General features: G+C 42.4%; 53 protein-coding genes (1 of these 53 running past the window's edge). 28 read left to right on the top strand and 25 right to left on the bottom strand.

The window, feature by feature from the left end:
* Positions 1–468: 468 nt before the first annotated feature.
* On the bottom strand, positions 469–1,134 hold the full coding sequence (locus BLU33_RS04255) for an FAD-binding oxidoreductase (RefSeq protein ID WP_091369678.1): 666 nt from the start codon (positions 1,132–1,134) through the stop codon (positions 469–471).
* Positions 1,135–1,421: 287 nt separating this feature from the next.
* Between BLU33_RS04255 and BLU33_RS04250 the strand changes: the two genes are divergently transcribed.
* Positions 1,422–2,906 carry a glycine--tRNA ligase gene (locus BLU33_RS04250; RefSeq protein WP_091369676.1) on the top strand — a complete coding sequence of 495 codons (1,485 nt, stop codon included), beginning with the start codon at positions 1,422–1,424 and terminating at the stop codon, positions 2,904–2,906.
* Positions 2,907–3,246: 340 nt separating this feature from the next.
* Here the strand turns inward: BLU33_RS04250 and BLU33_RS04245 are convergent, their stop codons facing one another.
* The 6 genes from BLU33_RS04245 to namA form a co-directional block, all read right to left on the bottom strand.
* Positions 3,247–4,578 (bottom strand): M16 family metallopeptidase, encoded by a 1,332-nt coding sequence (locus tag BLU33_RS04245; protein ID WP_091369675.1) that lies wholly within the window; start codon positions 4,576–4,578, stop codon positions 3,247–3,249.
* Positions 4,579–4,595: 17 nt separating this feature from the next.
* Positions 4,596–5,975 carry a M16 family metallopeptidase gene (locus tag BLU33_RS04240; protein ID WP_091369673.1) on the bottom strand — a complete coding sequence of 460 codons (1,380 nt, stop codon included), beginning with the start codon at positions 5,973–5,975 and terminating at the stop codon, positions 4,596–4,598.
* A gap of 217 nt (positions 5,976–6,192) precedes the next feature.
* Positions 6,193–7,530 (bottom strand): M16 family metallopeptidase, encoded by a 1,338-nt coding sequence (locus BLU33_RS04235; protein WP_091369671.1) that lies wholly within the window; start codon positions 7,528–7,530, stop codon positions 6,193–6,195.
* A gap of 15 nt (positions 7,531–7,545) precedes the next feature.
* The gene (locus tag BLU33_RS04230) at positions 7,546–8,925 is read right to left on the bottom strand and encodes a M16 family metallopeptidase (protein WP_091369669.1); all 1,380 of its coding nucleotides are present in this window, start codon (positions 8,923–8,925) and stop codon (positions 7,546–7,548) included.
* A 157-nt stretch (positions 8,926–9,082) separates the two neighbouring features.
* The gene (locus tag BLU33_RS04225) at positions 9,083–9,502 is read right to left on the bottom strand and encodes an OsmC family protein (RefSeq protein ID WP_091369667.1); all 420 of its coding nucleotides are present in this window, start codon (positions 9,500–9,502) and stop codon (positions 9,083–9,085) included.
* Between the two features lie 566 nt (positions 9,503–10,068).
* Positions 10,069–11,157 carry an NADPH dehydrogenase NamA gene (namA, locus tag BLU33_RS04220; protein ID WP_091369666.1) on the bottom strand — a complete coding sequence of 363 codons (1,089 nt, stop codon included), beginning with the start codon at positions 11,155–11,157 and terminating at the stop codon, positions 10,069–10,071.
* Between the two features lie 120 nt (positions 11,158–11,277).
* Between namA and BLU33_RS04215 the strand changes: the two genes are divergently transcribed.
* Positions 11,278–11,982, top strand: a complete 705-nt coding sequence (locus BLU33_RS04215; RefSeq protein WP_091369665.1) for a dienelactone hydrolase family protein — start codon at positions 11,278–11,280, stop codon at positions 11,980–11,982.
* A gap of 115 nt (positions 11,983–12,097) precedes the next feature.
* Positions 12,098–13,303 (top strand): cation:proton antiporter domain-containing protein, encoded by a 1,206-nt coding sequence (locus BLU33_RS04210; RefSeq protein ID WP_091369663.1) that lies wholly within the window; start codon positions 12,098–12,100, stop codon positions 13,301–13,303.
* 4 nt (positions 13,304–13,307) lie between these two features.
* Here BLU33_RS04210 and BLU33_RS04205 read toward each other — a convergent pair whose 3' ends face one another.
* Both BLU33_RS04205 and BLU33_RS04200 read right to left on the bottom strand, forming a co-directional pair.
* Positions 13,308–14,096, bottom strand: coding sequence for a hypothetical protein (locus BLU33_RS04205; protein WP_091369661.1), 789 nt, complete (start codon positions 14,094–14,096; stop codon positions 13,308–13,310).
* A gap of 193 nt (positions 14,097–14,289) precedes the next feature.
* Positions 14,290–14,655 carry a hypothetical protein gene (locus BLU33_RS04200; protein ID WP_091369660.1) on the bottom strand — a complete coding sequence of 122 codons (366 nt, stop codon included), beginning with the start codon at positions 14,653–14,655 and terminating at the stop codon, positions 14,290–14,292.
* 141 nt (positions 14,656–14,796) lie between these two features.
* Here BLU33_RS04200 and BLU33_RS04195 point away from each other — a divergent pair, with 141 nt between their 5' ends.
* Positions 14,797–15,126 carry a single-stranded DNA-binding protein gene (locus BLU33_RS04195; protein ID WP_091369658.1) on the top strand — a complete coding sequence of 110 codons (330 nt, stop codon included), beginning with the start codon at positions 14,797–14,799 and terminating at the stop codon, positions 15,124–15,126.
* 629 nt (positions 15,127–15,755) lie between these two features.
* On the opposite strand, the gene BLU33_RS04190 is transcribed toward BLU33_RS04195, so the two are convergent.
* The 3 genes from BLU33_RS04190 to BLU33_RS04180 form a co-directional block, all read right to left on the bottom strand.
* Positions 15,756–16,460: an SDR family NAD(P)-dependent oxidoreductase gene (locus BLU33_RS04190; RefSeq protein WP_091369656.1), complete on the bottom strand. Its 705-nt coding sequence runs from the start codon at positions 16,458–16,460 to the stop codon at positions 15,756–15,758.
* Between the two features lie 150 nt (positions 16,461–16,610).
* Positions 16,611–18,389, bottom strand: coding sequence for an aromatic amino acid hydroxylase (locus BLU33_RS04185; protein ID WP_091369654.1), 1,779 nt, complete (start codon positions 18,387–18,389; stop codon positions 16,611–16,613).
* 137 nt (positions 18,390–18,526) lie between these two features.
* Positions 18,527–19,486 (bottom strand): lysylphosphatidylglycerol synthase transmembrane domain-containing protein, encoded by a 960-nt coding sequence (locus tag BLU33_RS04180; protein ID WP_091369652.1) that lies wholly within the window; start codon positions 19,484–19,486, stop codon positions 18,527–18,529.
* 308 nt (positions 19,487–19,794) lie between these two features.
* Here BLU33_RS04180 and BLU33_RS04175 point away from each other — a divergent pair, with 308 nt between their 5' ends.
* The 3 genes from BLU33_RS04175 to BLU33_RS04165 all read left to right on the top strand — a co-directional run bounded on the left by BLU33_RS04175 (position 19,795) and on the right by BLU33_RS04165 (position 22,209).
* Positions 19,795–20,664, top strand: coding sequence for a carbon-nitrogen hydrolase (locus BLU33_RS04175; protein WP_091369650.1), 870 nt, complete (start codon positions 19,795–19,797; stop codon positions 20,662–20,664).
* A gap of 116 nt (positions 20,665–20,780) precedes the next feature.
* Positions 20,781–21,134, top strand: coding sequence for a four helix bundle protein (locus tag BLU33_RS04170; RefSeq protein ID WP_091369648.1), 354 nt, complete (start codon positions 20,781–20,783; stop codon positions 21,132–21,134).
* Between the two features lies 1 nt (position 21,135).
* Entirely contained in the window at positions 21,136–22,209 is a 1,074-nt protein-coding gene (locus tag BLU33_RS04165; protein ID WP_091369646.1) for an agmatine deiminase family protein, read from the top strand.
* Here the strand turns inward: BLU33_RS04165 and BLU33_RS04160 are convergent.
* Entirely contained in the window at positions 22,206–22,928 is a 723-nt protein-coding gene (locus BLU33_RS04160) for a hypothetical protein (protein WP_091369644.1), read from the bottom strand. The genes BLU33_RS04165 and BLU33_RS04160 overlap by 4 nt on opposite strands.
* A 199-nt stretch (positions 22,929–23,127) precedes the next feature.
* Here BLU33_RS04160 and BLU33_RS04155 point away from each other — a divergent pair, with 199 nt between their 5' ends.
* The 6 genes from BLU33_RS04155 to BLU33_RS04130 all read left to right on the top strand — a co-directional run bounded on the left by BLU33_RS04155 (position 23,128) and on the right by BLU33_RS04130 (position 27,666).
* Entirely contained in the window at positions 23,128–23,523 is a 396-nt protein-coding gene (locus tag BLU33_RS04155; RefSeq protein WP_091369642.1) for a LiaF transmembrane domain-containing protein, read from the top strand.
* 12 nt (positions 23,524–23,535) lie between these two features.
* Positions 23,536–24,417 carry a LiaF transmembrane domain-containing protein gene (locus BLU33_RS04150; protein ID WP_091369639.1) on the top strand — a complete coding sequence of 294 codons (882 nt, stop codon included), beginning with the start codon at positions 23,536–23,538 and terminating at the stop codon, positions 24,415–24,417.
* Between the two features lie 23 nt (positions 24,418–24,440).
* A complete protein-coding gene (locus tag BLU33_RS04145) occupies positions 24,441–24,776 on the top strand; it encodes a DUF4288 domain-containing protein (protein WP_091369637.1) in 336 nt (111 codons plus the stop codon).
* A 22-nt stretch (positions 24,777–24,798) separates the two neighbouring features.
* Positions 24,799–25,830 (top strand): sensor histidine kinase, encoded by a 1,032-nt coding sequence (locus tag BLU33_RS04140; RefSeq protein ID WP_232009390.1) that lies wholly within the window; start codon positions 24,799–24,801, stop codon positions 25,828–25,830.
* Positions 25,827–26,573, top strand: coding sequence for a LytR/AlgR family response regulator transcription factor (locus tag BLU33_RS04135; RefSeq protein ID WP_091369634.1), 747 nt, complete (start codon positions 25,827–25,829; stop codon positions 26,571–26,573). The genes BLU33_RS04140 and BLU33_RS04135 overlap by 4 nt, the downstream gene beginning before the upstream one ends.
* A 115-nt stretch (positions 26,574–26,688) precedes the next feature.
* A complete protein-coding gene (locus BLU33_RS04130; RefSeq protein WP_091369631.1) occupies positions 26,689–27,666 on the top strand; it encodes an integrase core domain-containing protein in 978 nt (325 codons plus the stop codon).
* A gap of 719 nt (positions 27,667–28,385) precedes the next feature.
* On the opposite strand, the gene BLU33_RS04125 is transcribed toward BLU33_RS04130, so the two are convergent.
* Positions 28,386–29,381 carry a fumarylacetoacetate hydrolase family protein gene (locus tag BLU33_RS04125; RefSeq protein WP_091369629.1) on the bottom strand — a complete coding sequence of 332 codons (996 nt, stop codon included), beginning with the start codon at positions 29,379–29,381 and terminating at the stop codon, positions 28,386–28,388.
* Between the two features lie 836 nt (positions 29,382–30,217).
* Between BLU33_RS04125 and BLU33_RS04120 the strand changes: the two genes are divergently transcribed.
* From BLU33_RS04120 to BLU33_RS04110, 3 genes are all read left to right on the top strand, one after another.
* A complete protein-coding gene (locus BLU33_RS04120; protein WP_091369626.1) occupies positions 30,218–31,375 on the top strand; it encodes a homogentisate 1,2-dioxygenase in 1,158 nt (385 codons plus the stop codon).
* A 76-nt stretch (positions 31,376–31,451) separates the two neighbouring features.
* Positions 31,452–32,576 carry a 4-hydroxyphenylpyruvate dioxygenase gene (hppD, locus tag BLU33_RS04115; RefSeq protein WP_091369624.1) on the top strand — a complete coding sequence of 375 codons (1,125 nt, stop codon included), beginning with the start codon at positions 31,452–31,454 and terminating at the stop codon, positions 32,574–32,576.
* A 76-nt stretch (positions 32,577–32,652) separates the two neighbouring features.
* Entirely contained in the window at positions 32,653–33,306 is a 654-nt protein-coding gene (locus BLU33_RS04110) for a DNA alkylation repair protein (RefSeq protein ID WP_091369622.1), read from the top strand.
* Between the two features lie 67 nt (positions 33,307–33,373).
* Here BLU33_RS04110 and BLU33_RS04105 read toward each other — a convergent pair whose 3' ends face one another.
* The 7 genes from BLU33_RS04105 to BLU33_RS04075 form a co-directional block, all read right to left on the bottom strand.
* Positions 33,374–33,670 (bottom strand): FtsB family cell division protein, encoded by a 297-nt coding sequence (locus tag BLU33_RS04105; RefSeq protein WP_091369620.1) that lies wholly within the window; start codon positions 33,668–33,670, stop codon positions 33,374–33,376.
* A 326-nt stretch (positions 33,671–33,996) separates the two neighbouring features.
* Entirely contained in the window at positions 33,997–35,331 is a 1,335-nt protein-coding gene (locus tag BLU33_RS04100) for a DEAD/DEAH box helicase (RefSeq protein WP_091369618.1), read from the bottom strand.
* A gap of 576 nt (positions 35,332–35,907) precedes the next feature.
* Positions 35,908–36,441 (bottom strand): signal peptidase II, encoded by a 534-nt coding sequence (lspA, locus tag BLU33_RS04095; RefSeq protein WP_091369616.1) that lies wholly within the window; start codon positions 36,439–36,441, stop codon positions 35,908–35,910.
* 222 nt (positions 36,442–36,663) lie between these two features.
* A complete protein-coding gene (gene eno, locus BLU33_RS04090; RefSeq protein WP_091369614.1) occupies positions 36,664–37,959 on the bottom strand; it encodes a phosphopyruvate hydratase in 1,296 nt (431 codons plus the stop codon).
* Positions 37,960–38,166: 207 nt separating this feature from the next.
* Positions 38,167–38,538 (bottom strand): hypothetical protein, encoded by a 372-nt coding sequence (locus tag BLU33_RS04085; RefSeq protein ID WP_091369613.1) that lies wholly within the window; start codon positions 38,536–38,538, stop codon positions 38,167–38,169.
* A gap of 196 nt (positions 38,539–38,734) precedes the next feature.
* On the bottom strand, positions 38,735–39,874 hold the full coding sequence (locus tag BLU33_RS04080; RefSeq protein WP_091369611.1) for an ABC transporter permease: 1,140 nt from the start codon (positions 39,872–39,874) through the stop codon (positions 38,735–38,737).
* A 126-nt stretch (positions 39,875–40,000) separates the two neighbouring features.
* Complete coding sequence (locus tag BLU33_RS04075) at positions 40,001–40,765, bottom strand: ABC transporter ATP-binding protein (protein WP_091369610.1); 765 nt, start codon at positions 40,763–40,765, stop codon at positions 40,001–40,003.
* 291 nt (positions 40,766–41,056) lie between these two features.
* Between BLU33_RS04075 and BLU33_RS04070 the strand changes: the two genes are divergently transcribed.
* Together BLU33_RS04070 and BLU33_RS04065 are read left to right on the top strand one after the other, a co-directional pair.
* Complete coding sequence (locus BLU33_RS04070; RefSeq protein ID WP_091369608.1) at positions 41,057–41,236, top strand: hypothetical protein; 180 nt, start codon at positions 41,057–41,059, stop codon at positions 41,234–41,236.
* Between the two features lie 67 nt (positions 41,237–41,303).
* Entirely contained in the window at positions 41,304–41,843 is a 540-nt protein-coding gene (locus BLU33_RS04065) for a hypothetical protein (protein WP_091369605.1), read from the top strand.
* 671 nt (positions 41,844–42,514) lie between these two features.
* Here the strand turns inward: BLU33_RS04065 and carA are convergent.
* Both carA and BLU33_RS04055 read right to left on the bottom strand, forming a co-directional pair.
* Positions 42,515–43,615, bottom strand: coding sequence for a glutamine-hydrolyzing carbamoyl-phosphate synthase small subunit (carA, locus tag BLU33_RS04060; RefSeq protein WP_091369603.1), 1,101 nt, complete (start codon positions 43,613–43,615; stop codon positions 42,515–42,517).
* 179 nt (positions 43,616–43,794) lie between these two features.
* Positions 43,795–44,343 (bottom strand): hypothetical protein, encoded by a 549-nt coding sequence (locus tag BLU33_RS04055; protein WP_091369602.1) that lies wholly within the window; start codon positions 44,341–44,343, stop codon positions 43,795–43,797.
* A gap of 492 nt (positions 44,344–44,835) precedes the next feature.
* Here BLU33_RS04055 and panB point away from each other — a divergent pair, with 492 nt between their 5' ends.
* Entirely contained in the window at positions 44,836–45,651 is an 816-nt protein-coding gene (gene panB, locus BLU33_RS04050; RefSeq protein ID WP_091369600.1) for a 3-methyl-2-oxobutanoate hydroxymethyltransferase, read from the top strand.
* Positions 45,652–45,720: 69 nt separating this feature from the next.
* Entirely contained in the window at positions 45,721–46,443 is a 723-nt protein-coding gene (locus BLU33_RS04045; RefSeq protein ID WP_091369598.1) for an RluA family pseudouridine synthase, read from the top strand.
* Between the two features lie 211 nt (positions 46,444–46,654).
* Here BLU33_RS04045 and yiaK read toward each other — a convergent pair whose 3' ends face one another.
* The gene (yiaK, locus tag BLU33_RS04040; RefSeq protein WP_091369597.1) at positions 46,655–47,644 is read right to left on the bottom strand and encodes a 3-dehydro-L-gulonate 2-dehydrogenase; all 990 of its coding nucleotides are present in this window, start codon (positions 47,642–47,644) and stop codon (positions 46,655–46,657) included.
* 170 nt (positions 47,645–47,814) lie between these two features.
* Between yiaK and BLU33_RS04035 the strand changes: the two genes are divergently transcribed.
* The 8 genes from BLU33_RS04035 (at position 47,815) to rodA (ending at position 57,410) form a co-directional block, all read left to right on the top strand.
* The gene (locus tag BLU33_RS04035) at positions 47,815–48,324 is read left to right on the top strand and encodes a hypothetical protein (protein WP_091369595.1); all 510 of its coding nucleotides are present in this window, start codon (positions 47,815–47,817) and stop codon (positions 48,322–48,324) included.
* Between the two features lie 78 nt (positions 48,325–48,402).
* The gene (purN, locus tag BLU33_RS04030; protein ID WP_091369593.1) at positions 48,403–48,981 is read left to right on the top strand and encodes a phosphoribosylglycinamide formyltransferase; all 579 of its coding nucleotides are present in this window, start codon (positions 48,403–48,405) and stop codon (positions 48,979–48,981) included.
* A gap of 989 nt (positions 48,982–49,970) precedes the next feature.
* Entirely contained in the window at positions 49,971–51,497 is a 1,527-nt protein-coding gene (gene purH, locus BLU33_RS04020; protein ID WP_091369589.1) for a bifunctional phosphoribosylaminoimidazolecarboxamide formyltransferase/IMP cyclohydrolase, read from the top strand.
* Positions 51,498–51,700: 203 nt separating this feature from the next.
* Positions 51,701–52,723, top strand: a complete 1,023-nt coding sequence (locus BLU33_RS04015; protein ID WP_091369587.1) for a rod shape-determining protein — start codon at positions 51,701–51,703, stop codon at positions 52,721–52,723.
* Between the two features lie 108 nt (positions 52,724–52,831).
* Complete coding sequence (gene mreC, locus BLU33_RS04010; RefSeq protein ID WP_091369585.1) at positions 52,832–53,668, top strand: rod shape-determining protein MreC; 837 nt, start codon at positions 52,832–52,834, stop codon at positions 53,666–53,668.
* Positions 53,646–54,164, top strand: a complete 519-nt coding sequence (locus BLU33_RS04005) for a rod shape-determining protein MreD (RefSeq protein ID WP_091369582.1) — start codon at positions 53,646–53,648, stop codon at positions 54,162–54,164. The genes mreC and BLU33_RS04005 overlap by 23 nt, the downstream gene beginning before the upstream one ends.
* The gene (gene mrdA, locus BLU33_RS04000; protein WP_091369580.1) at positions 54,161–56,143 is read left to right on the top strand and encodes a penicillin-binding protein 2; all 1,983 of its coding nucleotides are present in this window, start codon (positions 54,161–54,163) and stop codon (positions 56,141–56,143) included. The genes BLU33_RS04005 and mrdA overlap by 4 nt, the downstream gene beginning before the upstream one ends.
* Positions 56,136–57,410 (top strand): rod shape-determining protein RodA, encoded by a 1,275-nt coding sequence (gene rodA / locus BLU33_RS03995; protein WP_091369578.1) that lies wholly within the window; start codon positions 56,136–56,138, stop codon positions 57,408–57,410. The genes mrdA and rodA overlap by 8 nt, the downstream gene beginning before the upstream one ends.
* Here the strand turns inward: rodA and BLU33_RS03990 are convergent.
* On the bottom strand, positions 57,401–57,671 hold the 3' portion of the coding sequence (locus BLU33_RS03990) for a hypothetical protein (RefSeq protein WP_091369577.1). It continues 806 nt past the right edge of the window; 271 of the gene's 1,077 nt are visible here — the last part of the coding sequence; its start codon lies off the right edge, out of view — the gene reads right to left on this strand; it ends in the stop codon at positions 57,401–57,403. The two genes, rodA and BLU33_RS03990, sit on opposite strands and share 10 nt — an antisense overlap.

Below are 57,671 nucleotides of genomic sequence, written 5' to 3'. Positions count from 1 at the left end.
CTGGGCTGCTATATTTTTACCCTGCTGTCGCTACGCACCTGGCCTTTACGCTTCTGTAAAAATCTGCTATGCCCTGCCACTACACAAGGCCACCATCGTTTTGCCTGCTTTCGCCCGAAGCTGTTCTACTGACAGGGAAGGGAAAGGCAAAAATCTCCTTCAAAGAAGATCGCTTTAAATGAACCACAATCAAAAGCGGGTAAAGGCCCGACAAAAAGCGCGGGCCTGGGTGTTTTGCCTGTGGGTGGAAGGATCTTTTTGTCTTGATTTATTCATCTATTATTTGTTCTTCAATGGTATTCATGAGCTCCCTCTGGTCGGTTTTTGGTTCTTTTGTATCAAGACAAAAGAAATAGGCCTTAGCGGCTATGAGCGATACCATGCGACTCAATAAACAAACAACATGCTCTGCACAGTCGGGGATTGCTTCGTTCCTCGCAATGACGCGCGGCGAGCCGAAAGCTCTCCCTACTTCTCAAACACCACAGAATCAGCCTGAGCTCCCAAACTTTCCAACACTTCTGTTATATCCTTAACCATTTGGTCGGGACCACAAACATAGAAATGCTTTTTAAAATCCTTTACCTCAGCTTTCAGGAAATCCGCATCAATCCTGCGGTGATCACCTTCACCACTACTCTGCGTGGTGGTAAAATGTGCATTCTCGCCGAGCATACGTTTAAGCTCGCTGGCTAATATGATATCTTTTTCGGTATTGTTGGAGAAAAATAAGGTATTGCCCTCTATCCCCCCATCAATAAAAAGCTCTCTGAGTATAGCTAGGAATGGCGTAATACCTGCACCACCGGCAATAAAATAACCCGGACCTTTGTATTCAATAGCGCCCCAGGCATCGCTGATAATGAGTTCATCGCCGGGTTTCAGTTCGTCCAGGTGTTTGGTTACACCTTCTTCTGAATCCTTGTATATTTTAATGGTGAACTGCAAAAAATAATCATCATTTAAACAAGTAAAGGTAAATGGATTCTTCTTGTCCTTCCATTCAGGTTGGTTAATACTGAGATCTGTTGCCTGCCCGGGAGTGAATTTAAATCCCTTGGGCTTTTCAACATCAAACTGCTTAACATTATGATTTACATAAGTGGCTGAGATTATTTTAACGATGTGATCCATGATGAAATGCTTTTGTAGGATAAAAAATGAAAAGGCTTTTGGTTTTAATATTGATAAGATAATTCATTTTTGAAGTGTCATTGCCGGGAACGAAGTTAAGATGGGGTCACCCTGAGGCACTCGAAGTGTGATGGCAAAGGCCTTTACGCTTATACTTCGAGTACCTCAGCATAACCCGGCGCACTACTCTGCCTCCCTTTAATTTGGTATTCCTGAATTGAACTTTCTGACTTTACTGACTTCCGGACTTTCAGACTTTAACACTAAAAACTATATTTGCCCCTATTATGAGTAACTCAACCGACGAACTGTTTAAAAATGTAATAGCACATGCTAAGGAATATGGCTTTGTTTTCCCATCAAGCGAGATTTATGATGGCTTGAGCGCGGTTTACGATTACGGCCAAAATGGTGCCGAGCTGAAGAATAACCTTAAAACATACTGGTGGAAAGCCATGGTGCAGATGAATGACAACATTGTCGGGATTGATTCTGCCATATTCATGCACCCGAAGATCTGGAAAGCGAGCGGCCACGTTGATGGTTTCAGCGACCCAATGATTGATAATAAGGACAGCAACAAACGCTACCGTGCCGATCAGCTTTTGGAGGATCAGATTGCTAAATACGATGTGGAAGGCAAAACCGACCTTGCCGAAGAACTGCAACTGGAAATGGATAACGCCCTTAAAGCTGATAACCTGCCGCGCTTAAAAGAGCTGATCATCCAACATAAAATACTTTGCCCGCTATCAAAAACCGCTAACTGGACCGATGTTCGCCAGTTTAACCTGATGTTCAGCACCCAGATGGGCGCTGTAACTGAGGATTCAGACGTGATATATCTTCGCCCTGAAACTGCGCAGGGTATATTTGTGAACTACCTGAACGTGCAAAAATCGGGCAGGATGAAAATCCCTTTCGGTATAGCGCAAATTGGTAAGGCTTTCCGTAACGAGGTTATTGCAAGGCAGTTCATTATCCGCATGCGCGAGTTTGAGCAAATGGAGATGCAATTTTTTGTACGCCCCGGCACACAGGCCGAGTGGTTTGATAAATGGAAACAAGCGCGCCTTAACTGGCACCTGGCTTTAGGTACCGACCTTAACAAATACCGTTTTCACGAGCATACCAAGCTGGCGCATTATGCCGATGCTGCTTTTGATATTGAGTTTGATTTCCCATTCGGCTTTAAAGAAGTTGAGGGTATCCACAGCCGTACCGATTTCGATTTGAGTCAGCACCAGAAATTCTCGGGCAAAAAGCTGCAATACTTTGACCCTGAACTGGATGAGAATGGCAAGCCTTATGGCAACTATGTACCTTATGTAATTGAAACCTCGATAGGTCTAGATCGTATGTTTTTACTGACGATGATAAACGCTTTTGAGGAAGAAGACCTGAGCACCGAAGAGAAACAGGATAGCCGCACCGTATTACGCCTGCACCCTTGCTTAGCGCCGGTTAAAGCTGCTATTTTCCCGCTGACCAAAAAGGATGGTTTGCCTGAAAAGGCCCGTGAGATAATGGATAACCTGAAAACAGATTTCAACCTGCAATACGAGGAAAAGGATGCCATAGGCAAGCGCTACCGCCGCCAGGATGCTATTGGTACACCATTCTGCATCACTGTCGACCATCAAACATTAGAAGACAACACTGTAACCATCCGCTACCGCGATACCATGCAACAAGAACGCGTTGCTGCCGACGATCTGCAAAAGATAATAGGCGATATGGTAAGCTGGAAGAATGTTTTGAAACAAGATTAGTTCATTGGTTCACTGGTTCATTAGTTCATTGGTACCGCTTTGATACTTATAAGGTCTGAGAATTATCTCAGACCTTTTCTTTTTAAATCCCCTCCCCTGGGAGGGGTGCGGTTGACAGTGTGGTGGCAGGGAGGGGTTTCTGCGCCATCAAAGCTATCGCATTAAATCTATCGTACTAAACCCCTACCTTCCCTTCCCCAAGGAAGGAATCGCGCAAGGCTTGGCTCTTAACTGCAAAACAAAAAAAGGTTCGGAAATTAACTCCGAACCTTTTTATCAAGTTGTCCATCATTTGTCCATCATACAACCAATGAACTAATGAACCAGTGAACCAATGAACTTAATTGCTCACCGGGTTATCATTATTCAATGTGCCGTTTTTATATAGCAGCGGATCAACCTTTTTAGGGTCGCCCTGGTAAACCCAAACAATGTTGCCAATGTATTTATTAAAGGCGTTGTTCATATCCTGCAGGGTTACTTTTTTAATATCGTTCATTAAATTTAATGAACGTTTCCAGTCGCCGTGCAATACCTCGTTTGCTACTATTGAGCTGGCTTGTGCTGCATTGGTTTCATTTTTATAGTAGAAACCAGTCAGGAAGGTAACCTTCATATCCGCTAATTCAGCAGCGGTAAAACCGTGTTTCTTAGTACTATCTACCAGCTTATCAAACACCCTGATGTATTTATTAGGCATAGTGGTTGATACCTTTATCCGGGTAAAGCTAAGCGATCCCTGGCTGAAAGACACCTGCGGCGCATATGAAAGACCGTTGTTGGTACGGATATCCAGGAAATGCCTGTCGTAAAACACGCGCATAGCCATGGTGAAAGCGTAAAAATCAGGGGCATCCAATGTAGGGCCGCTGGTTATACCTTCAACATAATTGGTAGCCAGGTCCTTCGCCTCAGCGTTAAAGCTGTTGTTATACACCCTGAAAAATGAATTCTTGATTTCAACTGGCGTACCTTTCTTAATGCCATCAAGCATTGTTTTCACTCTTGCTTCAATGGTAGCTCTATCCAGGTCGGCAACAACCACTATTACCATGCGTGAGCGGGTAAGGATAGAGTTGTAGTAAGCTTTTGTTTCGGCGGCAGTTAATTTGCTCAATATTTCGGATGTACCATTTGGGTCCTTAGCGTAATCGCGGCCAGCAAAGGCAACTTTTACAGCCATTTTTTCAATAGAAGCATCCGGCTGAGATTCCCTGGCTCTTAAATTGGTGATAGCATCCTGTTTAATACGCGAAAATTCGGTAGTATCAAACTTAGGTATGGTTATAGCCTCGTTATATAAAGGCCAAACGGCATCAAAATCAGGCTTTACGCAGCTCATGGCAATAACTGAATAATCCTTGCCTGCATAACCATAAACCGATGCGTTAACCCTGTCAAGCGCGTCCTTAAAGCTGTTTTTGTCATGTTTCAGGGTGCCGCATTCTGATAATGCCTGCATCGCCATTGATTCAATCCCCATTTTATCAGCGGGATAATTTGCCACACCGCCACGTAATACGGTTTGTATCTCTACAATATCATTACCGCTGGGCTGTACTATTACCTTAACGCCATCAACTATAGTTTCATAAGCCGCATGCTGGGCCAGCGCCGGTTTTACGCTCCCAAGTGCTGTTACAATCAGCAGGCTGTATATATATTTTTTCATTGTGATAAAATTTAAATTTATTTGGCTACAAAAAATGAAGCTGCGTTAATAGTTTTGTTCATATCAGGGCTAATGATCATGCCGGCAACATATGGCTTGCCAACCAAATAGGTTCCAAGGTATTTCTTTATATCGGCCCTGGTCACTTTCTGGTAGTCATCCGTATTATCGGTATAATAATTTAATGATGTACTTGCCCATGCATAACTTACCTGGCTTGGCAATGATGATGGTTTTTCCTTAGCATACCTGTCATTACGTAACAATATACCTTTGGCATCAGCTAACTGGGCATCGGTGTAGTAGTCAGGATCATTCATAATGCTCAACTGATGTATTAGCTCATCATAGCACTCTTTTACTTTATTAGGGTTAGGTACCACAAATATTTCTATCGGACCAACGTATCTGCTGGTTTGGTAATTAAAGCTTATATCGCTTGCCAATCCTTTGTCAATTAATGCCTGATGCAGTTTTGATGAGTTTAAGCCAACTATGGTTGAGAAAACATCAGCGGCTATGGTTGAAGCCGAATCGGTTCCATAAGCAGGTCCTTGCCATGCAAAATCCATAAAAGGTGTTTGCGCAATGGTTGATTCCTTTACAAAGTAATTGCTTTGGGTTAATGGCTTAAACGGAGGGATAGGGTATTTTGCTATCGGGTCTGAACCGCTGCTTTCCCAATCGCCAAATACTTTTTCAGCCAGGGCAAATGCTTCGTCGTGTTTTACATCGCCGCAAATGGTTAGCAAGCTGTTATTAGGGAAATAATATTTGTTTTTGATCACCATCATTTTTTCAGGAGTGGCGGTATTGATGATATCATGTATCCCAATAGGGTTTTTACGGGTGAACTGATCTGTCCACAGGCGTTTTCGCACCTCAAAATCAAGCTGGAAACCCGGGCTGCTTTCAGCACGCTGAAACTCACCGTCAACCACTACCCTTTCCTTTTTCATATCTTCTATACGGTAGATCGGAAAACGGATAGCGGCATTCAGGAATTTAAGGCCTTGTTTAAGGCTGTCCCTGTCGAATGTAAAAAAGTAATTTACACGCTCATCGCCTGTAGTACCGTTCCATATGGCGCCCAGTTCCTGTGTGCGTTTTAAAAATTGTGCTTGTGTAGGATAATCCTTGTTCGCCTTAAAAAACATATGCTCGAACAAGTGAGAGAGGCCGTTATAAACTGAATCTTCAGTAAATGAGCCATTTTTAACAGCAATTTCAATTGTAGCCAGCGGAACTTTGCTATTCTCAATAACAACAACCTGGAGGCCATTTGGCAATTGTTTCCAATAATAACCTTGTGGTAGCCGCACCTGGGCAAAAGAACCCGCGGCCAGTAACAGCCCTGCAACGCTTAATGTGATAGATTTGATAATTTTAGAGATCATATAATGAATTGGGTTTGATTACAATTGCCTAAATATATTCAGTATTTCTTAAAAAGATAATACTTCATGAATTTTATTAACACACCTTAACAAGATAAAATAATAACTTACAAGTAGTTATATCATTATGATAAAGCAGGGCAGATATAAGACTTTATAGCTACCCTGCTTGTTACAATTCAACAGTATTATTTTTCAATAATCTCATCTACAGGCATTAGTTACTAACTGGGTTATCACCCACGTGCGAGGTGCCGTTTTTATACAATATGGGGTCAACTTTTTTAGGATCGCCCTGGTAAACCCAAACAATGTTGCCTATGTATTTATTAAAGGCGTTATTTATATCGGCAACGGTTAATTTCTTAATGTTGGTCATATAAGTTAATGATCTTTTCCAATCGCCATGCATCACTTCATTACTCACAATTGATGATGCCTGGGCATAATTGGTTTCATTTTTATAGTAAAAGCCGGTAAGGTAGGTAACCTTCATATTTGCCAGTTCCGATGCATTAAAGCCATGAGACTTAGTGCTATCAACCAGTTTATTAAAAACAGCTATGTATTTATTGGGCATAGTGGTTGATACAATGAATTTGGCTACTGATATGGCCCCCACATCAAACCACGTTTCGGGCGCGTAGGAAAGGCCATTATTGGTGCGGATGTTCAGGAAATGCCTGTCGTAAAATATCTGCATAGCCATGTTGAAGGCGTCAAAATCAGGGGCATCAACTAAGGGGCCGCTGGTTACCCCCTCAATATAATTGGTAGCCAGATCCTTTGGCTCCGCCTTGAACGAGTTATTATAAACCCTGAAGAAGGATTTCTTCATCTCAACCGGAGTGCCCTTCTTTATACCATCAAGCATTATTTTTACCCGGGTTTGTATAAGCGAACTATCCAGATCACCAACTACCACTACCAGCATCCTGGAGCGAGTTAGAATGGAATTATAAAACGCCTTGGTTTCCTCTGCCGTTAAGCTATTGATAATTTCAGGCGTACCTTCGGGTTCTTTGGCAAAATCACGGCCCTCAAATGCTACCTTGTTCGCCATTTTATCTATCGACTCATCAGGCTGCGACTCCTGTTCTTTCAAATCATTTATGGCATCCTGCTTAATGCGCGCGAATTCGGCAGCATCAAATTTAGGTTCGGTAATTGCTTCAGCATATAGCGGCCAGGCAATATCAAAATCGCTTTTTATACAGCTCATGCTTATAACCGAATAATCCTTATTGGTATAACCGTATATAGATGCATTAATCTTATCCAAAATATTTTTAAAGCTGTTCTTATCGTGCTTAAGCGTGCCGCACTCTGTAAGCCCCCGCATAGCCATTGATTCAATGCCCATTTTACTGGCAGGGTAATTTTGTACACCACCCCGCAAAACGGTTTGTATCTCAACAATGCTATTGCCGCTGGGCTGCACAATTACCTTTACGCCATCAACAATCATATCATACGCGGCATGCTGTGCCAGCGCCGGTTTTGTGCCCCCTATTGCAACTGCAAAAAGAAGCGTGTATATATACTTTTTCATCATTGATATGGGCTTAAATTACTTAGCTGCAAAAAACGAGGCAGCATTAACTGTTTTATTTAAATCGGGGGATATGATCATACCACCAACCAATGGTTTATTTATAAGATAAGTCTCCAGGTATCTTTTAATATCGGCACGGGTTACTTTCTGGTAGTCGTCGGTATTATCGGTATAATAATTAAGGGATGTGCTGCACCACATAAAACTTAACTGACTTGCCAGCGATGATGGTTTTTCCTTAGCCCTGATATCATTACGCAGCAATATGCCTTTGGCATCTTTCAACTGGTCATCGGTATAATAATCCGGGTTGTCAAACATGCTGATCTGGTTCGTTAATTCGGCATAGCATTCCTTTAGCTTATTAGGGTTAGGCACAACAAATATTTGTACCGGACCAGTGTATTTACAAGTTTCATAACTAACACTTACATTGGTTGCCAGCCCCTTATCAACCAGTGCCTGCTGTAATTTTGATGAGTTTAAACTCACAATGGTCGAAAAAACATCGGCTGCTATGGTTGAAGCCGAGTCGGTTGCGTATGATGGCCCCTGCCATTCAAACATCATGTACGGGGTTTTGGCAATGGTTGATTCCTTTACAAAAAAATCACTTTTCACCAGCGGCTTAAACGGCGGTATTGGATATTTTAAAATAGGATCAGACCCGCTGCTTGCCCAATCGCCGAAGATATTTTCGGCCATTGTAAATGCGCTTTCATGGTGCACATCGCCGCAAATAATAAGCAGGCTATTGTTAGGGAAATAGTATTTATTCTTGATCACCATCATTTTCTCGGGCGTGGCCGTGTTGATGATATCATGTATGCCGATAGGGTTTTTGCGGGTGAACAGGTCGCCCCAAACTCTTTTCTCCACCTCAAAATCAAGCTGAAAACCCGGGTCACTTTCTGCACGCTGAAACTCGCCGTCAACAACCTTTCGCTCCTTTTCCATATCCTCTATACGATAGATCGGGAAGCGGATAGCCGCGTTCAAAAATTTAAGGCCCGCGTTCAAACTATCCGTATCAAACGTAAAAAAGTAATTTACACGCTCGTAACCTGTTGTACCATTCCAAATGGCACCGAGTTCCTGCGTGCGTTTTAAAAACTGCGCCTGGGTAGGGTAATCCTTATTAGCCTTAAAAAACATATGCTCAAACATATGCGACAGGCCATTATACACCGAATCTTCGGTAAAGGAGCCATTTTTTACCGCTATCTGGATGGTAGCTAGTGGTACTTTGCTGTTTTCAATAACAACTACCTGTAATCCGTTGGGTAGTTGTTTCCAAAAATAACCATCGGGCAGGCGCAACTGGGCAAAGGCGCTCGTTGTAAATAATAGGCCTGCAACAATTAATACACAATGTTTAATACTTTTAAAGACCATGATAATGAGAGGTTTAATGTTAATACTATAAATATATAAGTATTTACAATAGCAATCAGCATAAAGTACAAAAGCCCTGCAGAAATTATCTGCAGGGCTCTTGCAATTCAAGTCCAGGAAAAATCTTTATACCTGATACTAGCTACTTAATACTAAATTATTGGTATTGAATATCTAAAGTAATAGGCACGTTCAGTGCTTTTGAGATGATACAATTAGCTTTCGCGCCTTCGGCAATTTCTTTGAACTTATCAGCTGATACACCTTCAATTGCTGAACCAACCAATGACAAATGAATAGCAGTGATGCTTAGCGCAGCCATATCCAGGTCTAACACCGCGTCGGTGGTTAAGTCGCCCGGGGTAAAGCCAGCCTGTGTTAAAGCAGCACCAACCGCCATGGTAAAGCAGCCTGCATGCGCAGCAGCTATCAGTTCTTCTGGATTAGTGCCTATCCCATCGGCAAAACGGGTTTTAAATGAATAGTTGGTATTGTTAAGTACGGTGCTTTGAGTGCTTATTTCGCCTTTACCTTCTTGTAAGGTACCGTTCCAATGTGCTTTTGCTGTACGTTTCATGGTTATGTTTTAAGTTTTATAACGGTAAAATTAGTGTTTTGTTCAATAGGTATATATCATTAATATCTATATTGTATAGATGTTCTTTGTATAAACTTTTCTAAAACCCTCTTTCCGCCGCAGGCGAAGAGAGGGTGGTCGAGCGAAGCAACGACCGGGTGAGTCGGCGGAGCGCGTTGAAGCTACTCTTGACTTGTAGGCCAAATATCTGAACCCGAATTTTATGAATTAATGAATTTTTAGAATTCTGTTCATTCGAAACATTCATAAAATTCGGGTTCAGATATTTTGGGCGTTGCCTGCGGCCGTGCTATCCACTCATACTGCACAGGCCTTAGGCGCGAGGCCGGTATCCGCTGCTATCACTAACGCGGAACTTCGACGCGCTCCGTTATTTTACCCCCTCCGTCTCCTTCGTCGACACCTTCCCCTAAGCTTAGGGGAAGGCCGGGGTGGGGTAAAACTTCGACGCGCTCCGCCGACTCACCCCGACTTCGTTTCACTCGTCGACCCTCTCTGCCGCAAGCGGCAAAGAGGGTTAGGAAAATTTAACTTTGCCTTTTTGCTCACCCTTTCGGGGGCCGGGGGGCCTGCCACTTAGCGCGCTCATATTGCACCGGCCATTTCACTTCATGACCAAGCTCGTGCGCAGCACGGAGCGGGAAATATGGGTCGCGCAGCATTTCACGGGCCAGGAACACTATATCGGCGTGGCCGTTCTGTATAATACTGTCGGCTTGCAGGGGCTCGGTTATTAAACCTACCGCGCCTGTTAATATACCCGTTGTACGTACTGCTTCGGAAAACTGCACCTGGTAACCCGGGCCAACAGGGATTTTTGCAGCAGCTACGTTACCGCCAGACGAGCAATCAATCAGGTCGATGCCTTTATTTTTTAATATTTCGGCTAAGGCTACGGAATCACTGCTTGTCCAGCCGCCTTCCGTCCAGTCGCTTGCTGAGATCCTTACAAACAAAAGATTATCCCCGGGCCAAACTTCCTTAACAGCTGCTAACAACTCTAACAAAAACCTGATCCTGTTTTCAAATGAACCGCCATATTCATCTGTACGTTTATTACTTATTGGCGATAAAAATTCATGGATCAGATAACCATGCGCGCCATGCAGCTCTATCACTTTAAAACCTGCTTTCAGGGCCCTTCCTGCCGCAACTTTAAAATCAGCTTTAACTTTTTCAATGCCTGCTTTATCCAGCGCCAGCGGTGCTTCCTCGGCATCTGTAAAAGGCACAGCGCTTGGGGCAACAGACTTCCATCCGCCCGGTGCTGTGGAATGTATTTGCGCACCTCCCTCCCATGGTCTTTGGTGACTGGCCTTTCTACCAGCATGGACCAGTTGCACACCGGCAACAGCGCCATGCGCATGTATAAAACCGGTGATCTGTTTTAGTTTTTCAATATGCTCATCCTTATAAATCCCCAGATCGCCGGGCGAGATCCTGCCCTCGGGCGATACGGCTGTTGCTTCGGTAATAATTAATCCGGCACCGCCAACTGCCCTGCTGCCTAAATGCACTAAGTGCCAATCGTTAGCAAAACCATCCTCGCTGGAATACTCGCACATGGGCGATACAGCAATACGGTTCCTTAATTCAATGTTCTTTATTTTTAGTGGGGAAAATAGATGTGGCATAAGCTTTTTCTTACAAATATGATAAGTAACAATTATAGCACGTTCATGGTTATGTAAAACAATTATACCATAATTGGTTGTTATTTAAATTTGCCCCTAACAGTATTGAGTAAAAATTATATGGAAAACCAACAAAATTACGTCAGCATGCACGTTGCCGATGGCAGCAATATGGCTGGCTATACTGCTTTCCCACAAAATAAAACTACTGATCTGCCTGCTATTATATTGCTGCAGGAAGCTTTTGGCGTAAACCACCACATGCGTAATGTGGCCGATCGCTTTGCCAAGGATGGCTATGCTGTAATAGCCCCCGAGCTTTTTCACCGCACAGCGCCGGTAGGTTTTGAGGGCGCTTATAATGATTTCCCTGCTGTAATGCCACATATGCAGGCATTAACTACCGACGGACTTATAGCCGACCTTAATGCCTGCTACCAATGGCTAACCGAACAGGATAATATTGACAACAGCAAAATATTCAGCATAGGTTATTGCCTGGGTGCCAGGGTATCATTTTTAGCAAATGCTACTTTACCACTTAAAGCAGGCGTATCCTACTACGGCGGCAGTATGGACCAATATGCAGATAAAGCTGCCAATCTGCATGGCAAACACCTGTTTTTTTGGGGTGGACTGGACAAACATATCAAACAGGAAAATATCGACACCGTTATAAGCTCCGTTGAAGCCGCCGGCAAAGATTATATCAACGTAAAAATATCATATGCCGACCATGGCTTTAATTGCGATGAAAAACCAAGCTATAACAAAGTAGCAGCAAAAGAAGCGCTGGCATTGACGTTGGCTTTTATAAATCAGTAAAGAATCAGGATGCAAGAGCCAAGATACAAGAATCAAGAAATAAATGGCAGTACTGCTTTTTGTCCTGATTCTTGTATCTTGGCTCTTGACTCTCAATTCCCCTATTTAATAATATATGACTTCATATACTACCCTAATTATATTAAGCGGACTAGTTATTTTTTCATACCTGTTTGATCTGATCGGGGGTAAAACCAAAATCCCTTCCGTAATACTATTGATGTGCCTGGGCATCATAATTAAGCAGGTGTTGAATTATTTTGGCTTTGCCGCCTTAAACTTCGATAACCTGCTGCCTACGCTGGGTACGCTGGGGCTTGTACTTATTGTATTTGAGGGCGCGTTGGAGTTACGTTACAGCAGAGATAAGAACAGCATAATTAAAAAATCCTTTTTTTCGGCACTCATTATCCTATTGGTCACCGCGTTCCTCATCACCTGGATCATTTACCAAATGAGCGGCGATACCATTTATAAATGCTTTATCAACGCCATTCCGTTTTGTGTCATCAGTTCGGCGGTGGCCATACCGGCGGCATCAAATCTTAGTAAGGAAAAAAAGGAGTTCATTGTATATGAGTCTTCTTTTTCGGATATACTTACCGTGGTGCTGTTCAACTTCATGACCAATAACAAACAGATCAGTTTCGCATCATTCACAAAATTAGGCGCCGAACTGGGTGTTATTTCCATTGTGGTGATCTGCTCATGCCTGTTATTGCTTTACCTTATCGGCAGGTTAACACATCATGTAAAATCGTTCCTGGTTATCTCTATACTTATACTGGTATATTCTATCGGGCAGCTATTCCATTTGTCCTCGCTGATAATTGTGCTAGCGCTGGGCCTGTTCCTGAACAATGCCAGCCAGATAAAATTGCCCTGGTTCCGGAAATATTTTATTTACCCAAATTTAAGGTATGATATTAAGCAACTGTTCCAGCTCTCCGCCGAAAGCGCCTTTTTGATGCGCACTTTTTTCTTCATCATGTTTGGTTATACCATGGACGTGTACCAATTGGAACATTGGACAGTTTTAATAAACGGCGGCTTTATATTGCTGGGCATTTATGCGATCAGATTCTTGTACATTAAACTAGTATCAAGAACCGACCTGATGCCCGAGCTGGTACTGATACCCCGCGGGTTAATAAGCGTACTACTCTATTACAGTCTGCCGCCTGACATGAAAATTAAAGGCGTAGAGACAGGATTACTGTTTGTAGTGATATTGGGGACCAGTATAATTTTAAGTCTGGGATTGCTGGCTACTAAAAGGCAGGCGAGCAGGCAGCAAGGGGATGGGGATTTTGTTAGTTAGGTAATCATTTTTTACCAACAAATAAATTTGCTATTTTATTATAACTATCAGGATCGGCATCAAAGATTCTAAGGTCAGGCGTATGAACTACATAGATTCCAGTAAATGAATTTTTGTAAGCTAAGCTATCTCTATAATTAAGTTTCACAAATAAAAAAGATGTGTCTCGGCCATTTTTATTATACGTTAATAAGCTTATATAGCTATATGGATCTTTTGGAAGTAGGAAAATTGATTTATTTATTCTCAACGGCACAATATCCCCAATTATATTAAATTCACCATTGTGTTCATTAATAAGCGCTAAATATCCTTTCAAATTATAAGCACCGGCATTACCTTCATTCAATACAGTAAATTCAAACTGAACTGAATCTTCTTTATTAGTTTTGGTAATTATAGGATTATATTCACCCGTTTGAGAAGATAGTTTTATAATAGGATATTTTATGATTCTGGCTTTATTAGGACCGATATTTTTAAATGCATTGTTCAAGTCCACATGAATATTCCCCAAAGAGTCACTTAAAGTATTATTTGATTTATCAATTTTAAACCCTAAACCCTCACTTGTATTTGTAATTGATGCTGCTAAATCGCTTTTATCACTTTTTGACTCAAAAAACCTATTGAAGATATCTAATATACCAAAGCAGAAGAGCAATATCACGCAAAGAGTTATGTATACTTTTTTTAATAATTTATATTCACCATAGTTTTCATACAAAGGAATAATAGCGACAATCGCAAGAAGTACGAAAGCCATAATCGCAACAAAGAGTGTAATGGTCATTTTACATGATTTTGTTTAAAAATACGTATTAATTTACTCCCCCTCTCTTCCCTCTTCACCAATAACAGATCATCATTATCCAGCACCAAATAACCATACTCATAACAAAAAAGTATTTCTTGCGTTTTGTATTTCCGCTAGTTCAGGCGTCCACGCTTGAACCGGCGGAACTTTTGACTTTTGACTCCCCCAGCTACTCCCCTTTTTCTTCCCGCTTCACTAATAACAAATCATCATTATCCAACACCAAATAACCATACTCATAGCAAAAATGATATTTCTTGCCTGTTTGGGTTTGGTATATATTGGTAAAATAGTCGAACTCAAAGCCTTTCACCAGCATCTTTTCGCGGGTAGTTTTTGTTTTGCCAGATGGGTTTAGTTCCTCCATTATACGCCTGTTGCGTCGCAGCACATTGTTTATGTTGCGGATCAGATTATAACTGCTGCTGTTAAGCTGGTTATTATAATTATTGCGGCACATATCATTACAGAACTTTTTATCGGCCCGGCCGTGTATTAGCTCGCCGCAATCAAGGCAGTGTCTTTCCTTATTCATAAAGCTAATATAAATAATATATTATCCGTTTGCAAACGCTTACAAATGGCAATTGTCGACTATAAGCATTTATCACCCGACTAATTTTCACGCCCCTCAGCACCTTTGTATCATCAACAACGACAATAAAATTTAGCAGCAATGAATACATTAAAAAACAGTGTGCGCCTGGTAGGCAACCTGGGCATGGATCCCGAAGTAAAAAGCTTTGACAATAACCGCAAATTAGCACGCCTGTCAATAGCTACCAACGAGAGTTATAAGAATGATAAAGGCGAAAAAATAACCGAAACCCAATGGCACCACCTTGTATTATGGGGAGCGCAGGCAAAGCTTGCCGAAGATTACCTTAAAAAGGGTGATGAAGTAGCCATTGAAGGAAAATTAGCAAATCGCAACTATACTGACAAAGATGGCGTAAAAAGATATGTAACAGAGATTGTTGTAAACGAATTTCTGAAAATGAGATAACACCGGGCTATAGCCTTAAAGATACCTTTACCTACCCTTATCCCAACCGGGGCGCAAGAATGATTGCGCCCCTTTTTTATTTATAAAAAATAAGCCAGGCATATCCGCTGCCTGACTCATCATTTAAAAACATACTAAATTAATTCGCTGCTGGTTTGTTATACGATAAAAATTCTAATAAGGTTTAAAAAACAAAAACCCTTGCTTTTTCAGGGCAAGAGTTCTCGTTAACCCTTTTTGGGTCGAGTGAAATACTTACAGTTAGTCAAGCAATTTCCTACCTCTTAATATGAAGGTTCTGACAATCATAAATATTGGCGTAGCAACAATTAATGCTTCTAAAAGGAGCGTCTTGTTCATGGCAATTTTAATTTAGCAGAAGTTAATAAATAAGAAAACTTTGGTCTATATGCGGATATAATATTTAAGGCAAAAATCGTTCCTTTTTACAAAAACCGCGTTTAAAATTGATGGGGGGATTTTTTTTCCAGCGATAAAAAAAGAAGCGAAATTAAGTGGAATTAATTACCCTAAAAGTGGAAAATATTATACACTTTGAGTAAATAAATACACAATCAGTCTATTAAAAATGAGGCAATTAGACCAAGATACTTCTTGTTTGTTTTACACTAAGGGGTCGACAGTGCTACCGGTAAAACCTTACCGTTAAAGAACTGGTGGCCCGTTAAAGCAAAATCAGCTATATATTTGCCCATTTGGAACGCCATAACCGGCGATTCGTATCCCGGGAACGCTTTTTCAAGCATCTCAGTTTGCGCCGATCCGAGCGCAAGGCAGTTTACTTTTATACCTTTTTCGTTAAATTCCTGTGCCAAACATTCGGTTAACGTGTGCAAAGCGGCTTTACTTGCTGAATATGCCGATAATCCCGGAAACTTGGCGCTACCCTGGAAACCACCCATACTGCCAATATTCACAATGTGCGATCCGGCAGGCATAAGCTGCAACACTCCTTGTATCATGCGCACATGGCCAATGAAATTACTTTGCAGCATTTCAACAAAATCGCTTTCCAAAAGCTCGGTAAAATTCTTGTTAATTAACACCCCGGCATTGTTTATTAAAACATCAATCCGGTTATCAAAATTGGCTTCGATAAATTGCAGCAGGCTATCATAATCATCATGCACAACATCAAAGGCAATGGCATATAAGCTACACTCCGGGTTTAAATTATTGGCTATCTCCAGCAAACGCTCCAGTTTATCCTGTGAGCGCGCAAGTGCTATCACTTTATGCTTGCCCGTTAATATAAGTTCAATTACCGCCTCAAAGCCAACACCGCTGCTGGCACCTGTTATAATGATGTTCATGCCCCTTGATCCCCTAAAGGGGAATATTGTTTTATAGATTACTAAACTAGCACTTTTTGTTTAACTAGGATAGTTTTAAATTAAAAAGCAAAGTCTTGTGCGATTCCTTCCTAGGGGAAGGGAATTACACAAGACCTTACACAGGTAAGACTAAACCACCAACTTTTGCTCCACCGGGTGCGCTATCAGGTAAAAACCATCCCTTATAAGTTTTTTGTACTCCGGTTCATTAGCGGCTTTTTGTTCAAGAAAAGTCCTGATCTCAGCAGCGAGCTTGGGTTCAACATTTTCATGATCGAGCAATTCCAGTATTTCCAGGGCGCAAAGCCAGTCGTCGTGATGATCCCGTTGCAACTTTAACCAAACATTGCCCAGAAAACCGAAATCGCCGCCTGTATGCCTGCGGTTGCGCACCTGCTGGTACAGTTGATGCAGTTCAAGCGTGCGGTCGTCATACTTTACGTGATGCGTATCGGTGTTTGATTTGTAAACTATCTCCACAAATTCCTCCTTATCGGCAGCGCCGCAAAAAACTGATGTTATCTTTTCATCTACCGCCATATCATATACGCCCCAATCGGGCTCAAATAATACTTTGTTGTCTATATCCTTAACCGTACAATTATCAAAAGTAATCACCTGCATTTTTCCTTCGGATGAGATAACGCTTTTTACAATCCCACTTACGGTAATGCCGCTTTCAAAATTCAAAACAACTTCCTTACCATCTTCAATACCCAAAACAATGAGCTCTGTTGCGGAGAAATCCTCCAACGGAATATCATAGCCCTTCAACCTACCCACAGGAGAGCTAAAGCCATCCTTGTGGTAATCCTTACCATGCCCTTTTAATTGTTTATTGTTTACCGCCAGTGCCGTTGGGCCAATGGTTTTAATAAAGATTGGTTCATTATTTTTATCTGTGCTGAATTCAGCAAACGTACCTGATACCTGTAAACCCGAGCTATAAACCGCCGTGCAGGTATTCCTGCTTTCAATAGCTTTCTTCAATCCATACGCGCCGCCAACCCTGAACGACATGGTATTGGCGAACTGTTCCAGCACATCTATCAGGTTTTGGAAATTCGGGGTTACAAACAGTTGTGGCTGCGGCTTGGTAATGTCATAAGTATAATTTACGGCATCAATGGTGTACCAAAGCTTTTTAATCTGGGGCAGCATACAGCTTACACTTTCACCTATGGATGATAATAAGCCGGCGCCATATATCTTTGGTTCTTCAAGTGTGCCTATAAGGCCATACTCCACTGTCCACCAGTGCAGGCGACTTAACAGCGCCATTTCCGATGGTTCACCCATATTATCCTGGCGATGAGTTACCAAATCCTCTGCCCTTTTAAGCTCTTCCTCATCGGCATCAGGCATTTCTTTTAATATCGATAAGGCTCTTATCGCCTCATACAATTCAAAATCCTGTGATGAGAACATCGCCTTAGCCCCTATCGATCCAAAATAACTCAGGTATTCGTGATAATCCTTATCAGCAATGATAGGCGCGTGGCCTGCTGACTCATGAATGATATCTGGCGCAGGCGTATATTCAATATGATTTAACTGGCGTATATCCGCAGCTATAACCAATACCCGGTAGGCCTGGTATTCCATAAAGGCGGCAGGCGGTATAAAGCCATCAACAGTAACAGCGCCCCAGCCAATTTTAGCAAGCGCATCATTCATTTCCTGCAGATCAGGGATCTTTTCGATAGTTAACCCAGCCTTTTGCAGACCTGGAATGTAAGGATAGTACGCTATATTTTTAAGGTAGCTATAATTCTGGCGCATTACATAGCGCCACACGGCATGGTCAACAGGGGTGTAATGCTCGTAGTGCTGCTCAACTATAAATTGTTTTAAATGAGCGGGCAATGCCGCAACCTGCGGGTTATTAAAATCATTAAAAGTAGCCATTGGTCAGTCTATTTGGTCAAGAGTCAGGAATCAAGATGCAAGAATCAAGAAAAAACAAATTGCTTTTTTATCTTGACTACTGACTCTTAATTCTTGATTCTTACGAAGTATAAACGCAAAACTAATGAATAAGATTGCTATTCCTTTATTTCTTGTACTTCTTCGGCTTTTGGCAGGCCTGCGGTAAGTCGGCTAGGGCGCAATAAATAATAAATGCCCGTTAATGCAACCAGTAACGATATAAGGTAGAACGATATACTGATATATATTCCCAACCCTGCATCAATATGAAAATAAGTAGCTGATTTTTGAAAAACCAATTCACGGGCACCTGCACCGCCAATGGTTACAGGCACAACTGCTGCTATTGCCGAAATAAGGAAAGCTAACAGGTACGGAGCAAACTTCCCGGTGAAATCCTGCCCTAAAAGTACCATGATAATGGTCATTACCTGTAACGACTGCACCAAAATAGCTTTGGCATGGCCTGTAAAAAAATGACGGCCAAAATCTTTGAAGAACTTCATCACCACCAAATAGTAAACAACGCTACCTACAGCAAAAACGCCAAGCGGGATAGCCATGTGAATAGGTATTTGCGGAACAAATATTTTAAGGCAAACAATAATCAATCCGATTGCCCATAAACCGCTCAGCCTGTCAAATAATATGGCCCAGAAAACTTTCTTAGCAGGCAATTTATAAGTTTTATTCAGCAGATAGATCTTGTAACCATCGCCCCCGATGCCACCCGGCAGCAGGAAATTATAAAATATACCTAAAAGGTACAGCCTGAAATTAAACTTAGGATCCAGCTTTAAATTTATGGATTTAAAGAAACTTAGTAACCGCCATGACGAGGCAACCATCGACAAAAAATAGAAAAATACGCCGGCCAGCATCCACCAGTAATTAGCGTTTATCAGCCTTGCCTTTACGTCGCTAAAATGAACCTTACTAAATACGTAATAAAGTAATGCCGAGGTAATGGCGATTTTTAATATGAGTTTGGTCGCGCTCCAAAGCCTGTCTTTCCAGGTTTTGGGCTTAACCTCTTCTTCCACCTCGTTTACAATGGAGTCTTCAATTTTTGTCATGCGGCTGCAAAGCTAATTATTTTTCGCATCAAGATTATTCCTAAAGCATTGTTTTGTCATATTGATAATAAGATATTTACATTAATTTTTTGTTTGATCAGAGCCACAAGTATTTTTTTTAACCCTAAGCAACCATTTAGTTAATTAATTGACTATGTGCCGATTCAAAAATATCTTTTATTTCACTACATCATAAAACAGGTTATAAACAATTGTTAAACAGGTGAATGTCAACACAGCATAACCTTTTTGTTTTTTAATATAGCCCTAACTTTAAAATCTTATTTTTGCAGAAATTTAAGCGGTATATGAGTAATGTAAAAGTAGGCCTGGTGCAGATGAGCTGCACTGCCGACAAACAACAGAATTTAGATAAGGCAATTGCTAAAGTAAGGGAAGCGGCCCAACAGGGCGCGCAGATAGTTTGTTTACAGGAGCTGTTTACGTCTCTTTATTTTTGCGATGAGGAAAATTACGACAACTTCCAGCTAGCCGAAGCTATTCCTGGCCCATCAACCGACGCGATATCAGCCGTAGCTGCCGAATTAGGCGTTGTGGTAATTGCGTCGCTTTTCGAAAAACGTGCTATGGGCGTTTACCATAATACAACCGCTGTTTTGGATGCTGATGGCACTTACCTTGGCAAATACCGCAAAATGCATATCCCCGATGATCCGGGTTTTTATGAAAAATTCTACTTCACCCCCGGCGATCTGGGCTACAAGGTTTTCAAAACCAAATTTGCCACAATCGGCGTGCTTATCTGCTGGGACCAATGGTACCCCGAAGCTGCCCGCATTACCGCTTTAATGGGTGCCGAGATATTGTTTTATCCAACCGCCATAGGCTGGGCAACCACACAGGATGAAGCCACCAATACCGAGCAATACAACGCATGGCAAACCATACAACGCTCGCACGCGATTGCAAACGGCGTACACGTGGTAAGCGTTAACCGCTCAGGCCATGAGGCAGGCGTTGATTTCTGGGGCGGATCATTCGTTGCCAATCCGTTTGGCCGGGTGCTTTACCAGGCATCGCATACCGACGAAGAGATCATTGTACAGGATCTTGACCTCAATAAATCAGATTACTACAGGAGTCACTGGCCATTTTTGAGGGACAGGAGGATTGATTCTTATCAACCGATAACGAAGAGATTGATAGACGGAGATTAATTTTAGTCCGAAAGTCGGGAAGACCGAAAGTCCGAAAGTAAAAAACGAGTAATTTTAGTCCGAAAGTCGGGAAAGACCGGAAGTCAGAAAAGAGAGAAAATAATAGAGGAGCCTAAATGAGTTTTAAGTTTGAGAAATTATTGGTTTGGCAAAAAGCTGTCGACTTATCAAGTGACATACATACTTTAACTAAAACTTTCCCGAAAGATGAACTCTTTGTATTAACCGCACAAATAAAACGGGCCGCCGATTCTGTATCATTAAATATTGCTGAAGGATCAACAGGACAATCTAATGCTGAGTTTAATAAATTTTTAGGCTACGCCTTACGGTCGGATATTGAGGTTGTCGGATGTTTATATCTTGCTCAAAAAAGAGATTTAATTAAAGAAGATACTTTTAGAAAACTATACCAGCAATGTGAAGAGATTTTCGTTATGCTAAACTCTTTACGAAATACGCTAAAATAATATGGCAGCAAATCAAAACTTCCGGACTTCCGGACTTTCCGACTTTCCGACTGGTAGTGGCTTCCACTTCCCCGCTGAATGGGCACCACATACTGCTACCTGGCTGAGCTGGCCTCATAAAGAGGAATCATGGCCGGAGAAGATCGGCATGATATACAGCAAATACGCTGAGTTTGTTAAGGTATTAACCGAAGGCGAACTGGTGCGCATAAATGTAGTTGATGAGCAAATGACTGCTTTTGCTAAGGAGCAATTGCTGGCTGTTGGTGTCGATCTGACTAAAGTTGAATTTTTCGAATTCCCAACCAATGATGCCTGGTGCCGCGATCATGGACCAGCGTTTTTGATCAATAGCGATACTAAGGAGAAAGTTATCGTCGACTGGGGTTATAACGCCTGGGGTGGCAAATATCCACCGTTTGATCTGGATGATGTTATCCCAACCAAAATAGGCGAGCATTTTGGCTTGCCGGTTTATAATCCGGGTATTGTGATGGAAGGCGGTTCGGTTGATTTTAATGGCAAAGGCACTGTGTTAACCACCACCGCCTGCCTGCTGAACGAGAACCGCAACCCGCATCTCACCAAAGAACAAATAGAACAATACTTGCAAAATTACTACGGTGTTGAGCAGGTGCTATGGCTGGGCGATGGCATTATAGGTGACGATACCGACGGCCATATTGATGATATTACCCGCTTTGTAAATGAAGATACCGTGGTAACCGTTGTTGAGGATAATCCTGAAGACGAGAACTACCACATATTGCAAGAAAACCTGGAAATCCTTAAAACCATGCGCCTGCTGAATGGCAAACCACTCAATATTATTGAACTGCCAATGCCCGATCCTGTTATTTATGACGACCAGCGTTTACCTGCCTCCTACGCTAACTTTTACATCGGCAATGCGGCTGTAGTTGTACCAACCTATCGTTGCGATAAGGATGCCATAGCGCTTGAAATACTGCAGCAATGCTTCCCCGACCGTAAAGTTGTGGGTATTGATTCTACCGATATTATCTGGGGATTGGGTAGTTTCCATTGTTTGAGTCAGCAGGAACCGGCGGTTTAGTTTTTGGTAACGACAAACCAGGGAATATGCAACAGGCCTTGTTTAAAGTTTACTTTTACGGTATCGCCTATTGAGGTATGGTCATATAACCAACCATCAATTTCTTCTTCCCTAACTTGCGGCATCGGCCCCCAAGGTGTTAAGGTTAGATACCACGCGTCATGTTTACCCCGATGCTCTCTATGACCAAGTATTATAGCATTGTAACTTTTTGGATATGAATAATCAAATGCGCAATTGATTTGTCTGGTGCTGCCATAAGCATACATTAAGCCTATAGCTGTTATAAAAATTGCATCTATCCTGATCTTTCCTACAAATGGGTTAATACCAACTATATAAAGAGCACTTAAAATAATTATACTGATAATGATAAACGGTAACCAAAGATTCGTTGTTTGAAATAAAGTATAATCATCTAACGACTTAAGAAATACAAATAATGAAGTAATTAAAAAGCCGATGTTTATTGAACCATATATTCTGCTTTTGTCATCAGAAATAAGTTTAATTCCTCCTTTCCCAAATAATACAAGTACAATACCCAATATCGGATACATAAGTAATGCTATTAAACCATTCTTATCTTTATCGGAAAAGAGTCCAATAAGCCCCACAATTATACCTATAACATTGTAGGCCGCGGTTATATATTTAGCTTTATTAGCGGGTTTTTCCTTATCGCTTTCCGGGATTTCTAAGTTTGTACTTTGTAACATTATATAGGTTTAAATTTCTCCTAAAAATAAAATAAATCCTCAATACACATCAGAATATTTTATCGGGCAATCAATCCCGCCAATTTTTCACCGACTATTTTTCCCAACTCACCGACATCTTTATTCATACTACCAATATTGCATAGGGTGGCCCTGTTATGCGCTGTACATTTGGTTAAGATTTAAAATTAGAAAGATCATGGAAAATCAAATAAACAATCCACAACCAGCACATAACGCTAAGACCACAACAGGTATGATTTTCCTGGTAATAGGCCTTGCCCTATTGTTTAAACATATAGGTTTCTTTTTATTCCCGCACTGGCTTTTTAGCTGGCCGTTAATATTAATTATCTTCGGCTTATATGTGGGCGCCAAACATAATTTCAAAAAAACCAACTGGATTATTTACGTTATGCTTGGTGTTATATTTTTATTGCCTAATATTATACCGGCTTTAGGTGCAGGCACCATTTGGCCATTGTTGCTGATAGCTTTTGGCGTACACCAGATCATGAGGCACGACCAACGCTGGAACGGCGCTCATTGGGAAAAACGCAATGACAGCACTACAGGCAACATTAACAACATTTAATAAAGAAATATCATGAGTGACAATATAGAATATCCAAAAGAGCCCGGTAAAGGCAAAGTATTTGCCGGACTTATTTTGCTGGGGATAGGTATCATTTTCCTGTTCCAGCAACTCGACTTCTTCTTCTTCCCGCACTGGTTGTTCAGGTGGCCCATGTGGCTTATCATATGGGGATTATTTGTAGGCGCCAGAAGCAATTTCCGTAATTCCTCCTGGCTCATTATGCTGCTTATAGGCTGTGTTTTCTTACTGGATGATGCCCTGCCCGATTACAATGTGCATGCCGCAATATGGCCGCTTGCCATCATCGTATTCGGCATATGGCTCATAGTTAGGCGCAGCCATCCCGGCGACCAGGATAAATGGAGCCGGAAATGGGAAGATAAATGGAACAAACACCAGTACCGCAGTGATAACCCTTTCGAACCTGTAATTACCCCGGTTACCCCGGTTGATGCACCACAGGATCCCGCAGGAACCGGATCGAGCGCTAATACAAGTACAGGCTCAACAAATATCCCGCCTACCGGCAGCTATAAAAGTGCATTTTTAAAGGGCGATGATTATTTAGATACCGTATCAGTTTTTGGCGGTGTTAACAAAACCATCCTCTCAAAAAACTTTAAGGGCGGCGAAATAGTGAACATTTTTGGCGGTGCCGAACTTGATTTTACCCAGGCCGATATACAGGGCCGCGTAGTAATTGATATTACCCAGATATTTGGCGGTACCAAGATCATTGTGCCATCAAACTGGCAGGTAGTATCAGATATGGCAGCCGTGTTTGGCAGCGTTGATGATAAACGCATCAAATCAGCCGGAGCAGATGGCAGCAAGGTACTGGTACTAAAAGGAGTTTCAATTTTTGCCGGCGTAGATGTACGCAGCTATTAATTAAGATTAAAATTAGTTTGATTATGAATTGGTACGTAGCAAAATTAGTTTTCAGGGTGATCAGCGGCGATGGTAACCATCATGCGCAATTTGATGAACAATTAAGGCTCATAAATGCCGATAGCGAACATATAGCCTTTGAAAAAGCCAGCCATATAGGCCACGCAAATCAGGATAGCTTTTTAAACAACAATAAGCAAACCGTACAATGGCAGTTTATTGATGTAGCCGAACTTAACCAGCTTGGCGAACTTAAAGATGGCACCGAACTGTATTATAACATACATGAAACACACGATGCCGATCTGTACATAGCATGGGCACACCATAAATCGGCCCTTTTAGGAATGAAAAATTAATTAACCAACTATACTGTAAGTTTTGGCTTTATTATCAATATCATCATCACGACTATACGGCTTACTGATAGCCTGCGGCCTGGCATGGACTGCCCTGGTTGCCTATATAGTGCATGATTTTGGTTTTATATGGTATATAGCCTTAACTGATGGTATTGTAAGTTCCATATTATTAGCGGCCGCCTGCTGGCTCATCAACAACAACCTGCGCTACTACCAGCCGGGTAAGGGCAGCTACATAAACTTATTAATGTGGTGCCTGGCACTGGCCGGCATTTGTACCGCAGGCTGCAGGTGGATAATCCCCTACCTAAGTATCAGCACAGTTTATATTCACTTTTTGTCGCAATCATTAACCATCCGTTTTTTTACCGATTTTTTGGCGATAGGCTGGATGGCTATGATCAGTATGCTATGGTACTCCCAACAGGATCATAAGCAAACTGAAAAACGTAAATCAGAAGCCGAAAAACTGGCCCGCGATGCGGAGCTGTATAATCTGCGCCAGCAATTGCAGCCGCACTTTTTATTCAACAGCCTTAACTCCATTAACGCGCTGATAGGTTTTAAGCCTGATGAAGCCCGCAAAATGATACACCAGTTATCCGACTTTTTACGTGGCACTTTAAAAAAAGACGACCAGCTGTTAGTGCCGTTGAATGATGAGCTACAGCATTTAAATCTCTATTTAGATATTGAGAAAGTGCGGTTCGGTCACCGTTTGGATACCGAGATCAGCTGCGATAAACATTGCGGCGAAGGCTTACTACCATCCATGTTATTACAGCCAATTGTGGAGAATGCCATTAAATTCGGCTTGTATGATACCACCGAAAAAGTAACCGTAAGCATCCGTGGCGAAATTGAGGGTAATAACCTGGTGATAATGGTACAAAACCCTTACGACCCGCAAACATCACGCCCTAAGGGCACCGGTTTTGGATTACGCGGCGTACAACGCAGGCTTTATTTGCTTTTTGCCCGCAACGATCTGATGGAAACCCACCAAAATGATAATATATTTACAACCATTATAAAAATTCCGCAGCTATGAAACGCGCCTTAGTTATTGACGACGAGCCATTGGCAAGAATGGTTGTATTGGAGTATTTACAAGCCTTTAACGACCAGATAGAGGTTATGCAGGAATGTAATGACGGCTTTGAAGGCCTGAAAGCTATCCATCAGTACCAACCCGACCTGATCTTTCTTGATGTGCAAATGCCCAAGATAAACGGCTTTGAAATGCTGGAGCTGGTGGAGAACCAGCCATCAGTAATATTCACCACCGCCTTTGATGAGTATGCCATAAAAGCATTTGAGGCACACGCTGTTGATTACCTGTTAAAGCCATTCAGCAAGGATCGTTTTAATAAGGCCGTTGAAAAATATCTGGCACAGTCGCCAAGCGTAAAACCCGCCAAACAGACCGAAGAACTGCTGGAAGCTGTTTCCCAGTCGCCGGCCCAGCATGAGCGTATTGTGGTAAAAACAGGCACCAAGGTAAAGATCATCCCCGTATCGGATGTGATATACCTGCAGGCTGATGATGATTATGTAAGCGTCTTTACCCAGGAAGGTTCCTACCTCAAAAACAAAACCATGAATTTCTTTGAGCAAACTCTCGACCCGCGCTATTTTGTGCGTGTGCACCGCTCCTATATGGTTGCCATACAGCAAATAACCCGTATCGATCCTTATGAAAAGGACAGTCACCTCGCCATCCTGAAATCCGGCGCTAAAATACCGGTAAGTAAAACGGGGTATGTAAAGTTGAAGCAGGTGTTGGGGATATAAAGTGATTTGGGATTTGCGGATGTTCGATTTCGGGTATTTTCCCCGTGCGTCATTGCTGTAAAGGTCAGATAATTCGGTAACAGAATTAGCTTTAAACAAATAAGCTAAGAAAGTTATGCGCAACATTAATAATGACCTCACATTAAAACGGAATTATCTGAATAAGTACCGTTTTCTGATCAGCGAATATGAGCAGGTTAAACGGGGTGAACATCTGAACTACAGGTTTGCCAAAGAGTTTTATGCGGCCCATGATACCGATCCAAGGAGTTTTTTACTGTATTATAACCGTTTTAAACAATCAGGTAATGAACAGGATCTGCTGCCTGCCAAACGAGGGCCAAAGTACAGTACACGACGCCCCGCTCCTGAAGATGAGCAGCAAGTACTTGACCTTCGGTTGAGGGGCTGCAATAAGTTCGAGATAGCCGACCAGTTTAAGCAAAAAGCTAATAACTTTACGCCATCGCCTTCAGGCGTATACAACATCCTGAAGCGGCACAATAAGAACCGTTTAACCGTCGCAGATAAAGAAGTAAAGCGAAAGATCATCAAAGAACGTATGGGCCAGTTAGGACATATTGACTGTCATCACCTGAGTAAAAGCGTGATCAGGGGACAAAGCAGGAAGCTTTACCTGATTTGCGTATTGGACGATTATTCCCGCCTGGCCTGGGCACAGGTGATGCCGGACATCACCGCGCTTACCACTATGTTTACTGCCCTGCATTGCATGCAGGCACTTAAGCGGGAGTTCGGTATCCAGTTCGAGGAGGTCATTGCTGATAATGGCCCGGAGTTCGGTACTTCCACCAGTTTGCAAAAACGCAACCATCCCTTCGAAAGAATGCTGATGGAAACAGGCATTAAGCGCCGTTATATGCAGCCTTACCGGCCACAAACCAACGGCAAGGTGGAACGCTTCTGGCGAACGCTTAAAGAAGACCTGATTGAAGATACAGACTTTGACAGTCTAGAAGAATTGGAAGACGAACTCTTAAAGTATCTCGTCTACTACAACTGGGAACGTCCACATCAAGGCATCAACGGCAAAAAACCTATCGATATGGCCTCCCTAAACAACAAAAAATAATACCTAATTCTGTTACCGAATTACTAAACCCTTACAATTGCGAGGAACGAAGCAATCCCTATGCTATACAGAGCGGGATTGCATGTCGTATCCTTGTCGCTTCGAATCGCTTGTCGCTAAGACGTCACTTTTTGTCTTGATACAAAAAGTAACCAAAAAAATCAAGTCAGTAGATTAGGCTTCTTTGCCGCACAGGCCTCTTTCCTGCAAATCAGGCAAAACCTGGGCTGCTATATTTTTACCCTGCTGTCGCTACACACCCGCCTTTACGCTTCTGTAAAAATCTGCTATGCCCTGCCACGCACAAGGCCACCATTGTTTTGCCTGATTTCGCCCGAAGCTGTTCTACTGACGGAAGATCCTCACCCAACCCTCTCCAAAGGAGAGGGCTTAAAAAAGCTTAAATGAACCGTGATCAAAAGCGGGTAAAGGCCCGACAAAAAGCGCGGGCCTGGGTGTTTTGCCTGTGGGCGGAAGGATCTTTTTGTCTTGATTTATTCATCTATTATTTGTTTTTTAATGGTATTCATGAGCTCCCTCCGGTCGGGTTTTGCTACCTTTTGTATCAAGACAAAAGAAATAGGCCTTAGCGGCTATGAGCGGCTACAGGCGATAGGTAACAAGCATCCCAGTTGCAAACTGAAAGATCATTCAGTACCCGCCGAAAACATCGTCATCTTAAGGCTTCTTTGCAAACTGAAGCTAGTAAAACGAGGGGATTATTTCTTCAATGCAAACAGGGAAAAACTACTTTCCGCTTTCTTAATAACATTCCCCAGCATCCCCAACCCCGTTACCTCCATTTCTACCAGATCATTAGGCTGCAGCCACTGGGCTTTATAGTTAGGATCATTGCGTAAACCGGTACCATTAAGTTCTAAAAAACAACCTGTGCCAACTGTGCCTGAGCCTATTACATCACCCGGCAGGATATCGCAGCCATAGGCACAGCGTTCAATGATCTCGGCGAAGGTCCACTCCATATCAGCCATAGTGCCTGCCGATACTTGTTTCCCGTTTATATGGCAAACCATTTTCAAGTCGTAAGCATTACCTGTATGACCGGGTTTTGGCGCAGTTTTATAAGCATCCAACTCATCCGGCGTTACCAGCCACGGACCAATCACCGTTGAAAAGTCCTTACCCTTTGCAGGGCCGAGGTTCAACAGCATTTCTTCCATTTGCAAGGTGCGGGCGCTCATGTCATTCATGATCATGTAACCGGCTATGTAATTATCCGCCTCAGCTGCTTTAATGTTTCTGCCTTTTTTATTTATTACGATGGCAACCTCCAGCTCAAAATCAAGCTTATCAAAATGATCTGGCATGCACTCAATTTCACCAGCGCCTTGTATGGCATTATGGTTGGTAAAATAAAACACCGGGTATTGGTCAAACTCAGGTATCATAGCCGCGCCACGGTTGCGCCTGCCAGCCTCCACATGCTGCCTGAAAGCGTAAGCATCACGGCATGAACTTGGGTGCGGAACAGGCGCTATCAACTCATAAAACAATTCTTCCTTGGCCTCCAGTTTGCCCGACTTAATATCGGCATTTACTTTTTTGGCCCGGTCCATCAGCTCATCGCCTCCCCACAAAAACTCGTTCATGCTATCAGGGAGCAACTTATCACACGAATTTAAATTATAGATATGCCCGTTTATGTAGATGCCCAGATGCTCCCGGTCTTCGGTTTTGTAGGATACTAATTTCATGTTTCAATTGGTTGGTAACTCAAAGCTAATGTTTTTGGTTGATGGGTGATGAGTGGTTGATTAAGTTTATTTGGTTGATCGGGTGAGTGGTTGATTAGTTGGATTAAGTTGATTGGGTTGGAATGTGTTAAGTGAGTTGAATAAATTAATATAAAGCTCTATCCTTAATCCTCTTTGCCGCTTGCGGTAGAGAGGGTCGACCAGCGAAGCGTAGTCGGGGTGAGTCAACGGAGCGCGTCGAAGTTCCGCGTTAGGGATGGCAGCGGATACCGGCCTGTGCATAAAGCCTGCAGGCGTATGAGCGTACAGCCCGGGCCGCAGGCAACGCCCAAGTTTAATGAGTAGAGAGTAATTAATCAGTGATTAGTTAAACTATCTTTAACCACTCATAATTCAAACGCCCTCCAACTTAAATAAACTAAATCTACCTAACCCTTTTATACCGCTACAACTAAACCCAACCCCATCAACCACTCACCACTTAACTTAATCAACAAATTAACCTAAGTATAATATTAATTCCCTAAATTCGTATAATTAACCATGAGCATACAAAGGCATTTTCTTTTCTCCCTTGGCCTCACTTCAATGAGTGATGCTTCTTCTTTCAGGGATGCTATGCTCAGTAAAATAGTATTGGCGCAATACTAATTACACTTTTTATTTTAAGATAAAAAGCACGAAAGCTATTTAAATTCAGCCAATTATCTTAAAACTATTCCCGCTTCTCAATCGTTTTATATTTTAAATGCTGATGGTTTTTAGTTGACTATAATCTCAACTCTTCTGCCTTTCAGCGTTTAAACGTTCTGAACAATATAAACCAATTATAGGCCATGCCCATTTATCATACATTAGGAAAAATTCCGCCAAAGCGGCATACACAATTTCGTAAGCCCGATGGTAGTTTGTACGCCGAAGAACTGGTATCAACCGAAGGTTTTTCGAGTCTCTATTCGCTTGTTTATCATGCTTACCCGCCAACAATTGTAAAGGAATTGGGTGAGCCATACAGCGTTGAACCCAAAATCGCCCGCGAAAAGCACCTGAAGCATACCAGCCTAATAGGCTTCAATGTGCAGCCCGAGGATGATTATCTCAAGAGTCGCAAGCCGGTTTTGGTAAACAACGACCTCCATATTTCGCTGGCTGCCCCGCGTACTTCCATGACTGATTATTTTTATAAGAACAGTCAGGCCGATGAAGTGGTGTTCATTCACCAGGGATCAGGCACGCTAAAGACTGGTTTCGGCAACATCAAATTTGTGTATGGCGATTACCTGGTGATACCACGCGGCACCATTTACCAGATGGAGTTTGATACGGCTGATAACAGGCTGTTCATTGTGGAGAGCTTCAGCCCTATCCGCCCGCCTAAGCGCTATCAGAATGCTTACGGACAACTAATGGAACACTCGCCCTATTGCGAGCGCGACATTAAACGCCCAACCGATCTGCAAACGCATGATGAAAAAGGCGATTTCAAGATCCTGATAAAAAAGCAGGGGCTTATCTATCCATATATCTATGGCACACATCCATTTGATTTTATCGGCTGGGATGGTTTCCATTACCCATGGGCGCTATCCATACATGATTTTGAACCGATAACAGGCCGCTTACACCAACCGCCACCAGTACACCAAACATTTGAGGGAAACAACTTTGTGATCTGCTCATTTGTACCGCGCAAGTTCGATTATCATCCACTATCGATCCCCGCGCCATATAACCACAGCAATGTGGATAGCGATGAGGTGCTGTATTATGTGGATGGTGATTTTATGAGCAGAAAGCATGTGGTAAAAGGGCAGATCACCCTGCACCCGGGCGGCATACCTCATGGCCCGGCACCCGGCGCTGTTGAGCGGTCGATAGGTAAGGAATCAACCGATGAACTGGCTGTAATGATAGACCCTTTCCGCCCGCTAATGCTGACGGATGAGGCCATAAGGATTGAGGACGGGAATTATTATAAGAGTTGGGCGGAGTAATTGATTTGAAGATGAAAACCAATCTTCAAATCAAAAAATCGCTCATTCACTAAATCACTCATTCACTAATTAAAAAATGCAAACACAAACAATAGATATACCAACAAATACAACTGATTTTTTACCCCTGAACGGTACTGATCACGTTGAATTTTATGTGGGTAATGCCAAACAGGCTGCCCATTACTATAAAACCGCTTTTGGCTTTCAGGACCTGGCTTACGCAGGGCCAGAAACAGGGGTGCGCGACAGGGCTTCATACGTTTTGCAACAAGGCAAAATACGTATTGTATTAACTACTCCGCTGCATTCTGATCACCCCATTGCGGAGCATATTAAAAAACATGGCGATGGCGTAAAAGTGCTGGCCCTTTGGGTTAATGATGCCTATGATGCCTTTAAGCAAACCACCAAGCGCGGCGCTGAACCTTATCAGCAACCGCAAACTTTAAACGATGAGTTTGGCGAGGTACGTACCAGCGGCATTAAACTGTACGGCGAAACGGTGCACCTTTTCATCGAACGCAAAAACTATAAAGGGTTATTTTTACCCGGCTATAAAGAACATAAAACAGTTTATAACCCAACTGATACCGGCTTATTATACGTTGACCATTGCGTAGGTAACGTGGGCTGGCACCAGATGAACCATTGGGTTGATTTTTATGCTGATACCATGGGTTTCAGAAACATCCTGACCTTTGATGATAAAATGATCTCAACCGAGTATTCAGCCCTGATGAGCAAGGTTATGAGCAACGGAAACGGTTATGTAAAGTTCCCGATAAATGAACCGGCCGAGGGTAAAAAGAAATCGCAGATAGAGGAATACCTTGAATTTTATGAAGGCGAAGGCGTACAGCACATGGCCTTAGCTACGCATGATATTGTGAACACAGTTACTGAATTGCAAAGCAGAGGTGTGGAGTTTTTAACCGTGCCTACTACCTACTATGATGAGCTTACCGATCGCGTTGGCCACATTGATGAGGACCTGGGACCGCTAAAAGACCTGGGTATATTAGTCGACCGTGATGACGAAGGATATTTATTGCAGATCTTCACCAAACCGGTTGAGGACAGGCCTACTTTGTTCTTCGAGATCATTCAGCGCAAGGGTGCAAAATCATTCGGCGCGGGTAATTTTAAGGCTTTGTTTGAGGCGATTGAACGCGAACAAGACTTGAGGGGAAATCTTTAACCCCCTAACCTCCTAAAGGGGGAATAAATTTATCAAGCCGGGTTATGCCCGGCTTTTTTATTTAATTTTAGTTTATATGACTGTAGACGAAATTCTCAATCAGCTTAAACAAAAATCCAACTCTACCTACCATGCAGGCATGCTACGCTTTGGCGTTGATAATTCAAAAGCGTTGGGCGTACCCATCCCGCAGTTACGGAAGTTAGCCAAATCATTAAAAAAGAATCATCAACTAGCACTGAAGCTTTGGGATACCGGCATACATGAGGCACGTATACTGGCTTCAATGATTGATGACCCGGCCCTGGTTGCCCCTGTCCAAATGGACAGCTGGACCAACGATTTCTACTCATGGGACCTGTGCGACCAGGTTTGCGGTAACCTGTTCGACCGCACACCATTTGCCATTGAAAAGGCATTGTTTTATACCACCCATCAGGAAGAATATATTAAACGTGCCGGTTTTGTATTAATGGCCGAGTATGCGGTGCATAATAAAACAGCTGCTGATACCGTATTTATTGCCCTGCTGCCCGTTATTGAGCGTGAAGCCTGGGATGAACGCAACTTTGTTAAAAAAGCAGTTAACTGGGCATTAAGGCAAATTGGCAAACGAAATGAGTTATTACGCGCAGCATCTATTGCTTCGGCAGGGCGGATATTATTGCAGAATAGCAAAGCCGCCAAATGGATAGCTACAAATGCTTTGAAAGAATTAGTGAATGAATGATTTGAAAATTTGATGATTGGTTTGTGTGATTTAAATTTTCAAATCGGCACATCCTCAAATCTTCAAATTAATTACTTTTATCGTTTACTATCACAAAAACATCCTCATTATCTTTTTTCATGAGGTATTTTTCGCGGGCAAATTTTTCGAGTTTTGCCGGGTTGGAGGTAAGTTCGTCAAGGTCCTTGCTAACGGCGTCTGTTTGTTTAATATAAAAATCGCGCTCCTGTTTTAACTTGCTAAGCTGCTGATGGTATTGGTATTGCGAAAAAAGGTCGTTCTTATCAAAAAAGATCATCCACACTACAAAAGCCGCAGTAACCCAAAAAAACTTATTTTTAAAAAGGTATAAAAGGCGTTTCATATCACTATATCTATTTCACAATAAAATTAAAGCAAAAGTTCGGTAGCTGCAAGTGGTATTATTAACTTGTTAACAGTGGGTGTGGTTTTTCAAGTTCCCCTCTTGAGAGGGGTTAGGGGTGTGTTATTGAAGCGCTAATGCGGGCGTTTCCCTCCGGGTCGTGCTATCCGCTCATACTACACAGGCATTAAGCACAAGGCCGGTATCCGCTCCTATCACTAACGCAAAGCTTCGACGCGCTCCGTTGACTCACCCGGTCGTTGCTTCGCCCGACCACCCTCTCTGCCGCAAGCGGCAAAGAGGGTTATCAAACATATATTTCTTATTTAATCTCTTCTTCCGCCACGGCTATTACCGCCACGACTTCCGCCGCTCATGTTGCCGCTGTTGCTACTGCTCTTATTATTGTTACCACCACGACCACGGTCTTTATTACCAAAACCACGGCCTCTTTTTGGCGCGCCGCTACGGCCACCGCCGCCTGATTTGGCTGCTGCCTCGGCTTTAGCTACCATGCTTTGCGGGCTCATCGGGTAAGGATGTGCCTCGTTAACAGGTATCTGTTTTGCTATCAGCTTATGAATATCTTTCAGAAAATCAATTTCTTCGGCATCACAAAAAGAAAGCGCTATACCACTTGCACCTGCGCGACCTGTACGGCCAATCCTGTGTACGTAGGTTTCAGGTATGTTGGGCAGTTCGTAGTTTATAACATGGGTAAGCTCGTCAATATCAATACCGCGCGCAGCAATATCTGTAGCTATTAATACCCTTGTTGTACGGTTCTTAAAGTTTGATAAAGCCCGCTGACGTGCATTTTGCGATTTATTACCGTGGATAGCCTCGGCAGTAATGCCAACCTTCACAAGGTCCTTAACCACCTTATCCGCACCGTGTTTGGTACGTGTAAATACCAGCGCGGTTTTAATTTCCTTATCCTTTAATATATGGTTAAGTAAGGCTTTTTTATCGCCCTTATCTACATAATAAAGCTCCTGCTGAATGGTATCTGCAGTTGATGACACCGGTGTAACCTCAACCTTTTCAGGCCTGGTTAAAATGGTATTGGCCAGGTTCTGTATCTCGTTTGGCATAGTAGCCGAAAAGAACAGCGTTTGCCTTTTTGCGGGTACTTTGGCAATGATCTTTTTAACATCATTTACAAAGCCCATATCCAGCATACGGTCGGCTTCATCCAGTACCAGCATTTTAATATGATCAAGGTGAACATATTTCTGGTTCATCAGATCCAGTAAACGGCCCGGTGTTGCTACTAAAATATCAACGCCCCTGCGTAAACTATCAACCTGTGGATTTTGTGAAACACCACCGAAGACAACCAAATGCTTTAAGCCGGTATGTTTGCCATAAGCGGCAAAGCTTTCAGCAATTTGTATAGCCAGCTCGCGTGTTGGTGTTAAAATAAGGGCCTTAATGGTTTTTTGCTCTTTATGCTGCAGCCTGTCCTGGTACAATAACTGTAAAATAGGAATAGCGAAAGCGGCCGTTTTACCGGTACCAGTTTGCGCGCAGCCCAGCAAATCTTTATGCTGTAATATAATAGGGATGGATTGCTCCTGTATTGGCGTGGGTGTAGTATATCCCTCAGTTTTTAAAGCCCTGAGTATAGGCTCAATTAAATTTAAATTTTCGAATGACATGTAATGTTTTTATCTATTGTGCTAACGCGATTGCATAAGCGGATCTGAAGAGTTGTCGGTGATCAAAACCGTAAGCTAACGGGTATTGCCAGCAAAGATACGCTTTTATTTGGTAAGTAGGTGCAGGTGATAGCTTAAACGCTAAAGGTGAAAGGTTTATGACAATTTATTGAGGTGAAAGCTGAAAGGTAAAAGGCGAAAGCTTTAATTCTGTATCCCTCTTTGCGCGCAGCGGAGAGAGGGTCGACGAGTGAAACGACGACCGGGTGAGTTGTCGGGGCGCGTTTGTTTCTTCTCTGTATCTTCAATAATTCCTGAACCCGAATTTCTTGAATTAGAGAATTTATAGAATTCCGATAATTCTGTAATTCTGTAAATTCTGGTTCAGATACTTTGGGCGTTACCTACGGCCCGTGCTATCCGCTCATACTGCACAGGCCTTAATCACCAGGCTGGTATCCGCTGCTATCACTAACGCGAAACTTCGACGCGCTCCGCCGACTCACCCGGTCGTCGCTTCGCCCGACCACCCTCTCTTCGCCTGCGGCGGAAAGAGGGTAAAAAAAATACTTTTATTTACCCCTCTACAACCGCGCTCTCATCCTTATTCTCTTCCTTCTCCTTCTTCCCCGTTAAATAAGCATCTAGTAATATCAAGCCCATACCCGCCATTATCGACATATCGGCAACGTTGAATACTCCTGTTTGGAAGATCACAAAATCAATATGCATAAAATCAGTCACCGAGCCATGTACTATACGATCATACAAATTACCCACGCCACCGCCTATGATGAATATGATACCCACCAGCTTGTAATTGCTCATGTTGGGTTTGGTAAGGATGTACCATAAACCCCATGCAACAGCTATTAATGGCAATATCATCAGTACGATGTACCGAACAGGACCACCCAGCGAATCACCCAGACTTAAAAACGCGCCTGTGTTCTCCACCTTTTCCAGCGTTACGTGATTGGATATAAAGCCGATGACCTGGTACTCGGTCATGTGTTTGCGTACTATAGATTTTGAAACCTGGTCGCAGCCAATGTTTAGTGCAAGTATGAATAATATGATGGCCCCTCTCAGGATCTTGTTTGATTTCATGGGCGCAAATATAATATGATTGCCGGATTTTAAAATTCCCTTTTTGTCTGGACCATGATTTGCCTGATTAGAAGATTACATGATGACAGGCAATAAAATCAAGGCAATCCTCAAATCCTATAAATCATGGTTCAGACAACAAAAAAGCCCCGATGCCGGGGCTTTATATTTTCAATTAACTCAGTCAACCACTCACGTAATCAACCTAATCAACTATTTTAACTACTTTTTGTAAAACTTAAAATTCTTACCGATGAATTTTGCGTTTGAGCCTAATTCTTCCTCGATACGTAATAACTGGTTGTATTTAGCGATCCTGTCTGAACGTGAAGCTGAACCTGTTTTAATCTGACCGCAATTTAATGCTACTGCTAAATCAGCGATGGTTGAATCTTCAGTTTCGCCCGAACGGTGGCTCATTACTGAGGTGTAACCGTTAGTTTGTGCTAATGATACCGCGTTAATAGTTTCAGTTAATGAACCTATCTGGTTAACTTTTACAAGTATTGAGTTTGCAGTATCTTCGTCGATACCACGTTGTAAACGGGTTACATTGGTAACAAACAAATCATCACCTACTAACTGTACTCTATCGCCCAATTTATCGGTTAAAATTTTCCAGCCATCCCAGTCATCTTCAGCCATACCGTCTTCGATAGAAATGATAGGATATTTCGCTACTAATTCAGCAAGGTATTCAGCTTGTTCAGCGCTGGTACGGATAGCACCTTTTTCGCCTTCAAATTTAGTGTAATCGTATTTGCCATCTTTGTAAAACTCAGATGCAGCGCAATCAAATGCGATGAAAATATCTTCACCGGCTTTGTAACCTGCTTTTGCAATAGCTTGCAAAATGGTTTCAACACCATCTTCAGTACCATCAAAAGTTGGAGCAAAACCACCTTCGTCGCCTACTGCTGTTGAAAGTCCGCGGTCATGTAATATTTTTTTCAGGTTGTGGAACACTTCAGTACCCCACCTTAATGCTTCAGAAAATGAAGGAGCGCCAACCGGCATGATCATAAACTCCTGGAACGCGATAGGCGCATCAGAGTGTGAACCACCGTTAACGATGTTCATCATCGGGATCGGCAATGTGTTAGCGTTAACACCACCAATGTAGCGGTATAAAGGCTGACGGCTTTCTTCAGCAGCAGCTTTAGCAACTGCTAATGATACACCCAATATAGCGTTAGCGCCTAATTTACCTTTGTTTGGTGTGCCATCAAGGTCGATCATGATGCTGTCGATCAGGTTCTGATTGAACACATCAACACCCTGAAGTTCCTTTGCTATTATTTCATTTACATTTTCAACGGCCTTAAGTACGCCCTTGCCCATGTATACAGATTTATCGTTATCGCGCAATTCAACAGCCTCGTGAATACCCGTTGATGCTCCTGATGGAACAGCAGCACGGCCGAAGGCACCGTTTTCAGTTAATACATCTACTTCGATAGTAGGATTGCCGCGGGAATCTAATATCTGGCGGGCGTGGACATCAATTATTAAGCTCATTTTGTATAATTTAGATTAAAATTATACATAGTGTAAAAGGTACACTATGTTTTATTACTTTTCAAATATACAAATGAAATTAAAATATGCTGAAAATAAATAAAGTTTAACGTTAAATTAACGTGGAGAGTAAGTGATGCGACTAAACCAACGGCACAGCAGAAAGAATTATTTTTATAAAGTAGTTAAAAAAGCCAAAAGGCATTATTACAAAACGGTACTCCCATTTAATGGTGGTTGTAACAAAAAATCTCTCCAAGCCTCTACAAGTTCTTTAAATTCCAACAACGATAATGTTCCTAAAACATTTTTTCCATTGTTATCATAAAAATCTATTCCAAAAGGTGTAATAAATGCTATGTCTTCATTATTACTTACATCAGGATCTTTGATTAAATTAAAATCTCCATTAATAGCCAGAATTACATCATAGACTATCTCAGTCAAAATTTGAGGATTTTTAAAACGGCTTATAAAGCTAATATTGGGATCATTTACTGTTGAGGATGCTCTTTTGTATGTTTTTCCGTCAGTAATATTATTATAAAACAATATACCTTTATCCTCTATAATTCCCATTTATTTATTGAATTTTTATCTGTGCTTTTGCCGGTGTAGAGTCGCGTACTCCCTATTAAGTAAGTACTAAATATACTGCTTTGGCTTACAGTTGCAAACTGTAACAATGCGCCACCACGAGCTGCAAGCTCGCGGGAGCATTTAGTAAATAGCCCACATCCTGAAAATCAAAAAAATCCAGTAAATTCTGGTTCCCCTACTCCCACTTAAACAACTTAACAGCAGCCGAGTAAACAATAACACCCCATATCAGCAGGATCAATAACTGGTGACCAACATCAAGCAAACTTGCGCCTTCAAAAGCTATTTTGCGCATGGCATCATTAAGGTAGGTTAATGGCAGCGCATTACAAACCGGCTGCAGCCACGTTGGGAAAACAGAGATACTAAAAAATGTACCCGACAGCAGGAACTGCGGCAAGGTGATAATATTAGCTATCGGCGGTACAGAGCTTTCATTTTTGGCTATACCCGATACCACAAAGCCAAAGCCCATAAAAATGACGACCCCGACGAACGAGAGCACCAGCATTTGCAGCACCGTGCTTATGCCATGTATCAGCGTAAAATCAAAAGCGTAGTGGCCTATCAGTATAATAAATAGCGCACCTATCAAAGCAAAGGTGATACGGGCCAATGCCTCGCCCAATACTATGCTGTACCTTTTTACCGGGGTAGCAAAAAAGCGTTTTATTACCAATGTGATACGCAAACTCAGGAACACGAATGCCGTACCAAAAACACCGGTACTTAATAATGAGAAGCCTAATTGACCGGGTAAGATAAAGTCGATGGTTTTGTATTCGCGGCCGGATACGGTTGTTTCCTTTAGTTCAGCAATTGCAGGTGGTTCATTACTGGTTAATTGGTTCATCCGGAAAAAGATAGTGCTTAATACCGATTTCAGGATGTTGTCCTTTTCTGCCGAGGCTTTGGTGTATTGCACATCAACAGTAAATGCAGGCTTAGATTTTGCAACCGATAATGGCGGGTATATCGTCCAGCCATCATGGTTTTTTTTGATATTTATAATAGCATCAATATGCCCTTTAGCCAGGTCGCTATTCATCTGGTCGATAGGTTGGTCGTTGATCAGGTGTATCACGCTTGATTTTGCAAGTGCCTGGTAAACCGGGTTCTGTGTATCGCTACCCTTTACCACACCCACATCAACACTAACGGCGCTGCCGCCAATAAAGCCGAACACCAATATAAATATCAGCGGGAATAACAGCGTAAACACCACCGACGACGGGCTGCGCACAATTGATCTGAAACTGGCTTTGGCAATGGCCAGGGTTGCTTTTGTATTACTATAATTATTATTTTGGTTCATTAGTTCATTAGTTCATTGGTATCAACTGCAGACCTTTTCAGTCATTTGTCATGGGTCATAATTGACTGCAACTGCTCATTGGCAACTGCAAACTCACTCCCCCTTCAGGGGGTCGGGGGGCTGTGCTTACCCTTCCCTCCACTCCTTGCCTGTCAGGTTAATAAAAACATCTTCCAGGTTGGCTAGCTTTACTTCTTTTTTACGTTCAAAGCCCGATGCTACCAGCTTGTCGATAAAATTATCGGGGGTATCGATATCTATAATACGGCCACCATCAACAAAAGCCACGCGGTCGCATAATATTTCGGCTTCATCCATGTAATGGGTAGTAATAACCACGGTAGTCCCGCTGTCGCGGATCTCGCGAATCAGGTCCCATAAATTACGCCTTGCCTGCGGATCGAGCCCTGTGGTAGGTTCATCCAAAAATATAATACGCGGGTCGTTTATTAAAGTAGTAGCGATAGAAAAACGTTGTTTTTGTCCGCCGGAAAGTTCTTTGTACTTGGCTTTAGCCTTATCGGTCAATGCCACTTTTGCCAGCATTTCCATAGGCGTTTTGTTGATACCGTACAGACCCGAGAACAACTCGATCAGTTCAGAAAGGTTCAGGTTTGGATAATATCCCGCGGCCTGCAGTTGTACACCGATGCGTTTTTTAATATTGTCGGGGTCCTTATCAACATCAAAGCCATCAACTATGATCTGGCCGGATGTTTTATCGCGCAGGGTTTCAATGATCTCTAAAGTAGTGGTTTTACCCGCCCCGTTAGGGCCAAGCAAACCGAAGATCTCGCCCTCATAAACCTCAAAGCTAATGTCCTTTACGGCATTAAAATCGCCGTAATTTTTTACCAGGTTATTTACGGTAATAATGGGTTGTTTTGCCATGGCGCAAAAATGCGATACATTAATGATATAATTATAATTTTTTGATTTGAATGACAGAAATATTACTGCCTTGCCTAAATCCCTCTTATTATGCCCCTCTCCTTTAGAGAGGGGGTTGGGGTGAGGCTATATATATGATACTCGTCCGTAAGTAACGGACCAGCGCTTATTTTACCAGGTGACCTAAAGTTGCAATAACTGCATGTGCCTGTGCTATAGCATGTATTGCCAAATTTATAAGGTGTATTGTAAGTAACTTTTCCATTGTGTGAGTGATTTGATACATCAAAAATGCACACAGAACAGCGCTACAACCAGTGGTTTTTGGGGAATCCGGCCAAAATCCCGGTAAATGGCGGTAAAATGCCGACGAATGGGGTAAAACAAAATTTCACCGTCATCCTGAACTTGTTTCAGGATCCCGCAAGTGAGGTGATCAGCATAAAATCGACCTGGCATGTGAGGTGCTGAAACAAGTTCAGCATGACTTGGTTTATGATGAATTATATATCTTTATCATATTATCATCTAAAACAACATGAAAAAACTTCTTATATATTCTCTTTGCATAATCGCCTTATCGGCATGTCATACAAAAAGCACTCAGCCAAAAGTTGATTCAACGGCAGTATATAAAGTACCCGATGAGGCAGCTATTAAAAAGGCTGTTGATAATGCATATCATTCCATCTGCTTTAATACAGGAGAGTTACCCCGTTATGCAGAGATCAAGGAAGCTTTTATTCCACAGGCACAGTTGATCAATTTTCGTACAGCAGATAGTGCACAGGTAACCAACATCAACCAGTTTATTTACCTGTACCGTACATTTATTGAAACAGGCCACATACATTATTTTTACGAAAAAGAGTTGTTCGGCAAAACAGAGCAATTTGGTAACATAGCCAGCCGTACCAGTACTTATGCAACTTATCTTAATCACCCGGATAGTTTGGCTGAGCGAGGCGTGAATAGTTTTCAGCTTATTAAAACTAAAGCCGGCTGGAAAGTTTCAAGTATTATTTGGGATGTGGAGAAACCGGGGTTGAAGATACCGGGGTATTATTTGGGGAAATAAATATACCTTTTACTGGCTTTAAGACCTGCTTGTTGAGTCGCGAGGTATCGCTCATTGCCGCTAGGGCTACTACTTTTGTCTTGATACAAAAGGTAGCAAAAAATCAAGTCATTAGAAATGCTTCTTTGCCGCACTGGCCTTTGCGCTGCAAATCAGGCAAAACCTGAGCTGCTATATTTTTACCCGGCTGTCGCTACGCTCTGGGCTTTTGCGCTTCTGTAAAAATCTGCTATGCCCTGCCGCCCACAAGGCCACCATCGTTTTACCTGATTTCGCCCGAAGCTGTTCTACTGACGGGGGAAGGGAAAAGAACTAGATTAAACGGATCAAAAGAGCGTAGGCCTCTGACAACAAGGGCGGGCCAGCGTAGAGGCGGGAATGCCGGTTTAGCTTTTTGGGTGATGTGAGGCACGAAGGTGCCGAACAGCGAAAAAAGCGTAAAGAACCGGCAGGGCGGGTGGAAGCATCCTTGTTGTCTTGACTTTTTGGTTCTTTTGTGTCAAGACAAAAGAACTAGCCTCCGCGGCAATGAGCGGCTTCACATGATATTTAAACCTACAAAGTTTGCTCTGTACAGTCGGGATTGCTTCGTTCCTCGCAATGACGGTTGGAGAGAAAACGACAAAGGGCCGGATAAAATCCTGCCCTTTGTCGTTTTAGTATGATATCTCTTAATTCATCAACTTAATAAAATCATCAAACAAATACCTGCTATCATGCGGGCCGGGTGATGATTCAGGGTGATATTGTACCGAGAATGCTTTTTTATCCTTTACCCTGATACCTTCAATAGATTGATCATTCAGGTTTACGTGGGTGATCTCCACTTTATCTGATGCCCTTACAGCTTCAGGTACTACACCAAAACCGTGGTTTTGCGAGGTAACTTCGCAATGGTTGATAATAATATTTTTAACCGGGTGGTTCAGTCCGCGGTGACCATTAAACATTTTTTTGGTTGGGATGTCATTAGCCAAAGCCAATAACTGATGACCTAAACAGATCCCGAACATTGGTTTATCAGCAGCTAATATTTCCTTTACAGTTTCAATAGCGTAAGGCATTGCAGATGGATCGCCGGGACCGTTCGAGATAAAATACCCTGATGGCGCGAAATCCTTTTCCATTTCTTCGAAAGTGGTTTTTGCTGGATAAACCTTTGCATAAACATCACGGTCGTCAAAATTGCGGAGGATGTTTTTCTTTACACCCAGATCAAGCACCGCTACACGGTATTTGGCGCTTTCATCACCAAAAGTATAGGTTTCGGTAGTTGATACCTGCGATGATAATTCCAAGCCATCCATTGAAGGTACTTCAGCCAATTTAGCTTTCAATTCTTCCAAATCAAGTATTTCAGATGAGATGATGGCGTTCATGGCGCCTTTATCACGTATGTGGCGCACCAGTTGGCGGGTATCAATATCGCTAATACCTACAATGTTTTGCTCCTGGAAATAATCCTGTATGCTTTCGTTAGCCTGTTTGCGGCTGTAGGTAATATTATAATTCTTACAAACCAGCCCGGCAATCTGTATCTGGCTCGATTCAACCTCAGCATCAGCAATACCATAGTTGCCTATGTGCGCGTTGGTGGCTACCATTATCTGCCCGAAGTACGATGGGTCAGTAAATATCTCCTGATAACCGGTCATGCCGGTATTAAAGCAGATCTCGCCGGTAGTAGTACCGATCTTTCCGGCAGCTTTGCCATAAAATACAGTTCCGTCAGCCAGTAATAATACTGCCGGTAATTTGGTGAAGTAAGTCATTTGCGAAAAAAATAGAATGATTATTGGGTTGGTTAGCCTGGTAACAAGCTCCCTTAAAACAGGTTGCAGAATTGAAGTAAGAAACCTCTTGATTCACGCCGCAAAGGTAAAAGATTATTTCGGATTTTGGAAGTGGGATTTGGGATTTTTGTAATGAGAGTGTAGAAAACAATAATTAATTATTGCGCAGGCAATTCTATAAATTTCTCGTTTATACCTATTTGCCAAAAAATACTTGTGAGGTAATCTTTTAATCTTTTGTTTGTTAAAACTATTGAAAGAGGGACATACATCACAAAAAATACAGCCATGAAACTTAAAGCTGAAATTGTAAACCAGTCAACAACTATGGAATTATAAGTTAATGACGGCCATTTTAATAAAGTAAAGCCGAGCAGTGTACCAAACAAGCCCAAAATAGCCGGTAAAAATATTGCATCAGTTCGCAATTTTGACTTTGCGAATATTTGAGACCCTTTTTTTTCATTATTTGAAAGTTCCATCAAAATTGAACCACCTACAAAACTTCCAAACCTGTAAACTTCATAAACCGAAATTCTGTCACCATTAATTGAAATTTCTTTGAAATCAGGAAATTTATATAAGGATAAGAAGCCTGTATTTTGGCGGGCTTCAGCAATTTTTTGTTTTAAAGCATTAAGTATTTCTTCTTTCGGAACTTTGGTTTCAAGATAATATGATTTATTAAAGCGATCTGCCCAGGCCATAGGTAAAGATAAGGATTGCCTGATCAATTATATAATCCGGAGTTAAATCGGATTTTTTTGTAATGAAAGCGTAAAACTGGGGGTAATGGTAATAAACGCGCTCCGTTTGACTCACCCCGACTACGCTGCGCTGGTCGGGGTGAGTCAAACGGAGCGCGTTCCTCCACCCAGCCCCCCCAAACTTAGGGGGAGGTGTCGACGAAGGAGACGAAGGGGGTAAAACGGAGCGCGTTGAAGTTCAGTGTTAGGGATGGTAAGGGTTTAGCCCGACGAAGGAGGGCCGGAGCGAAGCGCAGCCCTGAACAGCCCGGGCCGCAGGTAACACCCAAAAGAATAGTGATTAGAGAGCAGTTGATTAGTGAGTAGTTAGAACTACTCATGTAATAATTACTACTTCGTTCCTCAGCATGACAAATCAAAAATAAATCCGAAATCGAAATTCCGAATTCCGAAATCAAAAATACTACCTTTGTACCCCATATAACAAACACCATGTCGGTACATAAAGAAGTTAAACGGATAACTACCCATACTTTGCAGGAGATGAAGAACAGCGGCGAGAAAATAGCTATGCTTACCGCTTATGACTACTCCATGGCAACCATTGTTGATGATGCAGGTATGGATATAATTTTGGTGGGCGATTCGGCCTCAAATGTAATGGCCGGGCATGAGACTACGCTGCCTATCACGCTCGATCAGATGATCTATCATGCTTCATCAGTAGTGCGGGCGGTTAAGCGCGCGTTAGTGGTGGTTGATCTGCCATTTGGCTCGTACCAGGGTAATTCCAAGGAAGCCTTGAGTTCAGCAATACGCATTATGAAGGAAGCCGGAGCGCATGCCGTAAAAATTGAGGGCGGCGTTGAAATTGCTGAATCAGTAAGTCGAATTTTAACAGCGGGTATCCCGGTAATGGGGCATTTGGGCTTAACACCACAATCCATCTATAAATTTGGTACTTATACAGTACGTGCAAAGCATGAGGCCGAAGCTAAGAAACTAAAAGAAGATGCCCTGAAACTACAGGAACTGGGCTGCTTTGGTATAGTGCTGGAGAAGATCCCTGCCAAACTTGCACACGAAGTAAGCGAAAGCCTGAGCATACCTACTATAGGTATAGGCGCAGGCCAGCATTGCGACGGCCAGGTTTTGGTAATACACGATATGCTGGGTATTAACAAGGGCTTTAAACCACGCTTTTTACGTCAGTACGCCTCATTATATGATGTGATGAACGGTGCTATTAAGAATTACGTGAGCGATGTAAAGGCAAAAGAATTCCCTAACGAAAAGGAGCAGTATTAGCCCCCAGCCCCTAAAGGGGAGCAATTTAACTTACGGAACTCCCGACTTACTGACTTTCTGACTAAAAAAATGGCCAAACCCGAATTTAAATATACCAATTACGATATAACCGACAGCGATGTGCTGTATGAGGATAACCACCTTATTGCCATAAACAAGCGGGCGGGCGATATTGTGCAGGTTGATGATACCGGGGATGAATCGTTAGAGGATAAGGTTAAAAAATACATCGCCAAAAAATACAGTAAACCCAATGGCGCGTTTTTGGGTGTGGTACACCGGTTGGACAGGCCGGTAAGCGGTGTAATACTCTTCGCCAAAACCAGCAAGGCTTTGGAACGTATAAACCAGATGTTCAAGGCCCGCGAAATGCATAAAACTTATTATGCCGTGGTGCGCAACAAACCACAACCAACCACAGGTACACTGGTACACTGGCTTATTAAAAACCCGCAGAAAAACGTAACCAAGGCCCACGACCGTGAAGTTGTTGGCAGCTTGCGATCGGAACTTAACTACAAACAGGTTGCCGAGCTCAACGGCTACTATTTAATTGAGGTTGATCCTATAACCGGTCGCCCGCACCAGATCCGGGTACAGCTATCCACATTGGGCTGCCCCATTGTTGGTGATAACAAATACGGCTATCCGCGTGGCAGTTTGCGTAAAAGCATCTGTTTGCATGCCCGCCGGTTACAGTTTATTCATCCTATAAAAAAGGAACCTATACTCATTACTGCTCCGGTGCCTAAAGATGGCTTTTGGGAGAAGTTTGAGGGAATGATGGGGTGAGGATGTGCAGATATGCAAATGTGCGGATGAAAAAAGGAGGTGTCATGCTGCGTAGTCGAAGCGTGAGCTAAGGCCTCCATACTAATCCATCAGAATTGTCATCCTGAGCGATAGCGAATGGATCTTCTTCGCCATGTAATTCGCCGACTTAGCAATTGTATAAGATCCATTCGCTATCGCTCAGGATGACAATGGTAAAAAGAAAATATCCTTACAACCCCAGCACCTGCCTCCAAATCCTTTCATCCACCAAAACACCATCTTTCAAACTTTTCTCCCGTGTTCGTAAAGTATTTTCTCCCGGATAGGAAATTGAGCCACCCTCCTTTTCTGGTCTGCTGGTTTTGGTATAGCTGATTATTTCTTCAATAATATGTTCGGCATAGGCATCATCCTGCGGTTTTATGCAGATGAATACCTGCGACACACCTGTCTCCTTCTCCTCTTGTGTTATAGCAGCGGTTGACCTGCCACCGCTCAGCACACTTGCCAGCAGATCAAGCACTAATGATAATCCCGAGCCTTTCCAAAAACCAATAGGCAACAATCTTTTTGATTCAAGTATAGTTGTGGCATCGGTACTTAAATTACCGGCAGCATCATAGCCGCCGGGTAATGGCAGCTGCTCATTGTTCGATTGATATTGCCGAAGCTTACCCACCGAATACTGCGAAATAGCCATATCCAGTACCACATGCCCCCCTTTTCTCGGCACTGCAATAACCAGCGGGTTATTCCCCAATCGCGGATCAATACCATCCCAGGGCGGCAAATTGGCAATGGTGTTTGTAAAGCAAATACCAATAAGCCCGGCATCGGCCGCTTGCCAGCCATAGGTACCGCCGCGCATCCAGTGATTGGTGTTTTTAAGGGCTATGCAGCCTATCCCGTTTTCCTTTGCCAATTCAATGGCACGGCTCATACAGATTTGCGCATTCAGCATACCTGGCCCAAGGTTACCGTTCCATTGTTCAAGCGCGCCAAGGGCATTTTCCTTTATAGGTTGGGCTTCAACCTTAATTAATCCGTCTTTTACAAACTGTACAAAAACCGGGAAACGGTTTAAGCCATGTGTATAAACCCCATCCCTGCTGTTCTCCGCAAAAATAGTAGCGCATTGCGCCGCTTTATCTGCGTTAAAATCCAGTGATAACAGTATCCGCTCAAATTCAGATCTTAATTTTTCAAAAGGTACTCTCATTGGGTTCAAAGTTTAAAGTCGAAAGCTCTGTTTGTGTTTGGGCACATATATAATTATTATATATTAATTCCCCTTTCCTGCGAATCATAAAATCATGTGTAATAATTAACGTGTAAAACAGTTATAATTACCTGCCTGCAATTTTTTACTTTTGCTGATATTTTTTTTGAATGAAAAATAAGATCCTCTTTCTATTCCTACCGCTCCTGATCATTATCAGCATGGGTATAAATTCCTGCAAAAAGGATTCCCAGATCTCATCAATACAAACACTTTTTACAAACGGCACCTGGCAACTGGCATCAGAGGTTCAATTTAACTACCTTGGCAGCAACCAGTTACCAACCGATACACTAAATACTACCTGCGATACCACACAGTTATTTACTTTCACCAATAACAACAGCTGCAGTTATACTAATTATGGTTGTGTTGATCAATCTTCGACAGGAAGCTGGTCATTATCAAGCGATGCGCTTTATTTAATGACTAACCTTAGTTTTAAACAAGCCGGTGATACCACCACAGTTAAACCATTTACCTACTGTAAAATAGTAAACCTTGGTCAATACTCCATGGTATTGCAAACTGGTGATATATCGGTATACCCTTCACCAACTACAAGAATAAAGATTTACCAGTATGGTTTTGTACGCCAGAAAATAAAAGCGAGCAATTAAAAACAAACTGGTTTGTAACTAGGGATATTTAGGATGAAAATTTTATATTTGGATGGATATAAATATTGATCTGTCATTTTGAAAAAAAGAATAGCCATTTTTGCTTCAGGTTCCGGATCAAACGCCCAAAAGATTATGGAGCATTTTAAGCGCAGTTCCGAAGCGGAAGTTGTGCTTATACTTACCAATAACCCGCAGGCCTATGTATTGCAGCGTGCCGATAATTTTGAGGTACCCTCGCATATATTCACCCGCCATGAGTTTTACCAAACCGATGATGTAATTAAACTGCTGAAAAATCTGCAGGTTGATCTCATTGTGCTTGCAGGCTTCCTGTGGCTGGTACCCGTACCGCTGTTAAAAGCATTCCCTAACCGCATTATTAACCTGCACCCTGCCCTGCTGCCCAAATATGGTGGCGCAGGCATGTATGGCGATCATGTGCATAAAGCCATCCTGGCCAATAAGGAAGAAGAATCAGGCATTACCATACATTTTGTAAATGCTGAATTTGACGAAGGCGAGATCATCCACCAATCCAAGTTCCGCATCGACCCGGATGACACGCTGGAGATGATCAAATTTAAAGGTCAGCAGTTGGAGCATCAGCATTTTCCGAGAGTGGTGGAGAATCTTCTTAAAAAAATGAAGAGCTAAAAATCATGCGTCATTGCGAGGAACGAAGCAATCTTTAGGCTATACAGAGCCTTTTGCTTATCTATTGAGTCGCTTGGTATCGCTCATAGCCGCTAAGGCCTATTTGTTTTTCGCAAGTTGTTTGTTTTTTAAGGTGCTCAAGAGGGCTTCGCCGTATTGTCTTGATACAAAAGAAACAAAAACCGACCGGAGGGAGCTCATGAATACCATTGAAAAACAAATAACAGATGAATAAATCAAGTCAGCAGAAATGCTTCTTTGCCGCACAAGGCCACTGCCCTGCAAACCAGGCAAAACCTGGGCTGCTATATTTTTACCCTGCTGTCGCTACGCGCTTTGCCTTTGCCCTTCTGTAAAAATCTGCTATGCCCTGCCATTACGCACAAGGCCACCATCGTTTTGCCTGATTTCACCCGAAGCTGTTCTACTGACGAGGAAGATAAAGTACTAATCTCCATTTTGTCATTGCGAGCGCTAACGTGGCAACCTCATCGCATGCATATATTAAACGCGAAGAGGTTGCTTCGTCGTTCCTCCTCGCAATGACATTTTTAAATAAGTGCGCATTTAAAAAAAGCGTGGACCCCGACAACAAGGGCGGGCCAGCGTGGAGGCGGGAATGCCGGTTTAGCTTTTTGGGTGATGTGAAGGTACGAAGTACCGAACAGCGAAAAAAGCGTGAAGAACCGGCAGGGAGCGAGGGAAGCATCCTTGTTGTCTTGATTTTTTTGGTTACTTTTTGTATCAAGACAAAAAGTAACTTCTTAGCGAAAAGCGATACCATGCGATAGGTAACCAGCTTGTATGTCCGCTCTGCACAGTCGGGGATTGCTTCGTCCCTCCGCAATGACGCACGGAGCTTGAGTATGATGCACCAAATAAAAAACCTGCATTCTGACTCTCAATCGATAACATCAAAAAAAATAATTATTAATGATTAATCTCTAATCCCTAATTCCTACCTTTGCGGCTCAAAAAATTCATTGCTAATGAGCCAGTCTGTTCAAATAAAAAACGCGCTAATTTCTGTTTACTATAAAGACAACCTTGAGCCTATAATTCACGAGTTAAACCGCCTGGGTGTAAAAATATATACAACCGGTGGTACCGAAACTTTTATACGCTCACTTGGGGTTGATGTAATTGCTGTTGAGGACCTTACCTCTTACCCGTCCATATTAGGTGGCCGTGTAAAAACCCTGCACCCTAAGGTGTTCGGCGGTATACTGGCACGCAGAAATTTTGATAGCGATGAGCAGCAATTAGCGCAATACGAGATCCCGGAAATTGACCTGGTGATCGTTGATCTTTATCCGTTTGAGGAAACTGTAAAATCAGGCGCTGGCGCCGATGATGTGATCGAAAAGATCGACATCGGTGGTATCTCCCTTATCCGCGCAGCGGCTAAAAACTTCAAAGATGTGGTTATCGTGGCATCAAAAGATGATTACGGTCAACTGGAGAACCTGCTTACCACACAAGCCGGTACCACAACCTTAGATCAGCGCCGTACCTTCGCTCAAAAAGCATTCAACATTTCATCAAACTATGATACCGCCATCTTCCAGTATTTTAACCAGGAAGAACCAATGCCGGTATTTAAACAAAGCATACAAACCAGCCAGATTCTGCGTTACGGCGAAAACCCGCATCAAAAAGGTGTTTTCTACGGTAACCTTGACGCTATGTTCACCAAACTGAATGGTAAGGAATTATCATACAACAACCTGGTTGATGTTGATGCCGCTGTTGCCCTTATTGATGAATTTACCGAACCAACCATCGCCATATTAAAACATACCAATGCTTGCGGTATCGCTTCGCGCTCTTTTATTAAAGAAGCATGGATGGATGCGCTTGCCTGCGACCCAGTATCAGCCTTCGGTGGTGTTATCATCGCTAACGACGAGATCAATGCTGAAACAGCAACTGAGATAGACAAGATATTTTACGAGGTATTAATTGCACCTGCTTACACCGATGAGGCTGTTAAGATTTTACAGGGCAAGAAAAACCGTATCATCCTGATCCGCCAGCCGGTTGAATTACCTGTTAAACAGTTTAAGACACTATTAAATGGTGTTATTGAACAAGATAAAGACGCGGTTATCGAAGGTCCGGCTCAAATGACAACTGCTACTACAAAACAGCCAACTGAGCAGGAATTGAAAGATCTTTTCTTTGCTAACAAAGTGGTTAAGCATACCAAATCAAACACTATCGTATTCGCCAAAAACAGTCAGCTGATGGCAAGTGGCGTGGGTCAAACTTCAAGGGTTGATTCATTAAAACAAGCCATTGTAAAAGCGGAAAGCTTTGGTTTTGATTTAAAAGGAGCGGTTATGGCATCTGATGCTTTCTTCCCGTTCCCGGATTGTGCCGAGATTGCTGCTGATGCAGGTATTACTGCTATTTTACAACCCGGCGGATCAATCAAGGACCAGGATTCCATCAACATGAGCAATGAAAAAGGCATAGCGATGGTTACTACCGGTGTACGCCATTTTAAACATTAATTTTGCCGATTAGTTAAGTGGTTGATTGTGTGACCGGGTTATTTTAATTAACTTATGCAACATAATCAACCTAAGTCAACTTAATCAACTAATCAATTACACGACAACAATAAATTTGATATTTTAACGCTTAATTACATTATTAATTAATTTTTTTAAGTGTATTTTTATCAACTTTGCAAATTATTTGAAGCAAACTACAAATGGGTTTATTTAATTTTTTTACGCAAGAAATTGCCATTGACTTAGGTACCGCAAATACCCTCATCATACATAACGATAAAGTAGTTGTCGATGAACCATCGATAGTAGCTTTTGATCGTACAACAAACAAAGTTATTGCCATTGGGCGCCAGGCCATGCAAATGGAAGGTAAAACCCACGACAATATCCGTACCGTTCGCCCGCTTAAAGATGGTGTAATTGCCGACTTTAACGCTGCCGAACACATGATACGCGGCATGATAAAAATGATCAACCCTGGTAAGGGCTGGTTTTTCCCGTCGCTGCGTATGGTGATCTGTATACCATCGGGTATTACCGAGGTGGAGAAGCGTGCTGTACGTGACAGCGCCGAAATTGCAGGAGCCAAAGAGGTTTACTTAATACATGAGCCAATGGCTGCCGCGGTAGGTATTGGTATTGATGTGGAAGAGCCTATGGGCAACATGATCATTGATATTGGTGGTGGTACTACCGAGATCGCGGTTATCGCGTTATCAGGTATCGTGTGCGACCAGTCTATCCGTGTTGCGGGTGATAATTTCGACTCTGATATTGTACAATACATTCGTCGCCAGCATAACATCATGATCGGCGACCGTACTGCTGAGAAGATAAAAATTGAGGTTGGCGCGGCATTGCCTGAACTGGCAGATCCACCGGCTGATTTTGCCGTACAGGGTCGTGATTTGATGACCGGTGTACCAAAGCAGATCATGGTATCTTATACCGAGATTGCACATTGTTTAGATAAATCTATCTCTAAAATAGAAGAAGCGATATTAAAGGCGCTGGAAATTACCCCGCCGGAGCTTTCGGCTGATATTTACCAAACCGGTATTTACTTAACTGGTGGTGGCGCATTACTGCGTGGCCTTGATAAACGTGTGGCATCAAAAACCAAACTACCCGTTCACGTTGCCGAAGATCCGCTTCGCGCCGTAGTACGTGGTACAGGTACCGCTTTGAAAAATATTGGTAATTTTAAATTCTTAATGCAATAGTTTTGTGAGTGGTGAGTAGTGAGTGGTGAGTGGATAGCACGTTTAAGGTTGTTTTCCAATCATCATAAACCACTCACTACTCACCATTCACCATTCACCTACTAAAAAATGCGTAATCTTTTAATCTTCATTACTAAGTACAACGCATTTTTTTTATTCCTTATTTTTGAGATAAGCGCGCTCATTATCTACGTTAAATACAACGCCTTTCAAAAAGCCTCTTTTATTAACAGCTCTAATGAGGTTACCGGCAAATTGTACACCCAGGTTAATGGCTTATATGAGTATATGTCGTTAAAAGCAGTGAATGATAGCCTGGCCCATGAAAATGCCAATTTGCGCAATCAGCTTAAATCATCATTCTATATTGATACTATAGCCAAACACAAGGTATCTGATACGGTGTTTAAAAAACAGTATGAATACATAACTGCTAAGGTGATCAACAATTCATTTAACCGTGCTTATAACTACATCACCATAAACCGTGGCAGTTTGGATGGTATTGCTGTGGGTATGGGTGTTATCAGCAGCACGGGCATTGTTGGCAAAGTGGTAAATGTTACGCCGCACATGGCCAATGTACAATCCATGCTGAACAAGTATAGCCGCTTCAGTGTTATGCTGGCTAATAACAAGGAAATAGGATCGATACAATGGACGGATGACCTCGATCCACATAAGGGTGTCTTGGTTGATGTAAGTACTAACGCCCAGCCAAAAATTAGCGAAGCTGTATTAACATCGGGCTACTCATTGTTTCCTGAAGGGATAATGGTTGGCAGGGTTAGTAACCTGCGCACTAAAGGCGGGGGTATGGAAATAACACTTGCTGTTGATTTCAGCAAATTACAATACGTAAACGTAGTAGATAACAAATTTCAAAAAGAGCAGGACGACATAGAAACACTGCAAAAAAAGGATGATCAGGACAATACTCGTTAATTTTATCCGGTTTGTATTACTGGTGTTTATACAGGTGTTTTTGTTAAAAAATATCACCCTGTATAACCTGGCTACGCCTTACCTGTACATTTTGTTCATCATGCTGCTGCCCTTTGATACGCCAAACTTATTACTGTTTGTATTGGCGTTTGTAATGGGCCTAACTATTGATGCTTTTTATGATACCCCGGGCCTGCACGCTGCAGCTTGCGTGGTACTGGCATTGGTACGTATATTATTCATCAGCATAACGGTACAAAAAGAAGGCTTTGATAACGAGCCCGAACCCACCCTGAGCATTATGGGTTTCAGGTGGTTTTTTACATACGCATTAACCCTTACCCTATTTCATCACTTTTTCCTTTTCAACCTTGAAGTTTTTCGCATTTCTGACATACAATATACACTAAGCCGCTTTGTTTTAAGCTCTTTATTTACCGTATTTTTAATGTTGGTTATAGGCTTGTTATTTTTCAGGAAGAAAGAACGTAAATGAATACTTTTTTTGTACGGCGGTATGTCATCGCAGGGATTTTTATTACTATCATACTTATTCTACTTGCCAAGCTGTTTTATATACAGATAATTGACAAGCAGTACAGCATTTACGCCACCAAAAACGTACTCAGGCAAATTAAGATCTATCCCGCCCGCGGACCGATCCTCGACCGTAATAACAAAGTGCTGGTACAAAACCAGGCTTTTTATGATATTATGGTAACCCCCAAACAGGTAAAACCATTTGATACGCTTGAATTCTGTAAACTACTGGACATCACCAAAGATGATTTTGACGTTGCCTTTGAAAAGGCGAAAAAATACTACCCTAACCAGGCATCACCCCTGGTAAAACAATTAACGGTTGAAAAATATGCCTCTATACAGGAAAGGCTTTCTGAATTTCCCGGCTTTGAGGCAATTACCCGCTACCTGCGTTTTTACCCTGATTCAGTTGCCGCACAGTTCCTGGGGTATATTGGAGAGGTGAATGACGATCAGATCAAACGCTCACACGGCAATTATCATCAGGGCGACTATATCGGCATCACCGGTGTAGAAAAATCATACGAGGATGTTTTAAGGGGGCAAGTGGGCATAAAAAACATGGTGTACGACTCGCACAACAGGCCAAAGGGCAGCTATATGAACGGCGCACTTGATACGCCTGCAGTGGCCGGCGAACGGCTTACATCATCGCTTGATATGACCATACAAAAGCTTGGTGAACAATTGATGCAAAATAAAGTAGGCAGTATTATAGCTATTGAGCCATCAACCGGCGAAATATTGTGCTTTGTAAGCAGCCCAACTTATGACCCTAACCTGATGGTAGGCCGTGAACGTGGTAATAACGCCGCCAAGATGTATAAAGACCCATATACGCCGTTTTTAATACGGCCAATACAGGCATATTACCCACCGGGTTCATCATTTAAACCGTTGAACGCGTTAATTGCTTTACAAGCCGGACTTATAACCCCAGAAACTTCCTATTACTGTACCGGCGCCTACAAGGGCGGCCTTCCACGTTGCGATGAGCCCCATGGCCAATCAGACCTGGCACGGGCCATTGCCGTATCATGTAATACCTATTTTTCCAGCGTTTTCGAACGGCTGATGAATGTTAATGGCGCGAAGAATATTGACACAACTTTTGTCGACTGGCGCAAAAAAGTGAGTAGGTTTAGTTTTGGTGAAAGGCTGGATATTGATTTACCCAATGAAGGCCGGGGCTTTTTACCCACAGCACAGCTTTATAATAAAAAGTTTGGTGTTAACCACTGGCGCTCAAACTCCATACTTTCGCTGGCCATTGGTCAGGGTGAGTTGGAGGCAACCCCTTTGCAAATGGCTAATATTGAGTGTACCATTGCCAATCACGGCTTTTATTACAGGCCGCACCTTATTAAAGCCATTGGCGATAGAAAAATCACCAAAGCCGAATACACACAACGCAATTATGTAGGTATTGATGCGCAATACTTTGAGCCTGTAATTAACGGCATGCAACAGGTGGTTGAAAGTGGAACGGCCCATAATTCGCAGATCCCGGGTATAGTAATGTGCGGTAAAACTGGTACAGCGCAAAACCCGCATGGTAAAAACCACTCGATATTTGTAGCTTTTGCACCAAGGGAAAATCCTAAGATCGCTATCGCCGTAGTTGTTGAAAATGCCGGGCAGGGCGCATGGTATGCGGCTCCTATTGCCAGCTATATTGTTGAAAAATATTTAACAGATACCATTAAACGGTCAATGAGTGATTTTAACCGGATAAAGGACGCCAACTTAATGCCTGATCCTACCTTTTATTATTCTCAAATTAGAAAAGAAGCGGCAAGGGACAGCATTAGAAAGGCAAAGGCAGATAGTATCCGTAAAAGAGGTACCATAAAAAGTGTCGCCACAAAAAAGCGTAATGATAATAGGATAGCAGTTTTAACATCAGCCATAAAAGGGAAGGAAAATGAATAATCCGCAACGCAGTTTCTTTTTTAATGTCGACTGGATCACGGTGTTTCTTTACCTGGCGCTATGCACTATCGGCTTGCTTAATATCCATTCTGCGGCATATAACCCAAAATACCCAAGCCTATTTAGTATGACTACCGATTATGGCAAGCAGTTCATCTATATAAATATAGGTATCATATTAGGTATATTTATTTTACTGCTGGAGAGTAGATTGATAACCGCGCTCGCACCGGCATTTTATGGCGTAACAACATTATTATTAATACTAGTACTGGTGGTTGGCCGTAATGTTGGCGGTAACCAGGCATGGATCTCTTTAGGCGGAGGCTTCAGGCTACAGCCATCGGAGTTTGCCAAGTTTAGTACCTGCTTAATGCTGGCGCGATATTTAAGCGGCACCAATATAAAAGTATCTGATTTTAAATCGTTCCTGATGGCAGCGGGCATCATACTTTTCCCAATGGCGCTCATCATGTTGCAGCCCGATGCCGGTTCAACCCTGGTATTTAGCTGCCTTATATTTGTTTTATACCGCGAGGGCTTATCACCCTACTTCCTGATACTGGAGGGCTTGTTTATCACCCTGTTTGTATTAACTATAAAGTTCAATAATCTCACATATATAGTGGTAGCGCTAGTTATTATAGCGGCAATAATTATATTTTTTGTTAAGCGAAACCGCAAGCTGGTATCAACCATATTAGTTGGCCTTTGTATAACGGTGGCTTTTGTTTTCAGCGTTAAATTTCTTTATAACGATGTATTAAAACCGCATCAAAAAGTACGTATTGATATTGTTTTAGGCATTACATCCGATCTGAAAGGCAAAGGTTATAATGTAAATCAATCCAAAATAGCCATAGGTTCGGGCAAGCTTTGGGGCAAGGGCTATATGCAGGGTACGCAAACCAAATACTCATTTGTACCCGAGCAAAGTACCGACTTTATTTTCTGTACAATTGGCGAGGAATGGGGTTTTGCAGGCTCAGTAGTAGTTTTAGGATTGTACCTATTTTTAGTACTCCGCATTATTCGTATTGCAGAAAGGCAACGATCGCCATTTTCACGCGTATATGCCTATGGCGCTGCCTCAGTTATATTCTTTCACGTGGTTATCAATATAGGCATGACCATCGGCATAGTGCCATCAATCGGCATACCGTTGCCATTCATCAGCTACGGAGGCTCATCATTAATAAGCTTTACATTACTGCTGTTTGTATTGATCAAACTCGACTCAAACCGGATGGGTATTGTTTACGCGTAACGGCGTTTTAACAAGGCATAAAGCTTTTCGGTAGTTTCAGGTTTGCTGTCCCAATTGTTTTTGGCCACGTAATTCTTTTTCAAAAAGGTGTCAGCCTCTTCAAGTGAGGTAAAGCGGTTTAATATTTCTATCGCTTCGCTATAAGCCAGGCTGTAGCCGTTAAACAGGTCCTTTATGTACAGCAGCTTATCATTAAGGTTAATGGCTTGTTTAAGGTCATCTATTTTTTGTGCGCCTATCTGCTCCGTAACATTCCCACTT

Source organism: Mucilaginibacter mallensis, from assembly GCF_900105165.1.
Classification (GTDB): domain Bacteria; phylum Bacteroidota; class Bacteroidia; order Sphingobacteriales; family Sphingobacteriaceae; genus Mucilaginibacter; species Mucilaginibacter mallensis.
This window is presented reverse-complemented; position numbering and strand designations above follow the sequence as displayed.

What these genes read in the sequence shown, in the direction of transcription:
- BLU33_RS04255 (WP_091369678.1), bottom strand. Translation starts at nt 1,134, where the DNA reads ATGGATCACATCGTTAAAATAATCTCAGCCACTTATGTAAATCATAAT.
- BLU33_RS04250 (WP_091369676.1), top strand. Translation starts at nt 1,422, where the DNA reads ATGAGTAACTCAACCGACGAACTGTTTAAAAATGTAATAGCACATGCT.
- BLU33_RS04245 (WP_091369675.1), bottom strand. Translation starts at nt 4,578, where the DNA reads ATGAAAAAATATATATACAGCCTGCTGATTGTAACAGCACTTGGGAGC.
- BLU33_RS04240 (WP_091369673.1), bottom strand. Translation starts at nt 5,975, where the DNA reads ATGATCTCTAAAATTATCAAATCTATCACATTAAGCGTTGCAGGGCTG.
- BLU33_RS04235 (WP_091369671.1), bottom strand. Translation starts at nt 7,530, where the DNA reads ATGATGAAAAAGTATATATACACGCTTCTTTTTGCAGTTGCAATAGGG.
- BLU33_RS04230 (WP_091369669.1), bottom strand. Translation starts at nt 8,925, where the DNA reads ATGGTCTTTAAAAGTATTAAACATTGTGTATTAATTGTTGCAGGCCTA.
- BLU33_RS04225 (WP_091369667.1), bottom strand. Translation starts at nt 9,502, where the DNA reads ATGAAACGTACAGCAAAAGCACATTGGAACGGTACCTTACAAGAAGGT.
- namA (WP_091369666.1), bottom strand. Translation starts at nt 11,157, where the DNA reads ATGCCACATCTATTTTCCCCACTAAAAATAAAGAACATTGAATTAAGG.
- BLU33_RS04215 (WP_091369665.1), top strand. Translation starts at nt 11,278, where the DNA reads ATGGAAAACCAACAAAATTACGTCAGCATGCACGTTGCCGATGGCAGC.
- BLU33_RS04210 (WP_091369663.1), top strand. Translation starts at nt 12,098, where the DNA reads ATGACTTCATATACTACCCTAATTATATTAAGCGGACTAGTTATTTTT.
- BLU33_RS04205 (WP_091369661.1), bottom strand. Translation starts at nt 14,096, where the DNA reads ATGACCATTACACTCTTTGTTGCGATTATGGCTTTCGTACTTCTTGCG.
- BLU33_RS04200 (WP_091369660.1), bottom strand. Translation starts at nt 14,655, where the DNA reads ATGAATAAGGAAAGACACTGCCTTGATTGCGGCGAGCTAATACACGGC.
- BLU33_RS04195 (WP_091369658.1), top strand. Translation starts at nt 14,797, where the DNA reads ATGAATACATTAAAAAACAGTGTGCGCCTGGTAGGCAACCTGGGCATG.
- BLU33_RS04190 (WP_091369656.1), bottom strand. Translation starts at nt 16,460, where the DNA reads ATGAACATCATTATAACAGGTGCCAGCAGCGGTGTTGGCTTTGAGGCG.
- BLU33_RS04185 (WP_091369654.1), bottom strand. Translation starts at nt 18,389, where the DNA reads ATGGCTACTTTTAATGATTTTAATAACCCGCAGGTTGCGGCATTGCCC.
- BLU33_RS04180 (WP_091369652.1), bottom strand. Translation starts at nt 19,486, where the DNA reads ATGACAAAAATTGAAGACTCCATTGTAAACGAGGTGGAAGAAGAGGTT.
- BLU33_RS04175 (WP_091369650.1), top strand. Translation starts at nt 19,795, where the DNA reads ATGAGTAATGTAAAAGTAGGCCTGGTGCAGATGAGCTGCACTGCCGAC.
- BLU33_RS04170 (WP_091369648.1), top strand. Translation starts at nt 20,781, where the DNA reads ATGAGTTTTAAGTTTGAGAAATTATTGGTTTGGCAAAAAGCTGTCGAC.
- BLU33_RS04165 (WP_091369646.1), top strand. Translation starts at nt 21,136, where the DNA reads ATGGCAGCAAATCAAAACTTCCGGACTTCCGGACTTTCCGACTTTCCG.
- BLU33_RS04160 (WP_091369644.1), bottom strand. Translation starts at nt 22,928, where the DNA reads ATGTTACAAAGTACAAACTTAGAAATCCCGGAAAGCGATAAGGAAAAA.
- BLU33_RS04155 (WP_091369642.1), top strand. Translation starts at nt 23,128, where the DNA reads ATGGAAAATCAAATAAACAATCCACAACCAGCACATAACGCTAAGACC.
- BLU33_RS04150 (WP_091369639.1), top strand. Translation starts at nt 23,536, where the DNA reads ATGAGTGACAATATAGAATATCCAAAAGAGCCCGGTAAAGGCAAAGTA.
- BLU33_RS04145 (WP_091369637.1), top strand. Translation starts at nt 24,441, where the DNA reads ATGAATTGGTACGTAGCAAAATTAGTTTTCAGGGTGATCAGCGGCGAT.
- BLU33_RS04135 (WP_091369634.1), top strand. Translation starts at nt 25,827, where the DNA reads ATGAAACGCGCCTTAGTTATTGACGACGAGCCATTGGCAAGAATGGTT.
- BLU33_RS04130 (WP_091369631.1), top strand. Translation starts at nt 26,689, where the DNA reads ATGCGCAACATTAATAATGACCTCACATTAAAACGGAATTATCTGAAT.
- BLU33_RS04125 (WP_091369629.1), bottom strand. Translation starts at nt 29,381, where the DNA reads ATGAAATTAGTATCCTACAAAACCGAAGACCGGGAGCATCTGGGCATC.
- BLU33_RS04120 (WP_091369626.1), top strand. Translation starts at nt 30,218, where the DNA reads ATGCCCATTTATCATACATTAGGAAAAATTCCGCCAAAGCGGCATACA.
- hppD (WP_091369624.1), top strand. Translation starts at nt 31,452, where the DNA reads ATGCAAACACAAACAATAGATATACCAACAAATACAACTGATTTTTTA.
- BLU33_RS04110 (WP_091369622.1), top strand. Translation starts at nt 32,653, where the DNA reads ATGACTGTAGACGAAATTCTCAATCAGCTTAAACAAAAATCCAACTCT.
- BLU33_RS04105 (WP_091369620.1), bottom strand. Translation starts at nt 33,670, where the DNA reads ATGAAACGCCTTTTATACCTTTTTAAAAATAAGTTTTTTTGGGTTACT.
- BLU33_RS04100 (WP_091369618.1), bottom strand. Translation starts at nt 35,331, where the DNA reads ATGTCATTCGAAAATTTAAATTTAATTGAGCCTATACTCAGGGCTTTA.
- lspA (WP_091369616.1), bottom strand. Translation starts at nt 36,441, where the DNA reads ATGAAATCAAACAAGATCCTGAGAGGGGCCATCATATTATTCATACTT.
- eno (WP_091369614.1), bottom strand. Translation starts at nt 37,959, where the DNA reads ATGAGCTTAATAATTGATGTCCACGCCCGCCAGATATTAGATTCCCGC.
- BLU33_RS04085 (WP_091369613.1), bottom strand. Translation starts at nt 38,538, where the DNA reads ATGGGAATTATAGAGGATAAAGGTATATTGTTTTATAATAATATTACT.
- BLU33_RS04080 (WP_091369611.1), bottom strand. Translation starts at nt 39,874, where the DNA reads ATGAACCAAAATAATAATTATAGTAATACAAAAGCAACCCTGGCCATT.
- BLU33_RS04075 (WP_091369610.1), bottom strand. Translation starts at nt 40,765, where the DNA reads ATGGCAAAACAACCCATTATTACCGTAAATAACCTGGTAAAAAATTAC.
- BLU33_RS04070 (WP_091369608.1), top strand. Translation starts at nt 41,057, where the DNA reads ATGCACACAGAACAGCGCTACAACCAGTGGTTTTTGGGGAATCCGGCC.
- BLU33_RS04065 (WP_091369605.1), top strand. Translation starts at nt 41,304, where the DNA reads ATGAAAAAACTTCTTATATATTCTCTTTGCATAATCGCCTTATCGGCA.
- carA (WP_091369603.1), bottom strand. Translation starts at nt 43,615, where the DNA reads ATGACTTACTTCACCAAATTACCGGCAGTATTATTACTGGCTGACGGA.
- BLU33_RS04055 (WP_091369602.1), bottom strand. Translation starts at nt 44,343, where the DNA reads ATGGCCTGGGCAGATCGCTTTAATAAATCATATTATCTTGAAACCAAA.
- panB (WP_091369600.1), top strand. Translation starts at nt 44,836, where the DNA reads ATGTCGGTACATAAAGAAGTTAAACGGATAACTACCCATACTTTGCAG.
- BLU33_RS04045 (WP_091369598.1), top strand. Translation starts at nt 45,721, where the DNA reads ATGGCCAAACCCGAATTTAAATATACCAATTACGATATAACCGACAGC.
- yiaK (WP_091369597.1), bottom strand. Translation starts at nt 47,644, where the DNA reads ATGAGAGTACCTTTTGAAAAATTAAGATCTGAATTTGAGCGGATACTG.
- BLU33_RS04035 (WP_091369595.1), top strand. Translation starts at nt 47,815, where the DNA reads ATGAAAAATAAGATCCTCTTTCTATTCCTACCGCTCCTGATCATTATC.
- purH (WP_091369589.1), top strand. Translation starts at nt 49,971, where the DNA reads ATGAGCCAGTCTGTTCAAATAAAAAACGCGCTAATTTCTGTTTACTAT.
- BLU33_RS04015 (WP_091369587.1), top strand. Translation starts at nt 51,701, where the DNA reads ATGGGTTTATTTAATTTTTTTACGCAAGAAATTGCCATTGACTTAGGT.
- mreC (WP_091369585.1), top strand. Translation starts at nt 52,832, where the DNA reads ATGCGTAATCTTTTAATCTTCATTACTAAGTACAACGCATTTTTTTTA.
- BLU33_RS04005 (WP_091369582.1), top strand. Translation starts at nt 53,646, where the DNA reads ATGATCAGGACAATACTCGTTAATTTTATCCGGTTTGTATTACTGGTG.
- mrdA (WP_091369580.1), top strand. Translation starts at nt 54,161, where the DNA reads ATGAATACTTTTTTTGTACGGCGGTATGTCATCGCAGGGATTTTTATT.
- rodA (WP_091369578.1), top strand. Translation starts at nt 56,136, where the DNA reads ATGAATAATCCGCAACGCAGTTTCTTTTTTAATGTCGACTGGATCACG.